Origin of the sequence: Streptomyces sp. NPDC093795, assembly GCF_044764665.1 — a bacterium.
GTDB lineage: Bacteria > Actinomycetota > Actinomycetes > Streptomycetales > Streptomycetaceae > Streptomyces.
Window position 1 is genome coordinate 1 of sequence record NZ_JBIWIO010000016.1, and the last position, 57,671, is coordinate 57,671.

General features: G+C 72.1%; 47 protein-coding genes (1 of these 47 running past the window's edge). 31 read left to right on the forward strand and 16 right to left on the reverse strand.

Features of this window, described 5'->3' with window-relative positions; translation table 11 throughout:
• Positions 1-91: 91 nt before the first annotated feature.
• The 6 genes from ACIRB7_RS32290 to ACIRB7_RS32315 all read right to left on the reverse strand — a co-directional run bounded on the left by ACIRB7_RS32290 (position 92) and on the right by ACIRB7_RS32315 (position 5,972).
• Complete coding sequence (locus tag ACIRB7_RS32290; protein ID WP_403605959.1) at positions 92-1,276, reverse strand: serine hydrolase domain-containing protein; 1,185 nt, start codon at positions 1,274-1,276, stop codon at positions 92-94.
• A gap of 161 nt (positions 1,277-1,437) precedes the next feature.
• The gene (locus ACIRB7_RS32295) at positions 1,438-2,133 is read right to left on the reverse strand and encodes a response regulator (RefSeq protein ID WP_403605962.1); all 696 of its coding nucleotides are present in this window, start codon (positions 2,131-2,133) and stop codon (positions 1,438-1,440) included.
• The gene (locus ACIRB7_RS32300) at positions 2,130-3,185 is read right to left on the reverse strand and encodes a sensor histidine kinase (protein ID WP_403606144.1); all 1,056 of its coding nucleotides are present in this window, start codon (positions 3,183-3,185) and stop codon (positions 2,130-2,132) included. Before ACIRB7_RS32300 ends, ACIRB7_RS32295 begins: the two co-directional genes overlap by 4 nt.
• A gap of 137 nt (positions 3,186-3,322) precedes the next feature.
• Positions 3,323-4,108 carry an SAM-dependent methyltransferase gene (locus ACIRB7_RS32305; RefSeq protein ID WP_403605965.1) on the reverse strand — a complete coding sequence of 262 codons (786 nt, stop codon included), beginning with the start codon at positions 4,106-4,108 and terminating at the stop codon, positions 3,323-3,325.
• Entirely contained in the window at positions 4,105-4,842 is a 738-nt protein-coding gene (locus ACIRB7_RS32310; protein ID WP_403605968.1) for a glycerophosphodiester phosphodiesterase, read from the reverse strand. Before ACIRB7_RS32310 ends, ACIRB7_RS32305 begins: the two co-directional genes overlap by 4 nt.
• A 98-nt stretch (positions 4,843-4,940) precedes the next feature.
• Complete coding sequence (locus tag ACIRB7_RS32315) at positions 4,941-5,972, reverse strand: adenosine deaminase (protein WP_403605971.1); 1,032 nt, start codon at positions 5,970-5,972, stop codon at positions 4,941-4,943.
• Positions 5,973-6,047: 75 nt separating this feature from the next.
• Here ACIRB7_RS32315 and ACIRB7_RS32320 point away from each other — a divergent pair, with 75 nt between their 5' ends.
• The gene (locus ACIRB7_RS32320) at positions 6,048-6,740 is read left to right on the forward strand and encodes a DUF4190 domain-containing protein (RefSeq protein ID WP_403605974.1); all 693 of its coding nucleotides are present in this window, start codon (positions 6,048-6,050) and stop codon (positions 6,738-6,740) included.
• 56 nt (positions 6,741-6,796) lie between these two features.
• Here the strand turns inward: ACIRB7_RS32320 and ACIRB7_RS32325 are convergent, their stop codons facing one another.
• Entirely contained in the window at positions 6,797-7,345 is a 549-nt protein-coding gene (locus ACIRB7_RS32325; RefSeq protein WP_403605977.1) for an NADAR family protein, read from the reverse strand.
• A 175-nt stretch (positions 7,346-7,520) separates the two neighbouring features.
• On the opposite strand from ACIRB7_RS32325, the gene ACIRB7_RS32330 reads away from it, so the two are divergent.
• From ACIRB7_RS32330 to ACIRB7_RS32355, 6 genes are all read left to right on the forward strand, one after another.
• Positions 7,521-9,038 carry a gamma-aminobutyraldehyde dehydrogenase gene (locus ACIRB7_RS32330; RefSeq protein WP_403605980.1) on the forward strand — a complete coding sequence of 506 codons (1,518 nt, stop codon included), beginning with the start codon at positions 7,521-7,523 and terminating at the stop codon, positions 9,036-9,038.
• 74 nt (positions 9,039-9,112) lie between these two features.
• Positions 9,113-10,360, forward strand: coding sequence for a spermidine/putrescine ABC transporter substrate-binding protein (locus ACIRB7_RS32335; protein WP_403605983.1), 1,248 nt, complete (start codon positions 9,113-9,115; stop codon positions 10,358-10,360).
• Between the two features lie 44 nt (positions 10,361-10,404).
• On the forward strand, positions 10,405-11,574 hold the full coding sequence (locus ACIRB7_RS32340) for an ABC transporter ATP-binding protein (RefSeq protein ID WP_403605986.1): 1,170 nt from the start codon (positions 10,405-10,407) through the stop codon (positions 11,572-11,574).
• The gene (locus ACIRB7_RS32345; protein WP_403605989.1) at positions 11,571-12,503 is read left to right on the forward strand and encodes an ABC transporter permease; all 933 of its coding nucleotides are present in this window, start codon (positions 11,571-11,573) and stop codon (positions 12,501-12,503) included. The genes ACIRB7_RS32340 and ACIRB7_RS32345 overlap by 4 nt, the downstream gene beginning before the upstream one ends.
• Positions 12,503-13,297: an ABC transporter permease gene (locus ACIRB7_RS32350; RefSeq protein ID WP_403605992.1), complete on the forward strand. Its 795-nt coding sequence runs from the start codon at positions 12,503-12,505 to the stop codon at positions 13,295-13,297. Before ACIRB7_RS32345 ends, ACIRB7_RS32350 begins: the two co-directional genes overlap by 1 nt.
• A gap of 44 nt (positions 13,298-13,341) precedes the next feature.
• Positions 13,342-14,760, forward strand: a complete 1,419-nt coding sequence (locus ACIRB7_RS32355; protein ID WP_403605995.1) for an NAD(P)/FAD-dependent oxidoreductase — start codon at positions 13,342-13,344, stop codon at positions 14,758-14,760.
• A 19-nt stretch (positions 14,761-14,779) separates the two neighbouring features.
• Here the strand turns inward: ACIRB7_RS32355 and ACIRB7_RS32360 are convergent, their stop codons facing one another.
• Positions 14,780-17,140, reverse strand: coding sequence for an MMPL family transporter (locus ACIRB7_RS32360; protein ID WP_403605997.1), 2,361 nt, complete (start codon positions 17,138-17,140; stop codon positions 14,780-14,782).
• A gap of 225 nt (positions 17,141-17,365) precedes the next feature.
• On the opposite strand from ACIRB7_RS32360, the gene ACIRB7_RS32365 reads away from it, so the two are divergent.
• Positions 17,366-17,845, forward strand: coding sequence for a hypothetical protein (locus ACIRB7_RS32365; RefSeq protein WP_403606000.1), 480 nt, complete (start codon positions 17,366-17,368; stop codon positions 17,843-17,845).
• A 98-nt stretch (positions 17,846-17,943) separates the two neighbouring features.
• On the forward strand, positions 17,944-19,746 hold the full coding sequence (locus tag ACIRB7_RS32370) for a chitinase (protein ID WP_403606003.1): 1,803 nt from the start codon (positions 17,944-17,946) through the stop codon (positions 19,744-19,746).
• Here the strand turns inward: ACIRB7_RS32370 and ACIRB7_RS32375 are convergent.
• Both ACIRB7_RS32375 and gabT read right to left on the reverse strand, forming a co-directional pair.
• A complete protein-coding gene (locus ACIRB7_RS32375) occupies positions 19,682-20,446 on the reverse strand; it encodes a phosphatase PAP2 family protein (RefSeq protein ID WP_403606006.1) in 765 nt (254 codons plus the stop codon). The genes ACIRB7_RS32370 and ACIRB7_RS32375 overlap by 65 nt on opposite strands.
• A 100-nt stretch (positions 20,447-20,546) precedes the next feature.
• The gene (gene gabT, locus ACIRB7_RS32380) at positions 20,547-21,881 is read right to left on the reverse strand and encodes a 4-aminobutyrate--2-oxoglutarate transaminase (protein ID WP_403606009.1); all 1,335 of its coding nucleotides are present in this window, start codon (positions 21,879-21,881) and stop codon (positions 20,547-20,549) included.
• 249 nt (positions 21,882-22,130) lie between these two features.
• Between gabT and ACIRB7_RS32385 the strand changes: the two genes are divergently transcribed.
• Both ACIRB7_RS32385 and ACIRB7_RS32390 read left to right on the forward strand, forming a co-directional pair.
• Positions 22,131-24,488: an ATP/GTP-binding protein gene (locus ACIRB7_RS32385; protein WP_403606012.1), complete on the forward strand. Its 2,358-nt coding sequence runs from the start codon at positions 22,131-22,133 to the stop codon at positions 24,486-24,488.
• Between the two features lie 185 nt (positions 24,489-24,673).
• Positions 24,674-26,227 carry a PucR family transcriptional regulator gene (locus tag ACIRB7_RS32390; protein WP_403606015.1) on the forward strand — a complete coding sequence of 518 codons (1,554 nt, stop codon included), beginning with the start codon at positions 24,674-24,676 and terminating at the stop codon, positions 26,225-26,227.
• A 49-nt stretch (positions 26,228-26,276) separates the two neighbouring features.
• On the opposite strand, the gene ACIRB7_RS32395 is transcribed toward ACIRB7_RS32390, so the two are convergent.
• Positions 26,277-26,474 carry a hypothetical protein gene (locus ACIRB7_RS32395; protein WP_403606018.1) on the reverse strand — a complete coding sequence of 66 codons (198 nt, stop codon included), beginning with the start codon at positions 26,472-26,474 and terminating at the stop codon, positions 26,277-26,279.
• A 166-nt stretch (positions 26,475-26,640) separates the two neighbouring features.
• On the opposite strand from ACIRB7_RS32395, the gene ACIRB7_RS32400 reads away from it, so the two are divergent.
• The 10 genes from ACIRB7_RS32400 to ACIRB7_RS32445 all read left to right on the forward strand — a co-directional run bounded on the left by ACIRB7_RS32400 (position 26,641) and on the right by ACIRB7_RS32445 (position 40,402).
• Positions 26,641-27,618, forward strand: a complete 978-nt coding sequence (locus ACIRB7_RS32400) for an EamA family transporter (RefSeq protein WP_403606021.1) — start codon at positions 26,641-26,643, stop codon at positions 27,616-27,618.
• Between the two features lie 225 nt (positions 27,619-27,843).
• On the forward strand, positions 27,844-29,289 hold the full coding sequence (locus tag ACIRB7_RS32405) for an aldehyde dehydrogenase family protein (protein ID WP_403606023.1): 1,446 nt from the start codon (positions 27,844-27,846) through the stop codon (positions 29,287-29,289).
• 155 nt (positions 29,290-29,444) lie between these two features.
• Positions 29,445-31,367: an acyl-CoA dehydrogenase family protein gene (locus tag ACIRB7_RS32410; RefSeq protein WP_403606026.1), complete on the forward strand. Its 1,923-nt coding sequence runs from the start codon at positions 29,445-29,447 to the stop codon at positions 31,365-31,367.
• A gap of 601 nt (positions 31,368-31,968) precedes the next feature.
• Positions 31,969-33,204, forward strand: coding sequence for a 3-phosphoshikimate 1-carboxyvinyltransferase (gene aroA, locus ACIRB7_RS32415; protein WP_403606029.1), 1,236 nt, complete (start codon positions 31,969-31,971; stop codon positions 33,202-33,204).
• A 34-nt stretch (positions 33,205-33,238) separates the two neighbouring features.
• A complete protein-coding gene (gene dxr / locus ACIRB7_RS32420; protein WP_329620911.1) occupies positions 33,239-34,489 on the forward strand; it encodes a 1-deoxy-D-xylulose-5-phosphate reductoisomerase in 1,251 nt (416 codons plus the stop codon).
• Positions 34,486-35,793: a M50 family metallopeptidase gene (locus ACIRB7_RS32425; RefSeq protein ID WP_403606033.1), complete on the forward strand. Its 1,308-nt coding sequence runs from the start codon at positions 34,486-34,488 to the stop codon at positions 35,791-35,793. The genes dxr and ACIRB7_RS32425 overlap by 4 nt, the downstream gene beginning before the upstream one ends.
• A gap of 103 nt (positions 35,794-35,896) precedes the next feature.
• Positions 35,897-37,054: a flavodoxin-dependent (E)-4-hydroxy-3-methylbut-2-enyl-diphosphate synthase gene (ispG, locus tag ACIRB7_RS32430; protein ID WP_403606036.1), complete on the forward strand. Its 1,158-nt coding sequence runs from the start codon at positions 35,897-35,899 to the stop codon at positions 37,052-37,054.
• 127 nt (positions 37,055-37,181) lie between these two features.
• On the forward strand, positions 37,182-38,027 hold the full coding sequence (locus ACIRB7_RS32435) for a GNAT family N-acetyltransferase (protein WP_403606039.1): 846 nt from the start codon (positions 37,182-37,184) through the stop codon (positions 38,025-38,027).
• A 57-nt stretch (positions 38,028-38,084) separates the two neighbouring features.
• Positions 38,085-38,630, forward strand: coding sequence for a GNAT family N-acetyltransferase (locus tag ACIRB7_RS32440; RefSeq protein WP_403606042.1), 546 nt, complete (start codon positions 38,085-38,087; stop codon positions 38,628-38,630).
• Positions 38,631-38,701: 71 nt separating this feature from the next.
• On the forward strand, positions 38,702-40,402 hold the full coding sequence (locus ACIRB7_RS32445; RefSeq protein ID WP_403606045.1) for a proline--tRNA ligase: 1,701 nt from the start codon (positions 38,702-38,704) through the stop codon (positions 40,400-40,402).
• Between the two features lie 81 nt (positions 40,403-40,483).
• Here the strand turns inward: ACIRB7_RS32445 and ACIRB7_RS32450 are convergent, their stop codons facing one another.
• From ACIRB7_RS32450 to ACIRB7_RS32465, 4 genes are read right to left on the reverse strand one after another with little or no spacing between them, the layout of a single operon-like run.
• Entirely contained in the window at positions 40,484-41,431 is a 948-nt protein-coding gene (locus ACIRB7_RS32450) for a slipin family protein (RefSeq protein ID WP_403606147.1), read from the reverse strand.
• Positions 41,432-41,477: 46 nt separating this feature from the next.
• Positions 41,478-42,380, reverse strand: coding sequence for an aminoglycoside phosphotransferase family protein (locus ACIRB7_RS32455; protein WP_403606048.1), 903 nt, complete (start codon positions 42,378-42,380; stop codon positions 41,478-41,480).
• Positions 42,381-42,410: 30 nt separating this feature from the next.
• On the reverse strand, positions 42,411-42,827 hold the full coding sequence (locus tag ACIRB7_RS32460; RefSeq protein ID WP_403606051.1) for a ferritin-like domain-containing protein: 417 nt from the start codon (positions 42,825-42,827) through the stop codon (positions 42,411-42,413).
• Positions 42,824-43,372 (reverse strand): hypothetical protein, encoded by a 549-nt coding sequence (locus ACIRB7_RS32465; protein ID WP_403606054.1) that lies wholly within the window; start codon positions 43,370-43,372, stop codon positions 42,824-42,826. The genes ACIRB7_RS32460 and ACIRB7_RS32465 overlap by 4 nt, the downstream gene beginning before the upstream one ends.
• A 167-nt stretch (positions 43,373-43,539) precedes the next feature.
• On the opposite strand from ACIRB7_RS32465, the gene rimP reads away from it, so the two are divergent.
• The 9 genes from rimP (at position 43,540) to ACIRB7_RS32510 (ending at position 55,234) form a co-directional block, all read left to right on the forward strand.
• Complete coding sequence (gene rimP / locus ACIRB7_RS32470) at positions 43,540-44,046, forward strand: ribosome maturation factor RimP (RefSeq protein ID WP_403606057.1); 507 nt, start codon at positions 43,540-43,542, stop codon at positions 44,044-44,046.
• 2 nt (positions 44,047-44,048) lie between these two features.
• Positions 44,049-45,044 carry a transcription termination factor NusA gene (gene nusA, locus ACIRB7_RS32475; protein ID WP_351217294.1) on the forward strand — a complete coding sequence of 332 codons (996 nt, stop codon included), beginning with the start codon at positions 44,049-44,051 and terminating at the stop codon, positions 45,042-45,044.
• 74 nt (positions 45,045-45,118) lie between these two features.
• Positions 45,119-45,400: a YlxR family protein gene (locus ACIRB7_RS32480; RefSeq protein WP_403606060.1), complete on the forward strand. Its 282-nt coding sequence runs from the start codon at positions 45,119-45,121 to the stop codon at positions 45,398-45,400.
• 147 nt (positions 45,401-45,547) lie between these two features.
• Complete coding sequence (gene infB, locus ACIRB7_RS32485) at positions 45,548-48,661, forward strand: translation initiation factor IF-2 (RefSeq protein ID WP_403606063.1); 3,114 nt, start codon at positions 45,548-45,550, stop codon at positions 48,659-48,661.
• Positions 48,662-48,808: 147 nt separating this feature from the next.
• Positions 48,809-49,102 carry a DUF503 domain-containing protein gene (locus tag ACIRB7_RS32490; protein WP_403606066.1) on the forward strand — a complete coding sequence of 98 codons (294 nt, stop codon included), beginning with the start codon at positions 48,809-48,811 and terminating at the stop codon, positions 49,100-49,102.
• A 30-nt stretch (positions 49,103-49,132) separates the two neighbouring features.
• On the forward strand, positions 49,133-49,573 hold the full coding sequence (gene rbfA / locus ACIRB7_RS32495; protein ID WP_403606069.1) for a 30S ribosome-binding factor RbfA: 441 nt from the start codon (positions 49,133-49,135) through the stop codon (positions 49,571-49,573).
• A complete protein-coding gene (truB, locus tag ACIRB7_RS32500) occupies positions 49,570-50,469 on the forward strand; it encodes a tRNA pseudouridine(55) synthase TruB (RefSeq protein ID WP_403606072.1) in 900 nt (299 codons plus the stop codon). The genes rbfA and truB overlap by 4 nt, the downstream gene beginning before the upstream one ends.
• Positions 50,470-50,667: 198 nt before the next feature.
• Positions 50,668-54,234, forward strand: coding sequence for a trypsin-like peptidase domain-containing protein (locus ACIRB7_RS32505; RefSeq protein ID WP_403606075.1), 3,567 nt, complete (start codon positions 50,668-50,670; stop codon positions 54,232-54,234).
• Positions 54,235-54,265: 31 nt separating this feature from the next.
• Positions 54,266-55,234, forward strand: a complete 969-nt coding sequence (locus tag ACIRB7_RS32510) for a bifunctional riboflavin kinase/FAD synthetase (RefSeq protein WP_403606078.1) — start codon at positions 54,266-54,268, stop codon at positions 55,232-55,234.
• 61 nt (positions 55,235-55,295) lie between these two features.
• Here ACIRB7_RS32510 and ACIRB7_RS32515 read toward each other — a convergent pair whose 3' ends face one another.
• Positions 55,296-56,522, reverse strand: a complete 1,227-nt coding sequence (locus ACIRB7_RS32515; RefSeq protein ID WP_403606081.1) for a cytochrome P450 — start codon at positions 56,520-56,522, stop codon at positions 55,296-55,298.
• 32 nt (positions 56,523-56,554) lie between these two features.
• On the opposite strand from ACIRB7_RS32515, the gene ACIRB7_RS32520 reads away from it, so the two are divergent.
• Positions 56,555-57,671, forward strand: partial view of a type III polyketide synthase gene (locus ACIRB7_RS32520; protein ID WP_403606150.1) — the 5' portion only. It continues 170 nt past the right edge of the window; the window shows 1,117 of its 1,287 coding nt (coding positions 1-1,117); the start codon lies at positions 56,555-56,557; the stop codon falls past the right edge of the window.

The following is a 57,671-nucleotide window of genomic DNA, read 5'->3' on the forward strand; positions in this document are numbered from 1 at the left end:
GCAGACCGCGGACCTGAACCCACGACGGCAGAGGTGAGCACCAGGCCTGCCGGAGCCCTCGACGTCTCATCGCTTACCGTGCACGAGCTCGTTAGTCCTGGTCCGGCAGGCCGTACGCCGCCACCATGAGGTTCAGGGCAGTCGGGTTCATGTCCTGGCCCTTCGCGTCGGTGGAGTTGACGCTGTAGACGAGGGTGCGCGCGCCGTCGCGGGTGGAGGCGACGGCCGCGTTGTAGCCCCAGCGGCCGCCCGTCTTGCCCCACACCTCGCGTCCGCCGAGCCGCTTCATCGACAGGCCGGCGGAGTACGCGGCCGGGGCGCCGGTCTTCGCGTCCGGGACCTTCGGCAGCGTGAACATCTCCTCCAGGAGCGGTCCGCGCACCACCCGGCCCGCGAACAGCTCCCGGGTGAACCGCTCCAGGTCGGCGGTGGTCGACACCAGGTCGCCGGCCGCCCAGCCGTCCGTGGCCCGCCACACCGAGACATCGCGCAGCCCGGTCGTCCCGTTGTCGAGCCGCATCGTCTGGTAGCCGTGGTTGTACGGACCGGTGATCTCGGCGGCCGCGCCCGGCAGGTAGGTGTCCCGCAGACCGAGCGGGCGCAGGATACGGCGCTCCACCTGCCGCTCGAACGAGTCGCCCGTCACCCGCTCCACGATCAGTCCTGCCACCGTGTACCCGATGTTCAGGTAGTGCTGCCGGGTGCCCGGCCGGAACTCGCGCGGCTTCGCCGTCGCCGAGCGGACCATCGCCTCGGCGGAGTGGACGTCGAAGCGGTGCTCGTACCACTCCTCCACCGTCGTGCCCGGGAAGTCGGGGGCCGGGATGCCGTGGGTGTGGTTCAGGAGCTGGCGTACGGTCACCGTCGCGTACCGGCCGGGGATCAGCTCCGGCAGGTACGAGCGGGCCGTGCGGTCCAGGTCGATCCGCCCCTCGGCGGCGATCTTGAGGACGGTCGCCGCAGTGAACACCTTCGTCACCGAACCGGCCCGGAAGCGGGCGGCCGGGTCCGCCGGGGCGTTCGTCTCGAGGTCGTGAACGCCCGAACTGCCCTGCCAGGAGCCCTCGGTGCCGCCGATCCGGACGAGCGCGGCGGTGGCGTCGGTGCGGGGGAGCCCCGCGATCACCGCGCTCAGATCAGGGTTCGTCCCTGGGGACAGAGCCGCTGCTGCCGGGGACTTCGCCGAGGTCTCCGCGAAGGCCGGAGCTGTCGCCGGTCCCGCGGCGACGCCCAGGAGCAGGGCGGCGGCGAGCAGCGTGCGGGTGGACTTCCTCATGGTCAACTCCGGTGGTGTGAGCCCGTGTTCTCGATGGCTCCATCCTGCTGACCAGGGACGATCGGCGGATCGCCCGCGCCGGTGGTCTTCGGCGGGTCGTTTCTCACCGACGCGGGGGAGAGGCCCGGGGGTCCGCCTCCCCCGGGCGGGCGAGACGCGCGTCAGCGAGGCGCGGGCCGGGGAGGTGCGGGCTCCTGAGAACCCGCCGCGACCAGGCCCGTCTCGTACGCGCAGATCACCGCCTGGATCCGGTCGCGCAGGTCCAGCTTGGCGAGCACGTTCCCCACGTGGGTCTTCACCGTGTGGTCGCTGACCGTCAGCTCCGCCGCGATCTCCGCGTTGGACAGACCGCGCGCGAGCAGCAGCAGCGTCTCCCGCTCCCGGCCCGTCAGTACGTCGAGCCGGGAATCGGGGCCCCCGGCCGTCCGGCGCGGGCCGCCCGCCGTGTACTGCTCCACGAGCCGCCGCGCCACGGACGGCGCGAGCAGCGAGTCGCCCGCCGCCACCACCCGTACCGCGTGCACCAGATCGTCGCGCCGTACGTCCTTGAGGAGGAAGCCGCTCGCGCCCGCGTGCAGCGCCTCGTACACGTACGCGTCGGTGTCGAAGGTCGTCAGCATCACCGTCCGGCAGCCGGACTCCGCGCTGATCGCCCGGCAGGCCTCGATGCCGTCTGTTCCCGGCATCCGGATGTCGAGCAGCGCCACGTCGGGCGCGTGCCGGCGCACCGCCTCGACCGCCTCCGCCCCGTCCCCGGCCTCCGCCACCACCTCGATGTCCGACTGCGCGTCCAGGATCATCGCGAAGCCGCTGCGTACCAGTTCCTGGTCGTCCGCGACCACCACCCGGATCGTCATGCCCCCACCTCCGCCGTGGAGGGTACGGGGAGCAGGACCCGCACCTCGAATCCGCGGCCGCCGGGCCCCGGGCCGGTGGTGGCCGTCCCGCCGTGCGCGGCGGCCCGCTCCCGGATGCCGAGGAGGCCGTGGCCGCCGGAGCCGCCCCGAGGGCCGCGCCCGTCGTCGGTCACCGTGACGAGCAGGACGCCGTCCGCCCGGGAGATGAGGACCTCGGCCGTACGGGCTTCCGCGTGCTTGACGACGTTCGTCAGCGCCTCCTGCACGATCCGGTAGACGCTCGCGCCGGTCGCCGCGGGCAGCGAGGCCCGCACTCCGCCCTCCGTCGTGTACGAGACGGCGAGGCCGCTGCTCCTGACACGCTCCATCAGTTCGGGAAGCGCGGCGATGTCCGGCCGCGGCTCCCGGGGAGCGGTGGTCTCGGGGTTCTCGGGGCTCTCGCGCAGCAGCCCCAGCATCTGCCGCAGCTGGTTCATCGCCTCACGGCCGGTCTCCGAGATCGCCTCGAACGCGGCCTCCGCGCGCTCCGGCGCCACCCGTACCGCCACCGGGCCAGCCTCCGCCTGCACGATCATCAGGCTCACCGCGTGCGACAGGATGTCGTGCATCTCCCGCGCGATCCTGGCCCGTTCGCGGGCGGCGGCCCGCTCGGCCTCGATCCGGTGGGCGCGCTGCCGGGCGTCCTGGAGCCGCCCGAAGACATAGGCGGCGGCGAAGACGAAGAGCGAGAAGGTCAGTTCGCGCGCCGATCGGGTGTTGAGCCACACCGAGACCGGCACCGCGACCACCAGGAGCCCCACCGTCGCGAGCCGCTTCCAGGGCGGCGAGAGGAGCGCGATCGTGTAGACGATGACGAGTCCGGTGTACGGCAGTGGCTGCCCCGGCCCTTCCACGGCCACCTTGTACAGCGCGCTCGCCACCATGATCGCGAGCAGTACGGTGACGGGCGCGCGCCGCCGCCAGACCAGGGGCAGCACGGTGAGGGACGTGAGGCCGTACGCGGCCCAGGTCGCCGGTTCGAGGCCGGGCGGGCGCGGCACCACGAACGGCATCGTCATCGCCGCCTGGACGAGCAGCGCGATCCCGAGGTCCACCGCCCACGGGTTCGCCGCGCCCCAGGTCCTGGTCCGCTCCCACCGGCCGCGCACGTCGGCCCGTATGCCCGCCCCCACGCCCGCCCGTATGACCATTACGGCTTGCGGCCCACCGCGCCGAACTGCGCGACCGTGACCGCCTCCGCGGAGGCGGGGCGCCAGCGGGCGCAGGAGACGATGCCGGGCTCCAGGACGTCGAGACCGTCCAGGAAGGAGGTGAACTCGGCGCGGCTGCGGGCGGTGATCGGCGGGGTCGCGTTCTCGTTCCAGAAGGCCATCGCGGCCTTGTTGCCCTCGCCGCCGAGCTCCGGCTCAAGGGTGGGATGCGTCAGGACCAGGAAGCTGCCGGAGGGGACGGCGTCCATCAGGGTCCGCACGATCGACCGGGCCTCGTCGGTGTCCAGGACGAAGTTGAGGATGCCGAGCATCATCACCGCGACCGGACGGGACAGGTCGAGCGTTTCCGCGGCCGCCGCCAGGATCTTCTCCGGGTCGTGCGCGTCGGCGTCCACGTACTCGGTGACCCCCTCCGGCGCGCTCGTCAGGAGCGCACGGGCGTGAGTGAGGACGATCGGGTCGTTGTCGACGTAGACGATCCGGGCGTCGGGCGCGACCCGCTGGGCCACCTCGTGGGTGTTGTCGGCGGTCGGCAGGCCCGTACCGATGTCCAGGAACTGCCGTACGCCCTCCTCTGCGGCCAGGTGGGTCACCGCGCGCCCGAGGAACGCCCGGTCCGCGCGGGCCACTTCGCCGATGCTCGGGTAGAAGCCGGTGACCTGGTCGCCGACCGCGCGGTCCACCGGGTAGTTGTCCTTGCCGCCCAGCCAGTAGTTCCACACACGGGCGTTGTGGGCGATGTCGGTCCGGATCCGGTCGTTCACGCGCGGGCCTTTCGCAGGACGTCGGTGAGTGTGCCGACCCGGTTCGTGGTGACCGAGTCGACCCCGTTCAAGATCAGCTTACGCATGGTGCGGGCCGTGTCCGCCGTCCAGGCCGAGACCAGCAGCCCGTCCCGGTGCACCCGCTCGGTCAGCCCCCGACTGACAAGCCCGAAGCGGTAGTTGAGCCACCGCGGCCGTACCGCGTCGAGCAGGATCGGGCGGGGCGGGGCGAGCGAGGTCCAGGTCAGCGCGATCTCGGCGGCCGGGTCGGCGGCGCGCACCTGGAGCATGGCGACGGCCCCCGCGCAGTAGTACACCCGCTCTCCGGCGCCGCATTCGCGGACCGTCCCCACGATGGTGCGGACCGAGTCCTCGTTGCCGCCCGGCAGGTCCAGCATCAGCCGGCGGTCCCCGGCGGTGAGCAGCGCCTCGCGCAGGGTCGGCACCCCGCCGTAGGTCAGCTCGCGGACCTGCTCGTACGAGAGCGAGGCGAGGGGCCGGTCGTGGCGCCACAGGCGCTTCAGGGTGTCGTCGTGGAGGAGGACGGGCACCCCGTCCTTCGTCAGCCGGACGTCGACCTCGACGGCGTCCGCGCCCCGCTCGATCGCCGAGCCGATCGAGCGGAGCGTGTTCTCGCGGACGCGGTACGGGTCGCCGCGATGGCCCACGACGGTGACGGGCCTCCCGACGGCTTCCCGGAAGGCGGTCAGGTCCCTGGCGGTGTCGGAGTCCATGGGCCCATTCTCACCGTCGTCGGCGCGCGAGCCAGCCGCCGGCGCCCGAGCCGGTCGTCGGCGTGCCGTGAGCCGGTCTTCGGCGTGCGGACCGGTCGTCAGCGCGTGAGCCAGCCGTCCGTGTACGTGTCGATCTCGGCGGCGATCCGGGCCTTGCCGGCCGCGTCGAGGAACGAGGCCTCCACCGCGTTCTTCGCGAGGGCGGCGACACCGCGCTCGTCGAGGCCGAGGAGACGGGCGGCGACCGCGTACTCGCTGTTGAGGTCGGTGCCGAACATCGGCGGGTCGTCGCTGTTGACCGTGACGAGCACCCCGGCGTCCACCATCTGCCGGATCGGGTGCTCGTCCAGGGTGGCGACGGCCCGCGTGGCGATGTTCGAGGTCGGGCAGACCTCCAGGGCGATGCGGTGCTCCGCCAGGTACGCGAGGAGTGCCGGGTCCTGGACCGAGCTGGTGCCGTGGCCGATGCGCTCGGCGCCCAGGTCGCGGATCGCGTCCCAGACCGTCTGCGGACCGGTCGTCTCGCCCGCGTGCGGGACGGAGTGCAGGCCGGCCGCCCGCGCCAGGTCGAAGTACGGCTTGAACTGCGGACGCGGCACCCCGATCTCCGGGCCGCCGAGGCCGAAGGAGACCAGGCCCTCGGGGCGGAGGCCGTCGGTCGTGGCGAGGCGGGCGGTCTCCTCGGCGGAGACCAGGCCGGCCTCGCCCGGGATGTCGAAGCACCAGCGCAGGACGGTGCCGAACTCCGCCTCCGCGGACTTGCGGGCGTCCTCGATCGCCGCCATGAAGGCGTGCTCGTCGATGCCCCGGCGGGTGGAGGAGTAGGGGGTGATGGTCAGCTCGGCGTACCGGATGTTCTGCCGGGCCATGTCACGGGCGATCTCGAAGGTGAGCAGCCGGACGTCCTCCGGGGTGCGGACCAGGTCGACGACCGACAGGTAGACGTCGATGAAGTGCGCGAAGTCGGTGAACGTGAAGTAGTCGGCCAGCGCCTCCGGATCCGTGGGGACCTTGGAGTCGGGGTGACGCGCCGCCAGCTCGGCGACGATGCGGGGCGAGGCGGAGCCCACGTGGTGGACGTGCAGCTCGGCCTTGGGCAGGCCCGCGATGAACGGGTGGAGGTCGGTCATCAGGTCATCGTAGGCCGGACGGTTCACTCGACGGGGTGAGGTCGTAGCATGGCGGGACCATGATGGGGGAGGCCCATGTCTGACAACCGAGACCAGTCGCGGGACGGGTACGACCCGGCGGACCCGTGGGCTCCGCCGAACCGCGACGGGGTGGAGCTGAGCAAGCCGGCGACGCCGTCGCCCTCGCCGGTCCACGACCAGCAGACCGTCACGTCCATGCCGCTCACGCCCGACCCGGGCGCGGTACCGCCGCCGCCGGTCGCTCCCGGCGGCCCCGCGGCCACGCCCGGCGCCTACGGCTACCCGGCGGCGGACACGTCCGGCGGGTACGGCTACCCGGCGGCCGTGACGCCGCCGCCGGTCACCGCGGCGTCCTCCGGGTACGGCTATCCCGGATACCCGTCGTCGTACGGCGGCGGCTACCCCGGCCAGCCCGGCTACCCGCAGTCCCCGTCCAACGGCATGGGGACGGCCGCGATGGTGCTCGGCATCATCGCCGTCGCGGGCTTCTGCACGTACGGCCTCGGGGTGATCCTCGGCATCCTGGCGCTGATCTTCGGCATCATCGGCATGAAGAAGGCGGGCCGGGGCGAGGCGACCAACCGGGGCATGGCGCTCGCGGGCGTCATCCTGGGCGCCGTCGGCATCCTGGTCGGCGCCATCTTCCTGGGCTTCATCATCTGGGCGCTCAACCAGGACTCCTCGAACTTCGACAACTCCGGGGACGACCCGTTCGCGTCGAGCCTGGTGGTCGAGAGCGGCCGCTGAGGCCGTACGCGTGAGAGGGCCCCGCACCGGTCTCCGGTGCGGGGCCCTCCCGCGTCTCACGCCCCCCGCAACCGCTCCCGCGCCTCCATCAGGGCGAAGCCCAGGAGGTTCGGGCCGCGCCACCGGGCGGGGTCGTGGGCACCCGGGTCGTCGGCCGCGAGGCCGATGCCCCAGACGCGGTCCACGGGGCTGGCCTCCACCAGGACGCGGGTGCCCGTGCCCAGGAGGTACGCGCGCAGGGCCTCGTCCGACGAGAACTTGTGGACGCTGCCCTCCACCACGATCCCGAAGCGCTCCCGCTCCCACACCGCCTCGTCGAAGCCCCGCACGAGGCGTCCCGCCTTCTTCGCCTCGGCGGGGGTACGGGCGGTCAGCGCGGCCCGCTCGGCGTCCGCGTCCTCGAAGAGGCGGGCCTTGGCCGCCATCATCCAGTGCTCCGCCGTCGCGTAGGGGACGCCGTCGACCACGAAGCGTGCGGGCCACCACTGGCTCAGACAGCTCGCCGAGAGGCGCCCTTCGGGGTGCGGGCGGTGGCCCCAGAAGTGCAGCCACTTCACCTTCTCACCCCTGTTGACCTGCTGCGTCAGCTCCTCGATCTTGCTCATGCATGCGAGTCTGACAGTCGCCACGGACACTCCGTACGGAGATTTTCGGGGTGCCTCGACACATGGTCGACCGATTCCGTCGCGTAACCAAAAGGCAACAACGGAATCACTTGTTGGCGTGCCGTCCCTCTGTCAGGATCGGCACTCAATTCAGGCTGGGACAACGGAGAGCGTCATGGGCAACCGCTTCCAGGTGACGGACCGCTTCGCGGACGGCGCACAGTACATCGGCGGTCGGCTCCGCGCCGGAACGTCAGATCAGGAACACAGCGTGATCGATCCGGCGACGGGGGAGAGCGTCTACACGTACACGCTCGCCTCCACCGCCGACGTCGACGAGGCCGTCGCCGCCGCCAAGGCCGCGTTCCCCGGCTGGGCGGGCGCCACGCCGGGCGAGCGCTCCGACGCGCTGCACCGCTTCGCCGCAGTCCTCGCCGAGTGGGCCGAGGACATCGCCCGGGTGGAGTCCCTCCAGTGCGGCAAGCCCCTCAAGCTCACCACCGAGTTCGACGTCCCCGGCACCATCGACAACACCGCCTTCTTCGCGGGGGCCGCACGCCATCTCCAAGGCCAGTCGGCCGGCGAGTACAGCGGCGACCACACCTCGTACATCCGGCGTGAACCGATCGGCGTCGTCGGCTCCATCGCCCCCTGGAACTACCCGCTCCAGATGGCCGCCTGGAAGGTCCTCCCGGCGATCGCCGCCGGCAACACGATCGTCCTGAAGCCGGCCGAGCTCACCCCGCTGACCTCCCTGATGTTCGCGCAGGCCGCGACGGAGGCCGGCATCCCCGACGGCGTCATCAACATCGTCAACGGCGCGGGCCGGACCGTCGGCGAACACCTCGTCGGCCACCCCGACGTCGTCATGACCTCCTTCACCGGCTCCACCCCCGTCGGCAAGCGGGTCGCGGAGATCGCCACCGCCACCGTGAAGCGCCTCCACCTCGAACTCGGCGGCAAGGCCCCGTTCGTCGTCTTCGACGACGCCGACCTGGAGGCCGCCGCCCACGGAGCCGTCGCCGCCTCCCTCATCAACAGCGGCCAGGACTGCACCGCCGCCACGCGCGCGTACGTCCAGCGCCCGCTCTTCGACGCCTTCGTCGCGCGCGTGGCCGAGCTCATGGAGACCGTGCGCCTCGGCGACCCCTTCGCGCCGACCACCGACCTCGGCCCGCTGATCAGCCACGCCCAGCGCGACAGCGTCGCCGGCTTCGTCGAGCGCGCCCGCGGCTACGCCACCGTCGTCACCGGCGGCGAAGCCCCGGGGGGCGACCTGAAGGACGGTGCGTACTATCGTCCGACCCTGATCACCGGCGCCGCGCAGGACAGCGAGGTCGTGCAGTCGGAGATCTTCGGCCCGGTCCTGGTGGCACTGCCCTTCGACAGCGACGACGAGGGCATCCGGCTCGCCAACGACACCCCGTACGGCCTGGCCGCCTCCGCCTGGAGTCGTGACGTCTACCGGGCGGGCCGCGCCACCCGCGAGATCAAGGCGGGCTGCGTCTGGGTCAACGACCACATCCCCATCATCAGCGAGATGCCCCACGGCGGCACCAAGGCCTCGGGCTACGGAAAGGACATGTCGGCGTACTCCTTCGAGGAGTACACACAGGTCAAGCACGTGATGTTCGACAACACCGCGGTCGCCGCGAAGGACTGGCACCGCACGATCTTCGGGGACCGTCCGTAATCCATATGCGGCTACCGCCGCGTGGAGCTCGCCGCCGGACCAGCGGCTCACACCATCCCGAAAGGGCACAGCGCATGGAGCAGTACGAGCCCGACAGCCTGTCCGCCGCGCAGACGGCGGCGATACGACGCAGCCTGACCAGTGGCCGGGGAGCACTCAGCCGCCGTTCGATGCTGCGCGCGGGCGGTTTCGGCGCCCTCACGATCGGCGGCCTCGCGTCCCTGAGCGCCTGTGGCATCCCGCCGGCCAAGCGGGAGGGCCAGGGCCCCGAGTCCATCGACGTCTCGGCCAAGGAGAAGAGCCTCGCCTTCTCCAACTGGACCGAGTACATGGACGTCAGCGAGGACGAGAAGGGCCGCCCCACCCTGGAGGCGTTCACGAAACGCACCGGGATCAAGGTCAAGTACACCGAGGACATCAACGACAACGTCGAGTTCTTCGGCAAGATCAAGCCGCAGCTCGCGGCCGGCCAGGACACCGGCCGTGACCTGATCTGCGTCACCGACTGGCTCGCCGCCCGGATGATCCGGCTCGGCTGGGCGCAGAAGCTCGACCCGTCGAACCTGCCCAACGCGTACGCGAACCTCTCCGCCCAGTTCCGCCGCCCCGACTGGGACCCGGGCCGGTCCTACTCGTACCCGTGGACCGGTATCTCCACCGTCATCGCGTACAACGCGAAGGCGACCGGCGGCAAGAAGGTCGACTCGGTCACCCAGCTCCTGGACGACCCCTCCCTGAAGGGCCGGGTCGGCTTCCTCACCGAGATGCGCGACTCCGTCGGCATGACCCTGCTCGACATGGGCAAGGACCCGGGGAAGTTCACCGACGCCGACTACGACGCGGCGATCGGCCGGCTCCAGAAGGGCGTCGACAAGAAGCAGATCCGCCGCTTCACCGGCAACGACTACACCTCGGACCTGGACAAGGGCGACCTGGCGGCCTGCCTCGCCTGGGCCGGTGACGTGATCCAGCTCCAGGCGGACAACCCGGACATCAAGTTCGCCATCCCGTCCGCCGGTTACATCACCTCCAGCGACAACCTGCTCGTCCCCACGCAGGCCCGGCACAAGACGAACGCCGAGAAGCTCATCGACTACTACTACGAGCTTCCCGTCGCCGCCCAGCTCGCCGCGTACATCAACTACGTCTGTCCCGTCGACGGGGTGAAGGACGAGCTCGCCAAGATCGACCCCGAGCTCGCGAACAACACGCTGATCCTCCCGGACAAGGCCATGGCCAAGAAGTCGCGCGCCTTCCGCTCGCTCACCAGCGCGGAGGAGACGGCGTACGAGGAGAAGTTCGCCCAGCTCATCGGCGCCTGAGGCCCACGTCGTCCACCTCTCTCACTCCCCTGGGACCACAACCCATGACTGACAAGACTGCTCACACTGGAAAGAACACGGGCGGCGGCGACGTCCGTCTCACCGGGATCAGCAAGACGTACGGCTCCTTCACCGCCGTCCAGCCGCTCGACCTGACCGTCCCGCAGGGCTCCTTCTTCGCCCTCCTCGGCGCCTCCGGCTGCGGCAAGACCACCACGCTCCGCATGATCGCCGGCCTGGAGGACCCCAGCACCGGCAGCGTCTTCCTCGGCGACAAGGACGTCACCGACCTCCCGCCGTACAAGCGGCCGGTCAACACCGTCTTCCAGTCCTACGCGCTGTTCCCGCACATGGACATCACCGAGAACATCGCCTTCGGTCTGCGCCGCCGCGGCATCAAGTCGGTGAAGAAGCAGGTCGACGACATGCTGGAGCTCGTCCAGCTCGGCGACAAGGCCCGCCACAAGCCGCACCAGCTCTCCGGCGGCCAGCAGCAGCGCGTCGCCGTGGCCCGCGCCCTCATCAACCACCCGCAGGTGCTGCTCCTCGACGAGCCGCTCGGCGCCCTCGACCTCAAGCTGCGCCGCCAGATGCAGCTGGAGCTCAAGCGGATCCAGACCGAGGTCGGCATCACCTTCGTGCACGTCACCCACGACCAGGAGGAGGCCATGACGATGGCCGACCAGGTCGCGGTGATGAACGGCGGCCGCGTCGAGCAGCTCGGCCACCCCGCCGACCTCTACGAGAACCCGAAGACCACCTTCGTCGCCAACTTCCTCGGCACCTCCAACCTCATCGAGGCCGAGGTCCTGGAGACAGGCGCCGACGTGGTGGTGACGGCGGGCGGCGGCAAGCTCCGTGTGCCCGGCGACCGCTGTACCTCCGCCGTCCGCCAGGGCGGCAAGGTGCTCGTGGGTGTCCGCCCCGAGAAGATCTCGCTCGCGCACGCCGACGACGCGGGCTCGATAGCCGACGGCCGCAACCGGGTGACCGGCCGGATCGTCGACTCCTCCTTCATCGGCGTCTCCACCCAGTACGTGGTGAACAGCCCGGCGGGCGCGGAGCTCCAGGTGTACGAGCAGAACATCGAGCGGGACGCGCGTCTCGTCCCCGGCGCCCAGGTCGTCCTGCACTGGAACCCGGCGCACACCTTCGGGCTCGACGCCGATCAGGACATCGACGCGGGCGTGGAGACGGTGGAGGACGCCGGATGAGCACCTCCACCCTCACGAAGGAGGAGGCGGCTCCGGTCGAAGAACCGGTTCTGCGCAAGCCTCCCACCCGTAAGCGGCTCGTCCCCTACTGGCTGCTGCTCCCCGGCATCATCTGGCTGCTCGTCTTCTTCGCGCTGCCGATGATCTACCAGGCCTCCACCTCGGTGCAGACCGGCTCCCTGGAGAAGGGCTTCGAGGTCACCTGGCACTTCCAGACCTACTGGGACGCCTTCCAGGAGTACTGGCCGCAGTTCGTCCGCTCCCTGCTCTACGCCGGGACCGCGACCCTGCTCTGTCTGCTGCTCGGCTACCCGCTGGCGTATCTGATCGCCTTCAAGGCCGGCCGCTGGCGCAACCTGCTCCTCGTCCTCGTCATCGCGCCCTTCTTCACCAGCTTCCTCATCCGCACGCTGGCCTGGAAGACGATCCTCGCGGACGACAGCGTCGTCGTGGACGTGCTGAACACCCTCCACGTCCTGGACGTGACCAGCTGGATCGGCTGGACCGAGGGCGACCGTGTGCTCGCCACCCCGATGGCGGTCGTCTGCGGTCTCACGTACAACTTCCTGCCCTTCATGATCCTGCCCCTCTACACCTCCCTGGAGCGGATCGACGGCCGGCTGCACGAGGCCGCGCAGGACCTGTACGCCTCCCCGGCGACCACCTTCCGCAAGGTGACCTTCCCGCTGTCGATGCCCGGCGTCGTCTCCGGCACCCTGCTCACCTTCATCCCGGCGAGCGGCGACTACGTCAACGCCGAACTGCTCGGCTCCACCGACACCAAGATGGTCGGCAACGTCATCCAGTCGCAGTTCCTCCGGGTCCTCGACTACCCGACGGCGGCGGCGCTCTCCTTCATCCTCATGGCGATCGTGCTGGTCATGGTCACCGTCTACATCCGCCGAGCCGGAACGGAGGATCTGGTCTGATGCGCTGGATACGACGCAACCTCGTCGTCATCGCGGGCCTGCTGACGCTCGCGTACATGATCCTGCCGAACCTCGTCGTGATGGCGTTCTCCTTCAACAAGCCGAAGGGGCGCTTCAACTACTCCTGGCAGGAGTTCTCCCTCGACGCCTGGAAGGACCCCTGCGGCGTCGCCGACCTGTGCGAGTCGCTCTCGCTCTCGCTCCAGCTCGCCGCCTGGGCCACCGTCGGCGCCGTCGTCCTCGGCGCGATGATCGCCTTCGCGCTTGTCCGCTACCGCTTCCGGGCGCGTGGCGCGATCAACTCGCTGATCTTCCTGCCGATGGCGATGCCCGAGGTCGTCATGGCCGCCTCGCTGCTCACCCTCTTCCTCAACATGGGGATCGAGCTGGGCTTCTGGACGGTCCTCATCGCCCACATCATGTTCTGTCTGTCGTTCGTCGTGACGGCGGTCAAGGCCCGGGTCATGTCCATGGACCCGCGCCTGGAGGAAGCCGCGCGCGACCTCTACGCGGGACCCGTGCAGACCTTCCTGCGCGTCACCCTGCCGATCGCCGCGCCCGGCATCGCCGCCGGCGCCCTGCTCGCCTTCGCGCTCTCGTTCGACGACTTCATCATCACCAACTTCAACGCGGGCTCCACCGTCACCTTCCCCATGTTCGTCTGGGGCTCGGCGCAGCGTGGCACCCCCGTGCAGATCAACGTCATCGGCACCGCGATGTTCGTCCTCGCGGTACTGGTGGTCATGGCCGGGCAAATCATTACGAACCGGCGCAAGAAAACAGCAACAGCCTGAGCCCGCAGCCCTAGGCAGCTCAGGCACCGAAGGAGTTGGAAACCATGGCCCCAGTCGCCATGCGTCTCGCTGCACAATCTCTCTCCGACGCCCAGCCCGTCCCCTTCTGGCTGGAAGATCCCGGCAAGCCCGGCGCCCTGCCCGCCCTCACCGGCACCGAGAAGTGCGATCTCCTCGTCGTCGGCGGCGGCTACAGCGGACTGTGGACCGCGCTCCTCGCCAAGGAGCGCGACCCCGCCCGGGATGTCGTACTGATCGAAGGCCGCGAGGTGGGCTGGGCCGCCTCGGGCCGCAACGGAGGCTTCTGCGCCGCCTCCCTCACGCACGGCTTCGGCAACGGGCTCGCCCGCTGGCCGGGCGAGCTGCCGAAGCTGGAGGAGCTCGGCGAGCGCAACCTCGACGGCATCGAGGAGGCGGTCGCCCGCTACTCCCTCGACTGCGACTTCGAGCGCACCGGCGAGCTGGACGTCGCCACCGAGCCGCACCAGGTCGAGGAACTGGCCGAGATGTACGCGGAGATCGACCGGCTCGGTCTCGCGGACGGCCTCGAACTCCTCGACCGGGACGCCGTCCGCGCCGAGGTCGACTCGCCGACCTTCCTCGGCGGCCTCTGGGACCGCCGCGGTGTCGCCATGCTGAACCCGGCCAAGCTGGCCTGGGGCCTCAAGCGGGCCTGTCTCGACCTGGGCGTACGGATCTTCGAGAACACCCCCGGCCTCGACCTGGTCTCCGTCGGCGCCGGCATGGGCGTCCGCACCCCGTACGGCCGGGTCGTCGCCCGCCGGGTCGCGCTCGGCACCAACGTCTTCCCCTCGCTGGTCAAGCGCGTCCGCCCGTACACCGTCCCGGTCTACGACTACGCCCTGATGACCGAGCCGCTCAGCCCCGAGCAGCTCGCCTCCGTCGGCTGGAAGAACCGGCAGGGCCTCGGCGACTCGGCGAACCAGTTCCACTACTTCCGGATCACCGCCGACAACCGCATCCTCTGGGGCGGCTACGACGCGATCTACCCCTTCGGCGGCAAGCTCAACGCCGACATGGACCACCGCCCGGAGACGTACCTCAAGCTCGCCGAGCACTTCTTCCGCTGCTTCCCGCAGCTGGAGGGGCTGCGCTTCAGCCACGCCTGGGGCGGCGCGATCGACACCTGCTCCCGCTTCTCGGCCTTCTTCGGTACGGCGTACCAGGGCAAGGTGGCGTACGCGGCCGGGTTCACCGGTCTGGGCGTCGGCGCCACCCGCTTCGGCGGGGACGTGATGCTCGACCTGCTCGCGGGGGAGCGCACCGAGCGCACGGAGCTCGAGATGGTCCGCTCCAAGCCGCTGCCGTTCCCGCCGGAGCCGATCGCCTGGGCCGGTATCGGCATCACCAAGTGGTCGATGGCGCGCGCCGACGAGCACGGCGGGCGGCGCAACCTGTGGCTGAAGACGATGGACAAGCTGGGTCTGGGCTTCGACAGTTAGGACCGGTGAAGCGGCGGGGTCATGGCGTTCGCCGTGGCCCCGCCGCGCCGTTCCCGCCCGCCGCGGCCATCTCGCCCTCGCCCTCCGTGTCGACGTGCGGGAGGATCCGGTCCAGCCAGTGCGGGGTCCACCAGGACCACTTCCCGAGCAGGGTCATCACCGCGGGCACCAGCAGCAGCCGCGCGACCGTCGCGTCGATGAGCACGCTCGCGGCCAGCCCGAGCCCCATCATCTTCACCACGATGCTGTCGTCGAGGATGAAGGCCGCGAAGACGCTCACCATGATGAGCGCCGCGCAGGTGATGACCCGCGCGGTGATCTCCAGGGCGTGGGCCACGCTCGCCTTCGCGTCGCCGGTGCGCAGCCACGCCTCGTGGACCCGGGACAGCAGGAAGATCTCGTAGTCCATGCTCAGGCCGAAGACGATGGCGAACATCATCATCGGCACGTAGCTCTCGATGGGCACCTCGCCGGAGACGCCGAGCGCCGGGCCGCCCCAGCCCCACTGGAAGACGGCGACGACGACGCCGTACGAGGCGGCGATGGACAGCAGGTTGAGCACCGCCGCCTTGGCGGCCACGAGCGGGCCCCGGAAGACGACCAGGATGACGAGGAACGCCAGCGCGACGACCACGGCGATGATGAACAGCAGCCGGCTGGAGACGATGTCGAGGAAGTCCACCTGCGCGGCGGTGGTGCCGGTGACGTACGTGGCCGCGGTGGTGCCGCCGACCGCCTGGGGCAGGACGTCGTCGGCCAGGTGGTTGGTCAGCGACGTGGTCTTCTCGTCCTGCGGGGCGGCGACCGAGTAGGCCGTGGCGATCAGGACGTCGCCGTCCGAGGTCGTCGTGAGCGGGGTGATCAGGGCGGCGTCGGGCACCCCGGTGAGCGCCTTCTGTGCCTGGCTCGCCAGGGCGGAGCGGTCGGCCGCGGGGACCGAGGTCTGGTCGATGACGAGGGTCAGCGGCCCGTTGGAGCCGGGTCCGAAGGCGGAGGACATGAGGTCGAAGGCGCGCCGGTCGGTGAAGGACTTCGGGTCCGCGCCGTCGCCGATGTGCCCGAGCCGCATGGAGAACAGGGGGATGGCGAGCACGACGAGGACGACGACGCCCGAGGTCAGGAACCACCAGGGACGGCGTTCCACGCGCAGGGCGTAGCGATGCCAGGTGCCGTGCGCCTCACCGCTCGCCCCACCGGTCGCCCCGCGGGGCGTCTCGCTGGTCACCCCGCCGGTCGCTGCGTCGCTCTCGGCGACGGGAGCGCGCAGACGCAGCCGGTCGATGTGGCGACCGATGAGCCCGAGCATCGCCGGAACGAGCGTGAGGGCTCCGGCGACGGCGGTGACGACGGTGGAGGTCGCGGCCAGGCCGAGCAGTCCGATGAAACTCAGTCCGGAGACCCACAGCCCCCCGAGGGCGATGACGACGGTGCAGCCCGAGACGAGGACGGCCCGCCCGCTGGTCGCGGTGGCGAGCCCGGCGGCCGCGACCGGATCCTGGCCGTTCATCAGCAGCTGCCGGTGCCGGGTGATCAGGAAGAGCGCGTAGTCGATGCCGACGCCGATGCCGATCATCGTCGCCAGGGTGGGGGAGACGGTCGCGAAGTTCCACACCGCGGCCAGGAGGCCGAGGACCGCGAGGCCGCAGACGGCCGCCACCAGGGCGGTGACCAGGGGCAGTACGGCGGCGATCAGACTGCCGAAGCCGATGATCAGGACGATGACCGCGACGCCGAACCCGATCGCCTCGCTGGTCCGGTCGTCCGCCTCGGGCCGGGCCAGTTCACCCAGTGCCCCGCCGTACTCGACCTGGACCCCGGTGGCCCGCAGGGGCGCCACGGCGCTGTCCACGCCGGTCAGGTAGTCGTCGCCGAGGGTGCCGGGCTGGACGTCGAAGCGGACGGTGATGTAGCCGGTCTTCCCGTCGGTGGACAGCGGGCCGACGTTCGGGGTCCCTGGGAGAGGGGAAGGCGGCTGGGTGCCGGACGCCGGCAGCGGGCTCGTGGCGTTCAGGACGTGCGGGAGCTTCTCCAGCGAGGCCACGGCGGACGAGATCTGGTCGCCGGCGTCCGTGAGCGGCTCGGCGCCGTCGTACAGCACCACCTGGGCGCTGTAGCCGCCTGCGGCGGGCTCGTGCGCACGCAGCACGTCGAGCCCCTCCTGGGACTGGGTGCCCGGCAGCGAGTAGTTGTCGGAGTACTCGCCGCCGTACGCGTGGTTCAGCCCCACCAGGGCGCCCAGGGCCACCACCCAACCGACAACGACGACGACGAAGTGACGGGCCGACCAGTCGCCGAGGCGGCGCAGCGGCCCCTTGCCGGAGCGACGCGCGCCGCCCGGTGCCGCGGCTCCGGCACCACCCGATGACTCGGGGAACGGCATGGGTACTCCCGTGGCGAGGGCGGCGATACCGGGCGGAGGCTCATACGAACACGGGGGAGGGGCGGGCGAGGGAAGCCGCCGACCAGGCCCGGCACCGTCCACCCGATCGGGCCTCCGGCGTGTGACCCAGATCACTTTCCTGGTGACCCGAAGTCGCGTAAGAGAAGACGTCGACCCCGCTCTCTCCGTCTGGACACCGTGTCCACCCGGAAGGAGACCGTTGCGATGACTGATACGGGGGCCGCGGGCGCCAGGAGTGCCGTGGAGTGGCTGGCATCGGTGGCGCCGGATCCCGACGCCTGCCGGTGGGAGTGGGAGCGCAACCCGCACGGGGTCGCGCTGCTGCCCGCCGGCAGGCGCTGGGACGTCCTGATCCTGCCGGCGGAGCTCGGCTACCCCACGCTCGACGTGCTGACCCGCCTGGTGGACCGGCCGGGACCGGTCCTCGCCGACTTCGGCGACGCCCGGATGGGCTTCTTCGTGCCGCCGGGCACCGCCGCCCGCTGGCTCGGTACGGGCGTGCGCGGCGCGGGCGCCGGGACCTGGATCGTGGTCCCGTACCCGGGGCGGGCGACGGGTGCGGTGCGCTGGCTGGTGACGCCGGACGGCGCGGGCACCCTCACCGACGCCGCCCTCCTCGAACTGGCGATGCACGAGGCGGCGGGGCAACTGGCCAGGGAGGAGAGGGGCCTCGATGGGGGGTGAGGAGAGGTGATGTCCGTACAGAGGTCTTGACCACTTGATTGGTCTGGACCATGCTGTGGCGCGCTCCCACCTCGATTCCCCCATTCCCGGAGGCAGTTGTGGACCGCGCCAGACCTCTCACCCTGCTCCTCGCGGGGGTCCTCGCCGCCGGCGGACTCGCCGCGCTCACCCCCGCGGCCCAGGCCGCCGACGCCGAACTCGCCCGCAACGGCGGCTTCGAGGCCGGCCTCGACGGCTGGACCTGCACGGCGGGCAGCGGCGCCGCCGTCTCCTCGCCCGTGCGCAGCGGTACGAAGGCGCTCCAGGCCACCCCGGCCGGCAGCGACAACGCCAAGTGCTCCCAGACCGTCACCGTGAAGCCCGGCTCCACCTACACGCTCAGCGGCTGGGTGCGCGGCAGCTACGTCTACCTCGGCGCCTCCGGCACCGGCACCACCGACGTCTCCACCTGGACGGGCTCCGCCCCCGACTGGCAGCGGCTCGCCACCACGTTCACCACCGGCGCCTCGACCACCTCGGTCACGATCTACACCCACGGCTGGTACGGCACCCCCGCCTACCAGGCCGACGACCTCTCCCTGTACGGCCCCGGCGGCGCCCCCGTGCAGCTCCCGGCCGCACCCATCGGCCTCGCGGCGGGCTCCCCGACGTCCAGCACCGTGCCCCTGACGTGGAGTGCGGTCCCCGGTGCCACCTCGTACCACGTCTACCGCGGCACCACGCGCGTGCAGACGGTCAGCGGCACCTCGGCCACCGCGACCGGACTCACGGCCTCGACCGCGTACACCTTCCAGGTCAGCGCCGCGAACAGCGCGGGCGAGTCCCCGAAGTCGGCCGCCGTGACCGCGACGACGACCAGCGGCGGCGGGGGCGGCAATCCGGGCCTCCCCGCCCACGCCCTCGTCGGCTACCTCCACGCCAGCTTCGCCAACGGCTCCGGCTACACCCGGATGGCCGACGTCCCCGCCTCCTGGGACGTCATCAACCTCGCCTTCGGCGAACCGACCTCGGTGACCTCCGGCGACATCCGCTTCAGCCTGTGCCCGGCCACGGAATGCCCGAACGTCGAGTCCACGGCCGATTTCAAGGCCGCGATCAAGGCCAAGCAGGCCGCCGGCAAGAAGGTCCTCATCTCCATCGGCGGCCAGAACGGCCAGGTCCAGCTCTCCACCACCGCCGCCCGCGACACCTTCGTCTCCTCCGTCTCGAAGATCATCGACGAGTACGGACTCGACGGCCTCGACATCGACTTCGAGGGCCACTCCCTGTCGCTCCAGACCGGCGACACCGACTTCAGGAACCCGACGAGCCCGGTCATCGTCAACCTGATCCAGGCCCTCAAGACCCTCAAGGCCAAGTACGGCCAGAACTTCGTCCTGACGATGGCCCCGGAGACCTTCTTCGTCCAGCTCGGCTACCAGTACTACGGCTCCGGCCCCTGGGGCGGCCAGGACCCGCGCGCCGGCGCCTACCTGCCGGTCATCCACGCCCTGCGCGACGACCTGACCCTGCTCCACGTCCAGGACTACAACTCGGGCTCCATCATGGGCCTGGACAACCAGTACCACTCGATGGGCGGCGCCGACTTCCACATCGCCATGACCGACATGCTCCTCACCGGCTTCCCCGTCGCCGGCAACACGGACCGCTTCTTCCCGGCCCTCCGCGCCGACCAGGTCGCCATCGGCCTCCCCGCCTCCACCCAGGCGGGCAACGGCCACACGACCCCGGCCGAGGTGAACAAGGCCCTGGACTGCCTGACGAAGAAGGTCAACTGCGGCACGTACCAGACCCACGGCACCTGGCCCGCCCTGCGCGGCCTGATGACCTGGTCGATCAACTGGGACCGCTACAACCAGTGGGAGTTCTCGCGGAACTTCGATTCGTACAGCTGGAGCTGACCGCCAGGATCAGCAGCGACAGACAGAGACTGGCCAGCACGTCCAGCGGCCAGTGGTAGCCCCGCAGGATCAGTCCGGTCCCCGTCACCGCCGTCAGTACGGCGGCGACGGGGATCAGGCGGTTCGAGACGAGGAAGGCCGCGCCGAAGTAGGCGACGGCGGCCGTGGCCGTGTGGCCCGAGGGGTAGTAGCCCTGCGCCCAGGGCTCCAGGGGGCCGGGGCGGGCCGTCCACTCCTTCAGGGGGATCACCAGGAGCGGTACGGCGGCCATCGCGAGGCCCGCGTACAGGGCGGCGGCGCGGCGGCCGCGCCACAGGGCGTACGCCATCGCGCAACCGAGGACGGGGAGAGCCACCGTCAGGTTGCCGAGGTCGGCGCCGAGTTCGGAGAGGGACCGGGGGACCGTGTCCACCAGGGCCCGGGACACCCGCTCGTCGAGCCTGGCCAAGGGGCCGTGGACGAGCACCTGCCAGGTCACGACGGCGAGGGCGACGAGCGCCGAGAAGAGAGCCGGCCGCCCTGGAACAGGGGGGGTGGTTCCAGGGCGGCCGAGGGGATCGGGCTGCCGCACGCCCCGGGGGGTGTGGGGCGGGCGGCCATCCGATCGGTGAGGAGTTCCGGAGCACGAGGCTCCAGGGGTGTGCGCGACGGCACGGTGTGGGCGGGGCTGGGGATGCTCCGCCCGGGGTGTTTCTCTCATCTGCAGAAACCGTACGTCAGAGAAGAGGGGGCCGACAGCGGAAAACGCATCCCGCCATCGGCCCCCCACAGAGTCTTCACACCGCGACCCTCACGGGGTGTCAGATCTGGGCGAACGCGTTCTCGATGACGTCGAGGCCCTCGTTCAGCAGGTCCTCGCCGATGACCAGCGGCGGCAGGAAGCGCAGCACGTTGCCGTAGGTGCCACAGGTCAGGACCAGCACGCCCTCGGCGTGGCAGGCCTTCGCGAGCGCGCCCGCGGCCTCCGGGTTCGGCTCCTTGGTCGCGCGGTCCTTGACGAGCTCGATGGCGATCATGGCGCCGCGGCCACGGATGTCACCGATGGCGTCGAACTTCTCGGCCATCGCCGTAAGGCGGGCCTTCATGAGCTCCTCGATGCGGCGCGCCTTGCCGTTGAGGTCGAGCTCCTTCATCGTCTCGATGGAGCCGAGCGCACCGGCGCAGGCCACCGGGTTGCCGCCGTAGGTGCCGCCGAGGCCGCCGCCGTGGACGGAGTCCATGATCTCGGCGCGGCCGGTGACGGCGGCGAGCGGCAGACCGCCCGCGATGCCCTTGGCGGTGGTGATGAGGTCCGGGACGATGCCCTCGTCCTCGCACGCGAACCACTGGCCGGTACGGCAGAAGCCGGACTGAATCTCGTCGGCGACGAAGACGATGCCGTTGTCGTTGGCGAACTTCACGAGCGCCGGCAGGAAGCCCTTGGCCGGCTCGATGAAGCCGCCCTCGCCGAGGACCGGCTCGATGATGATCGCGGCGACGTTCTCGGCGCCGATCTGCTTGGTGATGTTGTCGATCGCCTGGGCGGCGGCCTCGGGGCCACAGTTCTCCGGGCCGGTGGGCCAGCGGTAGCCGTAGGCGACCGGCACGCGGTAGACCTCGGGCGCGAACGGACCGAAGCCCTGCTTGTACGGCATGTTCTTCGAGGTCAGCGCCATCGTGAGGTTCGTACGGCCGTGGTAGCCGTGGTCGAAGACGACGACGGCCTGACGCTTGGTGTACGAACGGGCGATCTTGACCGCGTTCTCGACGGCCTCGGCGCCCGAGTTGAACAGCGCGGACTTCTTGGCGTGGTCGCCCGGGGTCAGCTCGGCGAGCGCCTCGCAGACCTCCACGTAACCCTCGTACGGCGTCACCATGAAACAGGTGTGGGTGAAGTCCTGGAGCTGCGCGGAGGCGCGGCGCACGACGGCCTCGGCGGAGGCGCCGACCGAGGTCACGGCGATACCGGAACCGAAGTCGATCAGACGGTTGCCGTCGACGTCCTCGATGATGCCGCCACCGGCCCGCTTGGTGAAGACGGGCAGCGTGGAGCCCACGCCACCGGCGACCGTCTCGAGCCGGCGGGCCTGAAGCTCCTGCGACTTCGGACCGGGAATGGCGGTGACGACGCGCCGCTCCTGCGGGACAGCGTTCATGCGGGGCTCCTGGGGGTGTTCTGGACGCACTTGCGGGTTTCCTCCGCAGGCTAGGCGCGGCCACCCGCTGAGCGCATGCTACGGATGGGAGCGGTGCCGGCGTGTCCTTGTCCTTATCGGCCATACGCGCTGTTGTCCGGGCCGCCTCCACGGCATCGGTCCGATCCGGCGCGTGATCCTCTGCCGAGGCCCTAGATTGGGGCGTCGGACGGTGGCATCGCGGAAGTGAAGGGCCAGGGGGCAGGGGTCATGGAGTTCGAGGGCAATCACGGCTCACGGGGCACACACGACGGGCGCCCGCGGCCCGACCAGATCCCCCGCCCGGCCGGACCGCCGCCGATGCCGCCGCCCCCGCCCCCTGCGCCTCCGGTGCCGGCGTCGGTGCCGAACGGTGGCGGGACCACCCTGGTCGACTGGCTGCGGGCCCCGCGACCGGCCGCCGGCCCCGGCGTCTGGCGATACGGACACGTCCCGCGCCCCGACCACGAACCCGATGAGCCCCACCTGCGGGCGGTGCTCACCGGCACGGTGCTCTCACTCCTGGTCGCGGTCCTGTTCTGGTCCCTGCTCCGCAACGGATACATCCCGTACTGGGACGTCCCGATCAAACTCTTCACTCCCGGGGACTGGTGGCGCCCGCTGGGAGGCGGGCCCCAGCCGGACACCGGAGGCCCCCTCGCCTTCGCTCTCTACCGGCTCGTTCTCTTCGGTGGCGTCTTCTACGGCGCCGGTCGTCTCGGCCGCTGGCCGTACGCCTGGCGCAGGCTCACCCAGGAGCACCCCCAGGCCGCTGTCCGTGTCGGCCTCGCCCTCGTCGCCGGGATCGTCACCGTCGCACTCGTCCGCGGCGGCTGGGCGCCGCTCAAGGACGTCGCCTACGCGCTGATGCCCTTCGAGAAGACCGGTGCGGACGCCGCGTACGTCAACGAGCGAAGGGCGGGAACCGCCCTCCAGATCGTCACCCTCGTCACCGTCCTGCCCTTCGTCTGGCTCGCCCTGCGTCGTACCGGGGGCCCCGCGGCCCCCGGCCCCGCACCCGCGCCGAGCGCCGACCCCGTCACCTGGCCGGAGCTGAGGGCCGCCGGTCTCACCGAAGCCGCCGACCGGCTCGCCGCCGAAGCCGCCGCCGGAACCATGAACGACATCGACCACGTCCGGATCCGCACGGCCTGGGAGACGGCATGCTCCGCGCCCGACCGGCAGGCCGCCTTCCTGCGGGAGGTCCACACGCGTGGTGGCGCGGCGTTCCTTCACCCCTCCGGGGCCCGGCACCTGCCGGGCCGAACCGCCGCGCACGACCTCGTCCTCCGGCAGGTGCGTCTCGGCACCGTCGCAGACGTGCCGCGCAACCCGTACGCGCGCCGGGACACCGGGCTCGCCCTCGACCCCGCCGTCCTCGGCACCTCGATGCTCGCCGTCGGCCCTTCCGGCAGCGGCAAGACCACCCGGCTCGTCCGCCCCCTCGTCGAGTCCCTGGCGCTCCAGGCACTCACCGGACAGGCGGCCGTCGTCGTGGTCGGCTCCGTCGGGACGCCGCTCGGCCCGGACGAGGCCTACGACGTGGTCATCGGGATCGGCGACCAGGTCTCACCGCACGACCTCGATCTCTACGGCGGGACCACCGATCCCGACCAGGCCGCCACCCTGCTCGCCGACGTCCTCGCCGACGACACCACCGACACCCGGCGGGCCGCGGCCGTGCTCGCACAGCTTCTCGGGCCTTTCCGCGCCGTCCACGGCCGATTCCCCCTCGTCCCGGAGCTCCGCGAACTTCTCGACGGTGCCCCGTCCTCCCTCCGCGCGCTCCGCACGGCCCTCGAGCAGGACGGCCGATCGTCCCTGGTCCGTGAACTCGACGCCCGCGAGCGGCAGCACGGCACCACCGGCGACCCGGCCACCGTCCTCGCCGACCGGCTCGCCCTGCTCGACCGCCCGACCTTCGCCGGCTTCTTCGACACCACCGGTACGAGGCAGCCGTTCACCATGCGGGCTCTCGATCATCCCGTCAGGGTCCGGATCAACCTGCCGGAGACGAGCCACCCGGAGGCGTCCAGGCTCCTCGCCCGGCTCGTCCTCGCGCAGTTCCTCTCCCGCGCCGTCGCCCGTGCCGACCGGTCCCGCTTCGCCTGCCTCGTCCTGGACGACGCCGGACATACGCTCACAGCCGCGACCGTGCGGGGACTGCAGGGCCTGCGTTCCGCCCACGCCGGAGTCGTGCTCGGTCTGCGGACCCTCGACGACGTCCCCGAGCACCTGCGCACGCCCCTGTTCGGCGCTGTCGGTTGCCGTGTCGCCCTCGCGGGACTCAACACCTGGGACGGAAAGAGATTCGCGGAGACCTGGGGCACCGAGTGGGTCGAGGCCCGGGACGTGACCCGCCGGACCGTACGTTCCGACGAACCGCTCACCCGGGTCGTGCACACCCTCCGCAAACTGGTCACAGGCCAGGCCGTCACCTCGGACGCCGTGACCGTACGCGAGGTGGAACGGGAACGCTGGTCCGCCTCCGACCTGGCCCACGCTGTGCCGCCGGGCCACGCCGTTCTCTCCCTCACCCATGTGCGGGGCGAGCACATCCCACCGCTCCTCGTCGACCTGCGAGGCTGAGAGCGAGGCTCCGGGCACCGGCCCGCGGGTGGTCGGCCGCGGCTCCGGGCGCCGGCCCGCGCCGCGGAGCGGCCACCCTCGGCACCGCCCCCGCGCCGCGGAGCGGCCGCCCCCCGGCCCTGGCACAATCGGGGGCGCCGCTCGGCTGAGCGGCGCCCCCTCGCTCAAAGGTCCGACGGTCCCCAATGCCGCCCACCCTCGCCTCGCTCGTCCAGCACTCCTCCCTGAAGCTCGTCGTGCGTGCCGGTGAGGACCGCCTCGACACCCCCGTCCGCTGGGCGCACGTCAGCGAACTCGCCGACCCCGTGCCGTACATGGAGGGCGGCGAGCTCCTCCTCACCACCGCGCTCACGCTCGACGCGGAGGACCTGGAGGCCATGCGCCGCTACGTGCGGCGGCTGCTCGGCGCGGGGGTCGTCGGGCTCGGCTTCGCCGTCGGCGTCAACTACGAGGCGATCCCGTCGGCCCTGCTCGACGCGGCCCGCGAAGAACACCTGCCGCTCCTGGAAGTGCCGCGCCGCACCCCCTTCCTCGCCATCAGCAAGGCGGTGTCGGCGGCCATCTCCGCCGACCAGTACCGGGCCGTCACGGCCGGTTTCGAGGCCCAGCGCGAGCTGACCAGGGCCGCGCTCGCCGAGGGCCCCGAGGCCGTCGTCGCCCGGCTCGCCGCACACGTCGACGGCTGGGCCGCCCTCTACGACACCTCCGGCACGGTCGTCGCCGTCTCGCCCGACTGGGCCGCGCGCCGGGCCGCCCGGCTCACCTCCGACGTGGAACGGCTGCGCGACCGCCCGGCCCCCGCCAGCGCCGTCGTCGGCGGTACGGACGACCGCGTCGAGCTCCAGTCCCTCGGCACCGGGCGCCGGGTGCGGGGCGCCCTCGCGGTCGGCACGGGCGCGCCCCTCGGGACGGCCGAGCGGTACGCGGTGCACTCCGCGATCGCCCTGCTCACCCTCACGACGGAACGTTCCCGCTCGCTCCAGGCCGCCGAACAGCGGCTCGGCGCCGCGGTCCTGCGGATGATGCTCGCCGGCCAGCCGGACCACGCGCGCGCGGTGGCCGGGGACGTGTACGGCGGACTGCTCGACGCGCCCTTCCGGATCGTCGTCGCCGAACCCGCCGGCGGCGACCCGGCCGGCGAACCGCCGCTGCCGGTGCTCGCCGAGTCCCTGGAGGCGGCCGCGGCCCGCGCCGGTGAGGCCGTGCTCGCCGTCCCCGAGAGCGAACAGCGGCTCGTCGTCCTCGCCGCCGACGGGGGCGCGGTCGTCGCCGCCTGCGAGACGTACGCGGAGCGGGACGCCGACGAGGCCGGTGTGACCATCGGACTCTCGGCCCCCGCGGGACCGATCGTGGCCGCGGCCGCGTACAAGCAGGCGGAGCAGGCGCTCTCGGTGGCCAGACGCCGGGGGAAGGCGCTCGTCGAGCACGAGGACCTCGCGGCGGGATCGGTCCTGCCGCTCCTCGCGGACGACGCCGTCCGCGCCTTCGCCGACGGGATGCTCCGGGCGCTCCGGGACCACGACGCGAAGGGCCGCGGCGACCTGGTCGCCTCCCTGCGGGCCTGGCTCTCCCGCCATGGCCAGTGGGACGCGGCGGCGGCGGACCTGGGCGTCCACCGGCACACCCTCCGCTACCGGATGCGGCGCGTGGAGGAGATCCTCGGCCGCTCCCTGGACGACCCGGACGTACGGATGGAGCTGTGGCTGGCTCTGAAGGCGACGGGAGAGGGTGTGGAGTAGTGGCGTGGTGTACGGCGTGAGCTAGGGCGCTGAGAGTGGCGCCCGCCCGTCAGCCGTCCAGCGACCCGTCGTTCCCGTTCCCGGACCCCACGCCCCGCCGTCGGCTGCTCCGGACGACCTGGCCGGCCGCCAGGGTCACGGCTGCCACGCCGCGGACCCAACGGGGGCCGCCCCGCGCGGCCCACACCACACAGACGCATCCCCCGACGACGAGTACCAGGATGCCGATCAAGGCGAGCAGGATCATGTGTTTTCCCCTAGTGGTGCAGACCTGAGGTCTTCTTGTACGGGTGCTCGGCCCATCGTGTCATTCCCGGAAAGCGGCCTCATCGCGCGTGCGTACCCGCCTCCGCCTGCCCGAATGCGGGCAATTCTCTTGGTCATCTAGGTCCGCACTCCTTACGCTCCTGCTCATGACAAGCCCCGCCGTCGATCCGGCCCCCGAAGCACGCCCGGCCGCGTCCGCGTCCCGTACCGCCGCCGCCCCCGTGGCTCCCGCCCGCCGCCGGATCACCGGCGCCGTATGGTTCGCGCTCGGCATCGTGTACGTCGTGTGGGGCTCCACCTACCTCGGCATCCGGATCGCCGTCGAGACGATGCCGCCCTTCCTCTCCGCCGGCACCCGCTTCGTCACCGCCGGCCTGCTCCTCGTCGGGATCATCGCCTGGCGGCAGGGCCCCGCCGCCCTCAAGGTCACCCGCCGGCAGCTCGGCTCGGCGGTGCTCGTCGGACTGCTCCTGATCCTCGGCGGCAACGGCCTCGTCGTCCTCGCCGAGACCTCCATCCCGTCCGGTCTGGCCGCGCTGCTCATCTCCGTGGTCCCGGCCTGGGTCGTGGTCCTCAAGGCGGCCGCGGGTCAACGGCCGAGCGTGGGCGGGCTCGCCGGAGTGCTCCTGGGGCTCGCGGGGCTCGCCGTGCTCACCCTGCCGGGCCTCAGCGGTGACGTCAGGGTCGGCGGCGTGGTCCTGGTCATCGTGGCCACCTTCCTCTGGTCCCTCGGCTCGTTCTCCTCCGCCCGCCTCCCGATGCCCGCCAACCCCTTCACGGCCAGCGCGTACGAGATGGTCGCGGGCGGTCTCGGCGGCCTCGCCGTCGGCCTGGTCCGGGGCGAGCAGCACGGCCTCGACCTCGGCGACATCTCCACCCGCTCCTGGGTCGCCCTCGCGTACCTGATCGTCTTCGGCTCCCTGATCGCCTTCACCGCGTACGCGTGGCTCCTCCAGGCGGCGCCGCTCTCGCTCGTCGCCACCTACGCGTACGTCAACCCCGTCGTCGCCGTTGCCCTCGGCGCCCTGATCCTGAACGAGGCCTTGTCGTGGCCCATCCTCCTCGGCGGCGCGATCGTCGTCGGGGGTGTCTGGTTGATCGTGTCGACCGAGCGGCGCGGCTGAGCACGCGCACGCGTGCCCCTGCCCGGCCGCTCGTACACCCGCGCGGCCGGCCGTACGCCCGGCCGCTCGTACCCCCGTATGTCCGCTTCAGCCAAAGCGGACAGGAGTCCCCGTCCACCACTCCACACCGGACAAGCGACCGTCCGCCCGCTTCGCCCTAACGTGGCACGAGAGCGCGAGAGCACCCCCTCGCACCACCCCCGAAACGGAAAGGGCCGGTACGCAATGACGACCACCCACGCCTTCTGGCTCGCCGGCCGCGAGGCCACCGGCGACGCCACCTTCGACGTCACGAACTCGTACGACGGACGTCTGGTCGGCAAGGTCAGCGTGCCCACCGAGGCCCAGGTCGAGGAGGCCGTCGCCGCCGCGCACGCCGTCGTCGACGAGTTCGCCGCGACCCCGGCGCACGTCCGCGCCGCCGCCCTCGACCACGTGTCGAAGCGGCTCGCCGAGCGCACCGAGGAGATCGCCCTCCTGATCTCCGCCGAGAACGGCAAGCCCATCAAGTGGGCCCGTGGCGAGGTCGGCCGTGCCGTCTCCGTCTTCCGTTTCGCCGCCGAGGAGGCCCGCCGCTGGAACGCCGGCGAGGCCCAGCGCCTGGACACCGAGGCCGGCGGCGCGGGCCGCCTCGCCCTGACCCGCCGTATCCCCACGGGCGTCGTCCTCGGCATCGCGCCGTTCAACTTCCCGCTGAACCTCAGCGCCCACAAGGTCGCCCCGGCCATCGCCGTCGGCGCCCCGATCATCCTCAAGCCGGCCCCCTCGACCCCGATCTCCTCCCTGATCCTGGGCGAGATCCTGGCCGAGACCGACCTGCCGGCCGGCTCCTGGTCGATCCTCACCGTGCCGAACGACCGCATGCCCGCCCTGGTCAAGGACGAGCGCCTCCCGGTCATCTCCTTCACGGGCTCGGACAAGGTCGGTTACGCCATCCAGGAGTCGGTGCCGCACAAGCACTGCACCCTGGAGCTCGGCGGCAACGCCGCGGCCGTCGTCCTGCCCGACTGGTCCTCCGAGGCCGACCTGGACTGGGCGGCGTCCCGTATCGCCACCTTCTCCAACTACCAGGGCGGCCAGTCCTGCATCTCCGTGCAGCGCGTGATCGCCGACGCCTCGGTCTACGACCGCCTGGTGCCGAAGATCGTCGCCGCCGTCGAGGCCCAGGTCACCGGTGACCCGTCCGACGCCGCCACCGACGTCGGCCCGCTGGTCGACGAGGCCGCCGCCCAGCGCGTCGAGTCCTGGGTCGACGAGGCCGTCGCGGCCGGCGCCAAGCTCCTCGCCGGCGGCAAGCGCGAGGGCGCCACCTACGCCCCGACCGTCCTCACCGACCTCCCGGCCGGCGTCACCCTGGCCCGCGCCGAGGTCTTCGGCCCGGTCCTGACGATCACCAAGGTCGACGGAGAGGCCGAGGCCTTCGCCGCGGTCAACGACTCCGACTTCGGCCTCCAGGCGGGCGTCTTCACGCACGACCTGCAGACCGCCTTCCGTGCCCACCGCGCCCTCGAGGTCGGCGGCGTGATCGTCGGCGACGTCCCGTCCTACCGCGCCGACCAGATGCCGTACGGCGGCGCCAAGCGCTCCGGCGTCGGCCGCGAGGGCGTCAAGTTCGCGATGGACGACTACACCTACGAGCGCGTCCTCGTCCTGACGGGCCTCGCCCTGTAACCCGTACGCCTGCCGGGTGCACTCGCACCCCGTACGCCCACGGGTCCACGAGACCAGGCGGCCTGAGCCCACTGTGCGGGGGCTCAGGCCGTCTTCTCGTCTTTCCGGACCGCCGAAAATCGGGTACGACGGACAAAGACCCCCAGGAGGTGTCCATGTCCGCGCCCACCCAGCGGCCCAAGGTCACCGCACACGAAGCCCGGCAGACCGCCGAGGCCGCACGTGAGCGGGAATGGCACAAGCCGAGCTTCGCCAAGGAGCTCTTCCTCGGCAGGTTCCGCCTGGACCTCGTCCATCCCCATCCGCTCCCCGCCGAGGAGGACGCCCGGCGCGGCGAGGCCTTCCTCGCCAACCTCCGCGTCTTCTGCGAGACCCGGATCGACGGCGCCCGCATCGAACGAGAGGCCCGCATCCCCGACGAGACGATCACCGGGCTCAAGGAGCTCGGGGCGCTCGGGATGAAGATCGACCGGAAGTACGGCGGCCTCGGCCTCACCCAGCTGTACTACAACCGCGCCCTCGCCCTCGTCGGCTCCGCCAGCCCCGCCGTCGGCGCGCTGCTCTCCGCGCATCAGTCGATCGGCGTACCGCAGCCGCTGAAGCTTTTCGGGACCCAGGAGCAGAAGGACGCCTTCCTGCCCCGGCTGGCCCGTACCGACCTCTCCGCCTTCCTCCTCACCGAGCCCGACGTCGGCTCCGACCCGGCGCGGCTCGCCACCACCGCCGTCCGTGACGGCGACGACTACGTGCTCGACGGCGTGAAGCTGTGGACCACCAACGGGGTCGTCGCCGACCTGCTCGTCGTGATGGCCCGTGTCCCGGCGTCCGCGAGCCGGACCGGCGGTATCACCGCCTTCGTCGTCGAGGCCGACTCACCGGGCATCTCCGTCGAGCACCGCAACGCCTTCATGGGCCTGCGCGGCCTGGAGAACGGCGTCACCCGCTTCCATCGCGTGCGCGTGCCCGCCGGGAACCGCATCGGCCCCGAGGGCGCCGGCCTCAAGATCGCCCTCACCACCCTCAACACCGGCCGCCTCTCGCTGCCCGCGGCCTGCGCGGGCGCCGGGAAGTGGTGCCTGAAGATCGCCCGTGAATGGGCGGGTGTCCGCGAGCAGTGGGGCGGTCCGGTCGCCCGGCACGAGGCCGTCGGCACCAAGATCTCCTTCATCGCGGCCACCACCTTCGCCCTGGAGGCCGTCGTCGACCTCGCCTCGCAGATGGCCGACGAGGACCGCAACGACATCCGTATCGAGGCCGCCCTCGCCAAGCTGTACGGCTCCGAGATGGCCTGGCTCATCGCCGACGAACTCGTCCAGATCCGCGGCGGCCGCGGCTACGAGACCGCCGACTCGCTCGCCGCCCGGGGTGAACGCGCGGTCCCCGCCGAGCAGCTCCTGCGCGACCTGCGGATCAACCGGATCTTCGAGGGCTCGACCGAGATCATGCACCTGCTGATCGCGCGCGAGGCCGTCGACGCGCATCTCTCCGTCGCCGGGGACCTCATCGACCCGGGGAAGTCGCTCGCCGACAAGGCGAAGGCCGGGGCGAAGGCCGGCGGCTTCTACGCCCGCTGGCTGCCCGGTCTCGTCACCGGTCCGGGACAGCGGCCGGGGGCGTACGGGGAGTTCGGCGAGCTCGCGGGTCACCTCCGGTACGTCGAGCGGACCTCCCGCAAGCTCGCCCGGTCCACGTTCTACGCGATGTCCCGCTGGCAGGGCCGGATGGAGCTCAAGCAGGCCTTCCTCGGGCGGATCGTCGACATCGGCGCGGAACTCTTCGCGATGAGCGCGGCGTGTGTACGGGCCGAGCTGCTCCGCACCACCGGTGACCACGGGCGGGAGGCGTATCAGCTCGCGGACGCGTTCTGCCACCAGGCGAGGCTGCGGATCGAGGAGCTGTTCGGGCGGCTCTGGTCCAACACGGACGACCTCGACCGCCGGGTCGTCGACGGGGTCCTCGCCGGGCGCTACACGTGGCTGGAGGCGGGGATCGTCGACCCGAGCGGCGAGGGCCCCTGGATCGCGGACGCGACCCCGGGCCCCTCAACCCAACAGAACGTCCACCGAAAGATCCACTGATCCCCCGCGAGCGTTCGTCCCGGGCGGGCGGCACCAACCCACCCACCCGACCGCGGACGCCGCCACCAGGTTGTGGGCATTCGTTCCACCGGGGCGGTACCCGCCCGCCCGCACCCCGCCGCGGGCGCAACGATCGGCGCGCTCCCGCCCCGCCACCCTCGTTGTGGGCAACCGTTCCTCCCCCAGACTCCGTCCGGGGGGACCCCCAGGGCGGAACGGGTGGGCACAACGGACGGCGCCCCTTGCCGGGCCTAGGCTTCCGCGCCTGGACCCGCACCCCGTGTGCGCCGCGCTTGGTGATGCGGGTCCAGGCACAGGGGGCGGGGGCGCCGCATAGGGCGCCCGTCCCGTGTGCCCACCCGTCCCGCCCTGCGGGACGATTGCCCACACGGCGGTGGGCGGGGGTACGGGCGGTCGCCCACACGGGGGCGGGCGCGGGACGACTACGCACGCGGGGGCGTCCCGAGGTGCGGGACCGCGTCGGCCCACCCCGCGTCCGCCCGTCCACGTGGCGGACCACGCCCCAGCCACCCCGCAGCTCGCTCCGTCCACGTGGCGGACCACGCCCCAGCCACCCCCCAGCTCACGGCACCATGACCCCGTGACCGTCATCGACATCCCCGGCTCCAAGTCCGTCACCGCCCGCGCGCTCTTCCTCGCCGCCGCCGCCGAGGGCACCACCACCCTCCGCAGGCCGCTCGTCTCCGACGACACCGAGGGCTTCGCCGAGGGCCTCGCCGCCCTCGGTTACGCCGTCCGCCGCGAGCCCGACGCCTGGCACATCGAGGGCCGCCCCGCAGGCCCCGGCGCGGCCACCGCCGACGTCTACTGCCGTGACGGCGCCACCACCGCCCGCTTCCTGCCCACCCTCGCCGCCGCCGGCCGCGGCACGTACCGCTTCGACGCCTCCGCCCAGATGCGGCGGCGGCCCCTCGGGCCGCTGACCACCGCCCTGCGCACCCTCGGCGTCGATCTGCGGCACGGCGAGAAGGAGGGGCATCACCCGCTCGACGTCCACGCCCACGGCGTGAAGGGCGGCGCGCTCACCCTCGACGCCGGGCAGTCCTCCCAGTACCTGACGGCGCTGCTCATGCTGGGCCCGCTCACCGCCGAGGGCCTCGACATCACCGTCACCGACCTGGTCTCGGAGCCGTACGTCGAGATCACCCTCGCGATGATGCGGAGCTTCGGCGCCGAGGTCCGCCAGGACGGCCGCACCTACCGGGTCGCTCCCACCGGCTACCGGGCCCGTACGTACGACATCGAGCCCGACGCCTCCACCGCCAGCTACTTCTTCGCGGCCGCCGCCCTCGAACCGGGCCGCTCCGTCACCGTTCCCGGCCTCGGTACCGGCGCCCTCCAGGGCGACCTGGCCTTCGTCGACGTGCTGCGCCGCATGGGCGCCGACGTCGAGGTCACCGCCACCGGGACGACCGTCCGCTCCACCGGCCGGCTCCACGGCCTCACCGTCAACATGCGCGACATCTCGGACACCATGCCGACCCTCGCCGCCCTCGCGCCCTTCGCCGAAGGCCCCGTCCGCATCGAGGACGTCGCCAACACCCGCGTCAAGGAGTGCGACCGCCTCGACGCCTGCGCCGAGAACCTCCGCCGCCTCGGCATCACCGTCACCACCGGCCCCGACTGGATCGAGATCCAGCCAGGCACCCCCACCGGGCCGGTCGAGATCGCCACCCACGGCGACCACCGGATCGTCATGTCCTTCGCGGTCACCGCCCTGCGCACCTCCGGCATCACCTTCGACGACCCCGGCTGCGTGAGGAAGACGTTCCCCGACTTCCACCGGGTGTTCGACACGTTCGTCCACACCCCGTGAAGAGCGCTCGGTGTTTGCGGCAAGAATGGGGGGCATGAGCGACCGCCCCTCTCCTCTCGCCGATCCCCATATCGCCTTCGACGTGTCCGAAGGACGCCGGGACATCGTCGTCCTCGGCTCGACCGGGTCCATCGGCACCCAGGCCATCGACCTGGTGCTGCGCAACCCCGACCGCTTCCGGGTCACCGCCCTGGCCGCCTCGGGCGGCCGGGTCGCGCTGCTCGCCGAGCAGGCGCACCGGCTGAAGGTCGCCGCGGTCGCCGTCGCCCGCGAGGAGGTGCTGCCCGAGCTGCGTGACGCGCTGAAGGCGCTGTACGGCTCCGAGCCGCTGCCCGAGCTCCTGGCGGGCCCGGACGCCGCCACCCAGCTCGCCGCCTCGCCGTGCCACACCGTCCTCAACGGCATCACCGGCTCCATCGGCCTCGCGCCGACCCTCGCGGCCCTCGAAGCCGGCCGCACCCTCGCCCTCGCCAACAAGGAGTCGCTGATCGTCGGCGGCCCCCTGGTGAAGGCGCTCGCCAAGCCCGGCCAGATCATCCCGGTCGACTCCGAGCACGCGGCCCTCTTCCAGGCGCTCGCGGCGGGCACCCGCGCCGACGTCCGCAAGCTGGTCGTCACCGCCTCCGGCGGGCCCTTCCGCGGCCGTACGCGCGAGCAACTGGCCGACGTCACCCGCGAGGACGCGCTCGCCCACCCCACCTGGGCCATGGGCCCGGTGATCACGGTGAACAGCGCGACCCTGGTGAACAAGGGCCTGGAGGTCATCGAGGCGCACCTCCTCTACGACATCCCCTTCGACCGCATCGAGGTCGTCGTCCACCCCCAGTCGTACGTCCACTCGATGGTCGAGTTCACGGACGGCTCGACGCTCGCCCAGGCCACCCCGCCCGACATGCGGGGCCCGATCGCCATCGGCATCGGCTGGCCCGAGCGGGTCCCCGACGCGGCCCCCGCCTTCGACTGGACCAAGGCCTCCACCTGGGAGTTCTTCCCGCTCGACACCGAGGCCTTCCCGTCCGTCGGCCTCGCCCGGCACGTCGGCGAGCTGGGCGGCACCGCCCCCGCCGTCTTCAACGCGGCGAACGAGGAGTGCGTCGAGGCGTTCCTCGCGGGACGGCTGCCGTTCAACGGAATCATGGATACGGTCACAGCGGTCGTCGCGGAGCACGGCGTTCCCGGTACGGGAACCTCCCTCACCGTGCCGGACGTCCTCGAAGCGGAGACCTGGGCGCGCGCCCGGGCCCGAGAGCTCGCAGCGAAGGCAACAGCGGAGGCCCGCGCATGACCGAAATGCTCCTGTACGCCCTGGGCATCGTGCTGTTCGCCCTCGGCCTCCTCGTCTCCATCGCCTGGCACGAACTCGGCCACCTCTCCACGGCCAAGCTCTTCGGCATCCGCGTACCGCAGTACATGGTCGGCTTCGGCCCCACGATCTGGTCGAAGAAGCGCGGCGAGACCGAGTACGGCATCAAGGCCATCCCGGCCGGCGGCTACATCCGCATGATCGGCATGTTCCCGCCCGGCGACGACGGCCGCATCGAGGCCCGTTCCACCTCGCCCTGGCGCTCGATGATCGAGGACGCCCGCGAGGCCTCGTACGAGGAGCTCAAGCCAGGCGACGAGACCCGGCTCTTCTACACGCGCAAGCCGTGGAAGCGCGTGATCGTGATGTTCGCGGGACCGTTCATGAACCTGGTCCTGGCGGCGGCGCTGTTCTTCGGCTCGATGATGACGCTGGGCATCGAGGGCCAGACGACCCAGGTCGCCGGCGTCCAGAAGTGCGTCATCAAGCAGAGCGAGAAGCGCGAGACGTGCGCGAAGGGCGACGCCGTCTCCCCGGCGTTCCAGGCCGGCCTGAAGGAGGGCGACAGGATCGTCGCCTTCAACGGCACACCGGTCAGCGACTGGGACACCCTCTCCGACCGCATCCGCGACACCATCGGCCCCGCCACGGTCACCGTCGAGCGCGCGGGGCAGCGCCTCGACCTGCACCCCACCCTCGTCTCCAACGAGGTGCCGCTCAAGGACGAGGACGGCAAGGTCGTCCAGCCCGTCGCCTACGGCCCCGCCGGGTACCTCGGCTTCTCCTCCAAGTCCGAGGTCGCGCCGCTCAGCTTCGGCGAGACCAGCGACCGGATGACCGACCTCCTGGAGACGGGCGTCCACTCGGTCATCGCCCTCCCCCAGAAGATCCCCGGCCTCTGGGACGCCACCTTCGGCGACGGCGAGCGCGCCGACGACTCGCCGGTCGGCGTCCTCGGCGCCGCCCGGATCACCGGTGAGCTCATGACCGTCGAGGCCCCGCCGGAGCGGATCCTCGTGTGGTTCATGAACATCCTGGTGATGTTCAACGTCTCGCTGTTCCTGTTCAACATGCTCCCGCTGCTGCCCCTCGACGGCGGTCACATCGCGGGCGCGCTCTGGGAGTCCGTACGCCGTCACGCGGCCCGGATCTTCAAGCGCCCCGACCCCGGCCCGTTCGACGTGGCCAGGCTGATGCCCGCCGCGTACGTGGTGGCCGGAGTCTTCGTCTGCTTCACGCTGCTCGTCCTCGCCGCCGACATCGTCAACCCGGTGAAACTGACGTAGCTCCCGGGGAGGCCGGACCCTGTGGTGTCCGGCCTCCCACTCCCAGGGCGGTAACCTCGGAGACCTGAGCCCGCCGACGCACAACCTTGAGGTTGCACAGAAGATGACCGCGATTGCTCTCGGTATCCCGACCGTTCCGACCCGGCTGGCCGAGCGGCGCAAGAGCCGCCAGATCCAGGTCGGCAGCGTCGCCGTCGGCGGTGACGCACCCGTCTCCGTGCAGTCGATGACCACGACCCGCACCTCCGACATCGGCGCGACGCTCCAGCAGATCGCCGAGCTGACCGCCTCCGGCTGCCAGATCGTGCGCGTGGCCTGCCCGACGCAGGACGACGCCGACGCCCTCGCGACGATCGCCCGGAAGTCGTCGATCCCCGTGATCGCCGACATCCACTTCCAGCCGAAGTACGTCTTCGCCGCGATCGACGCCGGCTGCGCGGCCGTCCGGGTCAACCCGGGCAACATCAAGCAGTTCGACGACAAGGTCAAGGAGATCGCCAAGGCGGCCGGCGACGCCGGCACCCCGATCCGCATCGGCGTCAACGCCGGTTCGCTCGACGCGCGGCTCCTGAAGAAGTACGGCAAGGCCACCCCCGAGGCGCTCGTCGAGTCCGCCCTCTGGGAGGCCTCCCTCTTCGAGGAGCACGGCTTCCGCGACATCAAGATCTCGGTCAAGCACAACGACCCGGTGGTCATGGTCGAGGCCTACCGCCAGCTCGCCGCCCAGTCCGACTACCCGCTGCACCTCGGCGTCACCGAGGCGGGCCCGGCCTTCCAGGGCACCATCAAGTCGGCCGTCGCCTTCGGCGCCCTGCTCTCCCAGGGCATCGGCGACACCATCCGCGTCTCGCTCTCCGCGCCGCCGGTCGAGGAGATCAAGGTCGGCATCCAGATCCTGGAGTCGCTGAACCTGCGCCAGCGCCGCCTGGAGATCGTCTCCTGCCCGTCCTGCGGCCGCGCCCAGGTCGACGTCTACAAGCTCGCCGAGGAGGTCACCGCCGGCCTCGACGGCATGACCGTCCCGCTGCGCGTCGCCGTCATGGGCTGCGTCGTCAACGGCCCCGGCGAGGCCCGCGAGGCCGACCTCGGCGTCGCCTCCGGCAACGGCAAGGGCCAGATCTTCGTGAAGGGCGAGGTCATCAAGACCGTCCCCGAGTCCAAGATCGTCGAGACCCTGATCGAAGAGGCCCTGAAGATCGCCGAGCAGATGGAGAAGGACGGCGTGGCCAGCGGCGAACCCTCGGTCGCCATCGCCGGCTGAGCGCACGGACCACCCCGAAGCCCCTCCACCCCACCGGGCGGAGGGGCTTCGCACGCATGAAGGGCCGGGCCACAGGCGAGAAGGGTAAAGTGCCAAGACCAGCAGAACCGCACGGTGAGGCCCCCTCGTGTTGACACAACCCGCCACCCGGGTCCTCGAACCCGCCGACCTCGGCGCCGCACTCGCCGTCCTGGAGAGCGCCCCCGTCGAGAACGCCTTCGTCGCCGCCCGCGTCCAGGTCGCCGGGCTCGACCCCTGGCGTCTCGGCGGCGAGATGTGGGGCTGGTACAGCGAGGGCCGGCTGCGTTCCCTCTGCTACTCCGGCGCCAACCTCGTGCCCCTGTGCGCCACCCCCGAGGCCGTCCGCGCCTTCGCCGACCGGGCCCGCCGGACCGGCCGCCGCTGCTCCTCGATCGTCGGCCCCGCCGAGGCCACCTCCGAACTGTGGCGGCTCCTGGAACCCAGCTGGGGCCCCGCGCGGGACGTCCGCGCCCGCCAGCCGCTGATGGTCGCCGAGGAACCCTCCACCACGGTCACGCCCGACCCGCTGGTGCGCCGCGTCCGCAAGGACGAGATGGACGTGATCATGCCCGCCTGCGTGGCCATGTTCACCGAGGAGGTCGGCATCTCCCCGCTCGCCAACGACGGCGGCCTGCTCTACCAGGCCCGGGTCGCCGAACTCGTCGGCATGGGCCGCTCCTTCGCCCGGATCGAGGACGGCAAGGTCGTCTTCAAGGCCGAGATCGGCGCCGCCACCCGCCTGGCCTGCCAGGTCCAGGGCGTCTGGGTCGCCCCCGAGCACCGCGGCAAGGGCCTCTCGGAGACGGGCATGGCCGCCGTCCTCCAGCAGGCCCTGGCCGATGTCGCACCCGTCGTCAGCCTGTACGTGAACGACTACAACGCCCCCGCGAGGGCCGCGTACCGCAGGGTCGGCTTCCAGGAGACCGGCGCCTTCATGAGCGTGCTCTTCTGAACGTGGCGTTCCGATCGTGCTGTCCCGGGAAGGGCGGCCGCTTGTAGGGTGCGCCGCATGGATGACGCAGAGGTCGTGATCGGGCCAGTCAATCTCGCCGCCCGGGTGGACGAGGCCCTCGCCGTGCAGGCGCTCGCCTTCGGCCTCGACGACGACGAGATCGCCGTACGCCGCCACATCGTGCTGCGCCACCTGCTCAGCCCTGGCGCCCTCGCCTACGGCGCCACCACCCCCGACGGGGCGCTGGTCGGATTCGTGTACGGGATGCCCAACGACCGCACCCACTGGTGGTCCACCGTCGTCGAGACGTACCTCCGCGCCACCGGCTCCGCCGACTGGCTCGACGACTCCTTCGTCATCACCGAACTCCACGTCCACCCGGCCCACCAGGGGCGGGGCGTGGGCCGCGACCTGATCACCACCATCACCGACGAGGCCGTCGAGCCGCGCTCCATCCTCTCCGCCATCGACACCGAAAGCCCCGCCCGCGGCCTCTACCGCTCCCTCGGCTACACCGACCTCGCCCGCCAGGTCCACTTCCCGAGCGCCGCCCGCCCGTACGCGGTGATGGGCGCGCCCCTGCCGCTCAGGCGCCGGAACTGATTTCACCTGCCAGGGGCCGCCCGGCTAACCTCCTAGCCATCACCCTTTGTCCCGGCAGGAGTACGAGAACCATGGCCAACGCACCGGTCCAGCGCATGTCCCAGTTGATGGCGAAGACGCTGCGCGACGACCCGGCCGACGCCGAGGTCCTCAGCCACAAACTGCTCGTCCGCGCGGGTTACGTGCGCCGTACCGCCGCCGGCATCTGGAGCTGGCTGCCCCTCGGCAAGAAGGTCCTCTCCAACGTCGAGCGCATCGTCCGCGAGGAGATGGACGCCATCGGCGCGCAGGAGGTCTCCCTGCCCGCGCTGCTGCCGCGCGAGCCGTACGAGGCGACGGGCCGCTGGGAGGAGTACGGCGCCGAGCTCTTCCGTCTCCAGGACCGCAAGGGTGGCGACTACCTCCTCGGCCCGACCCACGAGGAGATCTTCACCCTCCTGGTCAAGGACCAGTGCTCGTCCTACAAGGACCTGCCCGTCATCCTCTACCAGATCCAGAACAAGTTCCGTGACGAGGCCCGCCCCCGGGCCGGCATCCTGCGCGGCCGTGAGTTCCTGATGAAGGACTCGTACTCCTTCGACACGGAGGACGAGGGCCTCGCCCACTCCTACGCCCTGCACCGCCAGGCCTACCAGCGCGTCTTCGAGCGCCTCGGCCTCGACTACCGCATCTGCGCCGCCACGGCGGGCGCGATGGGCGGCTCGAAGTCCGAGGAGTTCCTCGCCCCGGCCGAGGCCGGCGAGGACACCTTCGCCGACTGCCCGAACTGCGACTTCGCCGCGAACACCGAGGCGGTCTCGTACGAGCTGAAGACGGTCGACGGCTCCGGCGTCGCGGCGGCCGAGGAGATCCCCACCCCGGACACCCCGACCATCGAGACCCTCGCCGCCTCCCTCGGCGTCCCGGCCTCCGCCACCCTGAAGAACCTCCTGGTGAAGGTCGACGGCGAGATCGTCGCCGTCGGCGTCCCCGGCGACCGCGAGGTCGACCTGGGCAAGGTCGAGGCGCACTTCGCGCCGGCCACCGTCGAGATGGTCACCGAGACGGACTTCGCCTCGCGCGCGGACCTCGTCCGGGGCTACGTCGGCCCGCAGGGCCTGGAGAAGGTCACCTACATCGCCGACCCGCGCGTGGCGCCGGGCACGGCGTGGATCACGGGCGCCAACAAGGACGGCATGCACGCGAAGAACGTGGTCGCGGGCCGTGACTTCGAGGTCTCCGAGTACGTCGACGTCGTCGTCGTCCAGGACGGCGACCCGTGCCCGAAGTGCGGCACCGGCCTGAAGCTGGACCGTGCCATCGAGATCGGCCACATCTTCCAGCTGGGCCGCAAGTACGCCGACGCCCTCAAGCTCGACGTCCTCGGCCGGCAGGGCAAGCCGGTCCGCGTGACCATGGGCTCGTACGGCATCGGTGTCTCCCGCGCGGTCGCGGCGCTCGCCGAGCAGACCGCCGACGAGAAGGGCCTGTGCTGGCCGGCCGAGGTCGCCCCGGCGGATGTCCACGTGGTGGCGGCGGGCAAGGCGCTCCAGACGGAACTGGCCCTCGAGGTCTCCGACAAGCTGGCCGCCGCCGGCCTCCGCGTCCTGGTCGACGACCGCGCGGGCGTCTCCCCGGGCGTCAAGTTCACCGACGCGGAGCTGATGGGCGTCCCGAAGATCCTGGTGGCGGGCCGCCGCGCGGGCGAGGGCGTCGTGGAACTGAAGGACCGCCGCACGGGCGAGCGCGAGGAGCTCCCGGTCGCGGAAGCGATCACCCGCCTGACCGCGTGAGCCGAGCGGGTGCGGGGGCCGTGGCCCCCGCACCCCGCGCTGCCGGGCGCCGGGCCCCGCCGCCCCGCTGTGGGCCCGGGGTCAGGCCTCGTCCTCGCGGTGCGTCGACGGTTCCACCGACGTCCCCGTCAGGTCCTCGATCGCATCCGCCGCATCCGCCCGCCCCGCCAGATACGCGTCCGGCCGCGGCGGCACCGCACCCGGCCCCGGCCCCTGCATCGAATGCGTCCACGGATGCGTCATCGTCTCGGCATGACCGTCGGCAGAGCCCGGCGTCGCCCGCTCCAGGAACCTGAGCAGCTCCACCGGGAACGGCAGCACGAGCGTCGAGTTCTTCTCCGCCGCCACCGCCACCACCGTCTGCAGCAGCCGCAGCTGAAGCGCGGCCGGCTGGTCGGACATGACCTCCGCCGCCTCCGCCAGCTTCCTCGACGCCTGGAGCTCCGCGTCCGCGTTGATCACCCGCGCCCGCCGCTCCCGGTCCGCCTCCGCCTGCCGCGCCATCGAACGCTTCATGGTCTCCGGCAGGGACACGTCCTTGATCTCGACCCGGTCGATCTGCACGCCCCAGCCGATCGCGGGGGAGTCCAGCATCAGCTCCAGCCCCTGGTTGAGCTTCTCCCGGTTCGACAGCAGGTCGTCGAGGTCGCTCTTGCCGATGATCGACCGCAGCGAGGTCTGCGCCATCTGCGAGACCGCGAACTTGTAGTCCTCGACCCGGACGAGCGCCTCCGCCGCGTCGACGACCTTGAAGTACACCACCGCGTCGACCCGGACGGTCACGTTGTCCCGGGTGATGCCCTCCTGCGCGGGCACGGGCATCGTGACGATCTGCATGTTCACCTTGTGCAGACGGTCCACGCCCGGAACGATCATCGTGAATCCGGGCGCGCGCACATCGTCCCGCAGCCGGCCGAAGCGGAAGACCACGCCTCTCTCGTACTGCTTCACGACCCGTGCCGCGACGCCCGCGTACACCGCGACCGCCGCACCCACACCGGCCGCCGCCATCAGCAGCTCTTCGATCATCACGGCCCCCAGGCATCGAGCCGAACAGTACAAAAAGGGTATTCCCCTACAGCCAGCTCGCGAACTCCAGGAGCAGCTCGGCGTCCTGCCGCCGCCCCGCCGTCAGCGCCCGCGTCCCCGATTCGACCGCGCGGAACAGGGTCCAGCCCCGCAGCCGCTCCCGGTCCAGGTCCAGCGAGTCCGCCAGCTTGTTGACCCGCCGCCGGGCCACCGAGGCGCCCGAGGACGCGGCCACCAGATCCTCGACCCGGTCCCGTACGAGCCGGGCCAGGTCGTACGCCCGCTCGCCCACCAGCGGCTCGGGGCCGACGGCCAGCCAGGGCGCCCGGTCCCCGGCGAGCACCTTGCCCTGCCGGAAGTTCCCGTGCAGCAGCAGGCACTCGGAGTCGCCGGCCGTCACCAGCTCCTCGCGCGCCGCGAGCGCCGCCGCCGTCAGCTCGCCGGCCGCGGCATCGGCGACGTACGGACCCATCGCCTCCGCCTGCCGGGCCGTCCGCTCGGTCACCGTCTCGAAACCGTGCTCCGCCGAAGGCTCCACCCACAGCTTGCGTACGGTTCCCGCCGCCTCCAGGAGCGCCTTCGCCTCCGGCAGGGAGCGCAGCGAGACCTCGGGATGCAGCCGTTCGAGGACGAGCGCGCCCTCCCCGGCGTCGTCGAGGAGCTGCACGGCACCCCAGCCGTTCCAGTGCGCCAGCGCCTCCCGCTCCCGGTCGGGCCGGGTGAACGGAGGTGCGATCTTGAGCGCCGCGGGGGAGCCGTCGGACCGCCGGACGAGGACGACCAGGCTGCTCCGCCCGCCGGGCGCCATCACGCGTTCGGCGACCAGGGACGCACGGTCGAGCGCCTGGTCGGCCAGCGCGGGCAGCGTCTCGAGCCACGCGGCCGCGGTGGCGTCCCCGTACGTCTCACCGAGCGTCCTCGTCAGTCGCTGCGGCGGTTCGAAACCCATGCGTACGTTGTTCCTTCGGTCGGGGCGGGCTCACACCCGCTCGGCGAGCCCAGGAAAGGTTACGTCGCTGCCGCGCCAGCGGACGGCCCGTACCGCTGCCTCCCTGAGCGCGGCGGCCGCCTCACGCCGCTGCGGGCCCTGGGAGGCCCGCACCAGGTCGGAGTAGACCCAGGCCACCCGGTCCTCGAGGACGGCCGCGAGCCGCACGGCGCCGGCCGGATCCGCGACCGGGAACGGCAGCGCGTACGCGGCCTCCGCCACCACCGGCGCCCCGCCGAGGTCGCCCACGGTCCTGCGCAGCGCGTCCCGGCGTGCCCGGTGGGCCTCGTACGCGGCGATGGCCTCGGCCCGGCGCTCGCCGCCGATCCGGCCGCCGACGACTCCGTACCCGTACACCGCCGCGTGCTCGGCGGCCAGCGCGGCCTGGGTCGCGTCGAGGGCGCTCATGCCCGTGCTCCTTCGGTCAGCAGATAGGCGTGCGCGGCGCCGGCCGCGGCCACGGAGGCGAGCAGCCGGGCGTACTCGGGCGGGGCGGTGAGCAGGGCGGCGGTGTGCGCGTCGGAGGCTGTCCGCTCGGCCGCCGCGAGTTCCACGAGCACCGCCCGGGGGTCCGCCGTGACGGGTACGGGAGAGGGGGACGGGGCCACAGAGGTCGCGGCGGCGGTCGGCGAGGCCGTCGCCGGTCGTACCGTCGTGCCTCCCTCGCCGAGGGCCTGCGCGTGCGCCGCCACCGAGCGCCGCAGCGGGGTCAGCCGGGGCGCCAGGGCGGGGTGGGCGGCGAGCACCGCGTCGTACCGTTCGAGGAGGGTCCGGGAGGCGGTCACGGAGCGGAGCCGCAGCGCCGTCTCGGCGCGCGCCACCCGTTCGGCCTCCAGTTCGGCCGCGCTCGGCTTCCGGGGGCCCGGAGCCTCGGAGGTACAGCCCGCCAGGGCCACCGTGGCGGCGGCCGAAACCCCCGCCGTCAGGAGTGCGCGCCTGCCCGTCGTCGTCACGCTCTCTCCCTCAGCCGTGGTATGTCGTCGAAGATCGTCGGATCACCGCAGGCGAGCGTACCCGCGGGCCCCGGGCCGGTGGACGGCAACACCCTCCGGGACCGGATACCCTTTGGTCTGACACGCGACGAACACACAACAGCACACGCGGCCGAGGAGTCACCCGGATGAGCACCACCCAGAGCGACAGGCTGCGCGGACTCGTGGAGCCGCTGGTCCACGCGAAGGGCCTGGATCTGGAAGAGATCGAGGTCTCCCGGGCCGGCCGCCGCGGACTGCTGCGGATCGTCGTGGATTCGGACGAGGGCGTGGAGCTGGACGCCTGTGCCGAGCTGAGCCGCGCGATCTCCGAGAAGCTCGACGAGACCGACGCGATGGGCGAGGGCGAGTACGTCCTCGAAGTCAGCTCGCCCGGCGCCGACCGCCCCCTGACGCAGGCCCGCCACTACGAGCGTGCCACCGGCCGGCTGGTCAAGCTCCAGCTGACCGCCGACGGCGCCTCCGAAGAGCTGGTCGCGCGGATCCTGGCCGTGGACGAGAGCGGCCTCGACCTCGAAGTGCCGGGCGTGAAGGGGCGCAAGCCCACCGCCCGCCGGGTCGAGTTCGCCGATGTGGTCAAGGCGCGTGTCGAGATCGAGTTCAGCCGCAAGGACAAGAAGGAAGAGGAGGCGTAGCCGTGGACATCGACGTGAAGCTGCTCAAGGGCTTGGCGAATGAGAAGGAGATCTCCTTCGACCTGCTGGTCGAGGCGATCGAGTCGGCCCTCCTCATCGCCTACCACCGCACCCCCGACGCCCGCCGCCACGCGCGCGTGGAGCTGGACCGGGCCTCCGGTCACGTGACGGTGTGGGCGAAGGAAGACCCCTCCGATCTGGAGGAGGGCCAGGAGCCCAAGGACTTCGACGACACCCCGTCCGACTTCGGCCGGATCGCGGCGAGCACCGCCCGCCAGGTGATCCAGCAGCGGCTGCGGGACGCCGAGAACGACGTGACGTTCGGTGAGTACGCGCGCCGCGAGGGCGATGTCGTCGCCGGTGTGGTGCAGCAGGGCAAGGACCCGAAGAACGTCCTGGTCCGCCTGGACGACAAGCTGGAGGCCATCCTCCCGGTGCAGGAGCAGGTGCCGGGCGAGGACTACACGCACGGTCTGCGGCTGCGGACGTACGTCGTCCGGGTGGCGAAGGGTGTCCGCGGTCCGTCCGTCACCCTTTCGCGCACGCATCCCAATCTGGTCAAGAAGCTCTTCGCCCTCGAGGTGCCGGAGATCGCCGACGGCTCGGTCGAGATCTCGGCCATCGCCCGTGAGGCCGGTCACCGCACCAAGATCGCCGTCCGCTCCACCCGTTCGGGCCTCAACCCCAAGGGCGCCTGCATCGGCCCGATGGGCAGCCGCGTCCGTAACGTGATGGCGGAGCTGCTCGGCGAGAAGATCGACATCGTCGACTGGTCGGACGACCCGGCCGAGATGGTGGCGAACGCGCTCTCCCCGGCGCGGGTCTCCAGGGTCGAGATCGTCGACATGGCCGCCCGCTCCGCGCGGGTGACGGTGCCGGACTACCAGCTGTCGCTCGCGATCGGCAAGGAGGGGCAGAACGCCCGCCTGGCCGCCCGTCTGACCGGCTGGCGGATCGACATCCGGCCGGACACGGAGCCGGACGGTCCGGAGGACTGAGACCGTTTTTGGCCAACAACTGTTCGATTCTTGCCCCAAACAGGTGAGGTCGGTACGGGGAGGTAGACTTAAGCGTGTCTGGCCGGACGCAGGCCCGCGCGTGCCCTGAGCGAACCTGTCTGGGTTGCCGGGAGCGAGCGGCCAAGAGCGATCTACTGCGGATCGTGGTGAGTAAGGACGAGTGCGTTCCCGATCATCGCGGTACGCTGCCCGGCCGGGGTGCGTACCTGCACCCCGCCGTGGTCTGTCTCGACCTGGCGGTCCGCCGCCGGGCGTTTCCGAGGGCCTTCAGGGCCCAGGGCCCGCTCGACACGGCGGTACTGCGTCAGCACGTCGAGCGGTCGGCACAGCAGTGAAGAAGTACGGCACGGAACACCGTGCGGTCAGGTACCTCGCGAGTTGGAAGTAGGTCGAGATTGCGATGAGCACTCGATGAGTACGCGATGAGTACGCCCATGAAGTAGCGACGGTCCGGCGGTAACCGGACCTCACAAAGGAGCAAAGTGGCTAAGGTCCGGGTATACGAACTCGCCAAGGAGTTCGGTGTGGAGAGCAAGGTCGTCATGGCCAAGCTCCAAGAACTCGGTGAATTCGTCCGTTCGGCGTCCTCGACGATCGAGGCGCCGGTCGTGCGCAAGTTGACTGACGCTTTGCAGGGCCCCGGTGGCAACGCCGGCAAGTCCCCTGCCAAGCCCGGCGCGCCCCGCAAGGCGGCGCCCTCCCCCGCGGCGCCGTCTCCGGCCGCCGCGGCACGTCCCGCTGCTCCGAAGCCCGGCGCCCCGGCCCCCAAGCCGGCCCCCGCCGCGCCTGCGGCGCCGGCCCCGGTCACTCCGGCCGCGCCCGCCGCGAGCAGCACCCCCTCCACGGCTCCGGCCGCCTCGGGCCCCCGCCCGGGCCCGAAGCCCGCGCCGAAGCCGGTCACGCCGGCTCCGGCCGCCCCGGAGTTCACCGCGCCCCCGGCGGCTCCCGCCGCCGGTCAGCGTCCCGGTGGCGCCGCCGCGGGTCCTCGCCCCACCGGCGAGCGTCCCGAGCGTCCCGCCCGTCCGGGTCAGGGCGCGCCGCGTCCGCAGGGCCAGGGTGCCCCGCGTCCGCAGGGTCAGGGTGCCCCCCGTCCGGGCGGTGCCCGTCCGGCCGGTCCCCGTCCCGGCAACAACCCCTTCACCTCGGGTGGCTCCACCGGCATGGCGCGTCCGCAGACGCCCCGTCCCGGTGGCGGCGCTCCCCGTCCCGGCGGCCCCGGTGCCGCTCCGGGCGCCCCGCGTCCGCAGGGTGGCCCCGGCGGCGCTCCGCGTCCGCAGGGTCAGGGCGGCGCTCGTCCGACCCCCGGTGGCATGCCTCGTCCGCAGTCTCCCCGTCCGGGCGGCGCGCCCGGCGGTAACCGTCCCAACCCGGGCATGATGCCGCAGCGTCCCGCTGCCGGCCCGCGTCCCGGTCCTGGCGGCGGTGGCCGTGGCCCCGGTGGCCCCGGTGGCCGTCCGAGCGGTCCCGGCGGTGGCGGCGGCGGTCGTCCCGGCTTCGCCGGTCGTCCGGCCGGTCCCGGCGGTGGCGGTGGCGGCTTCGCCGGCCGTCCCGGTGGTCCCGGTGGTGGCGGCGGCGGTCGTCCGGGTGGTCCCGGCGGCGGTGGCGGCGGCTTCGGCGGTCGTCCCGGTGGCTTCGGTGGCCGTCCCGGCGGTCCGGGTGGACGTGGTGGCACGCAGGGCGCCTTCGGTCGCCCCGGCGGTCCCGCGCGTCGCGGTCGCAAGTCGAAGCGTCAGAGGCGCCAGGAGTACGAGGCCATGCAGGCCCCGTCCGTGGGCGGCGTGATGCTTCCCCGCGGTGGCGGCGAGGTCATTCGCCTGTCGCGCGGTGCGTCCCTCACCGACTTCGCCGAGAAGATCGGCGCCAACCCGGCGTCGCTCGTCGCGGTGATGATGAACCTCGGCGAGATGGTCACGGCGACGCAGTCCGTCTCCGACGACACGCTGACGATGCTCGGCGAGGAGATGAACTACGCCGTTCAGATCGTCTCGCCGGAGGAAGAGGACCGCGAGCTCCTCGAGTCCTTCGACATCGAGTTCGGCGAGGACGAGGGCGGCGAAGAGGCTCTGGTCTCCCGTCCGCCGGTCGTCACCGTCATGGGTCACGTCGACCACGGTAAGACCCGACTGCTCGACGCGATCCGCAAGACGAACGTCGTCGCGGGCGAGGCCGGTGGCATCACCCAGCACATCGGTGCCTACCAGGTGGGTACCGAGGTCAACGGCGAAGAGCGTCGCATCACCTTCATCGACACCCCGGGTCACGAGGCGTTCACCGCCATGCGTGCCCGTGGTGCGAAGTCGACCGACATCGCGATCCTCGTGGTCGCGGCCAACGACGGCGTCATGCCGCAGACGATCGAGGCGCTCAACCACGCCAAGGCCGCCGGCGTCCCGATCGTCGTCGCGGTCAACAAGATCGACGTCGAGGGCGCGGACCCGACCAAGGTCCGTGGTCAGCTGACCGAGTTCGGTCTGGTGGCCGAGGAGTACGGCGGCGACACGATGTTCGTCGACATCTCCGCCAAGCAGGGTCTGCACATCGACTCCCTGCTGGAGGCCGTGGTCCTCACCGCGGACGCCTCGCTCGACCTGCGGGCCAACCCGAACCAGGACGCGCAGGGTATTGCGATCGAGTCCCACCTCGACCGTGGTCGTGGTGCCGTCTCGACCGTCCTGGTCCAGCGCGGAACGCTGCGCATCGGCGACACCGTGGTGGTCGGCGACGCGTACGGCCGTGTCCGGGCGATGCTCGACGACAAGGGCAACAACGTCGAGGAGGCGACCCCGTCGACTCCCGTCCTGGTGCTCGGTCTCACCAACGTGCCGGGTGCCGGCGACAACCTCCTGGTTGTCGACGAGGACCGTACGGCCCGTCAGATCGCCGAGAAGCGCGCTGCGCGTGAGCGCAACGCCGCCTTCGCCAAGCGCGTCCGCCGGGTGTCCCTCGAGGACCTCGACAAGGTGCTCAAGGCCGGTCTGGTCCAGGAACTCAACCTCATCATCAAGGGCGACGCGTCCGGTGCGGTCGAGGCCCTCGAAGCCTCGCTGCTCCAGCTCGACGTCGGCGAAGAGGTCGACATCCGTGTCCTGCACCGCGGTGTGGGTGCGGTCACCGAGTCGGACATCGACCTGGCCATGGGCTCCGACGCCATCGTCATCGGCTACAACGTCCGTGCGGCCGGCCGTGCCGCGCAGATGGCGGAGCGCGAGGGCGTCGACGTCCGGTACTACTCGGTGATCTACCAGGCCATCGAGGAGATCGAGGCGGCCCTGAAGGGTCTCCTCAAGCCGGAGTACGAAGAGGTCGAGCTCGGTACGGCGGAGATCCGCGAGGTCTTCCGCTCGTCCAAGCTGGGCAACATCGCCGGTGTCCTCATCCGCTCCGGCGAGGTCAAGCGCAACACCAAGGCGCGCCTCGTCCGCGACGGCAAGGTCATCGCCGAGGACCTCACGATCCACGGTCTGCGCCGCTTCAAGGACGACGTCACCGAGATCCGCGAAGGCTTCGAGGGCGGTATCAACCTCGGAAACTTCAACGACATCAAGATCGACGACGTCATCGCGACGTACGAGATGCGCGAGAAGCCGCGCGCCTGATCGGTTCGATCGCAGCAGTGAGCCGGGGCCGGTCGGCGGAAAGTATTCCGTCGATCGGCCCCGGCCGTTGCGTGTACGGTTTCCGGTGTCCCCGCCGAGTCGTCGGCGGGCACACCGAACCCGAACCGGCGGGACATCCGGACACACATGTATGTGGGGACACTGTCCTTCGATCTGCTCCTCGGCGACGTACGTTCGTTGAAGGAGAAGCGCTCCGTCGTCAAGCCGATCGTGGCCGAGCTCCAGCGGAAGTTCGCGGTGAGCGTGGCGGAGGTCAGCGGCCAGAACCTCCATCGGCGGGCCGAGATCGGCGTCGCGATGGTGTCGGGGGACTCGGGGCACCTCAGCGACGTACTGGACCGGTGCGAACGGCTCGTCGCAGCCCGCCCCGAGGTGGAGCTGCTGTCGGTGCGACGCAGGCTCCACACTGATGAAGACTGATTTGAGCAAGGCGAAGAAGGAGAAGGACCAGTGGCCGACAACGCGCGGGCGAAGAAGCTGGCAGACCTCATCCGGGAGGTGGTCGCCGAGAAGCTGCAGCGCGGCATCAAGGACCCCCGCCTGGGTACGCACGTGACCATCACGGACACCCGCGTCACCGGCGACCTGCGGGAGGCCACGGTCTTCTACACGGTCTACGGCGACGACGAGGAGCGGGCGAGCGCCGCGGCGGGCCTGGAGAGCGCCAAGGGCATCCTCCGTTCGGCCGTCGGCCGGGCGGCCGGGACCAAGTTCACCCCGACGCTGGCCTTCGTGGCCGACGCCCTCCCGGAGAACGCGAAGACGATCGAGAACCTCCTCGACAAGGCGCGGGCCATCGACGCCCAGGTGCGGGAGGCGTCCTCGGGCGCCACCTTCGCGGGCGAGGCCGACCCCTACAAGAAGCCGGGCGAGGACGAAGCCGCCGAATGAGCAACGCAGCAAAGACTCCCGACGGACTTGTCATCGTCGACAAGCCGTCGGGCTTCACCTCGCACGACGTCGTGGCCAAGATGCGCGGGATCGCGAAGACCCGCCGCGTCGGCCACGCCGGCACGCTCGACCCCATGGCCACCGGCGTCCTCGTCCTCGGCGTGGAGCGGGCGACCAAGCTCCTCGGTCACCTCGCGCTGACCGAGAAGGAGTACCTGGGCACCATCCGCCTGGGCCAGACGACGATCACCGATGACGCGGAGGGCGAGATCACGGCGTCGGTCGACGCTTCGAAGGTCACCCGCGAAGGAATCGACGCGGGCGTCGCCGAGCTGACCGGCGCGATCATGCAGGTGCCGTCGAAGGTCTCCGCGATCAAGATCGACGGCAAGCGGTCGTACGCGCGCGTACGCGGCGGCGAGGAGTTCGAGATCCCGGCCCGTCCGGTCACCGTCTCCTCCTTCCGGGTGTACGACGTCCGTGAGGCCACCGCCGAGGACGGCACCCCCGTCGTCGACCTGGTCGTCTCCGTCGTCTGCTCCTCCGGTACGTACATCCGGGCGCTCGCCCGGGACCTCGGCGCCGGACTCGGCGTGGGCGGGCACCTGACCGCGCTGCGCCGCACCCGGGTCGGCCCGTACAAGCTGGACTCGGCGAAGACGCTCGACCAGCTCCAGGAGGAGCTCACGGTCATGCCGGTCGCCGACGCGGCCACGGCGGCGTTCCCCCGGTGGGACGTCGACGAGAAGCGGGCCGGGCTGCTGCTCAACGGCGTCCGTCTGGAGATGCCGGCGTACCCGGCGGGACCGGTCGCCGTCTTCGGCCCTGAAGGGAAGCTGCTCGCGCTGGTCGAGGACCAGCGGGGCAAGGCCAAGAGCCTCGCCGTCTTCGGCTGAACCGACCGGCTTCGACGCTTCTGTGGGGCGGGCACGCGCGCGTGCCCGCCCCACGTCGTTCCCCCGGCAGAGCATGTCCGGCGGAACTCCGAAGAATCACCCCTTCGGGGAGGCGCTCGGAGTGAACGGGGGAGCGCCAGGGGGCGTGTTCGGCCCTCCTGCGCCTCCGAGTGATCACGGCCACCTACCGTCGTCACCATGGGACGCGGGGACCTGGCGACGCTGGTACGGATCTGCGATCTGGCGGGCCGGGCGCGCGGCACCGGTTTCCTCGCCGACCACCACGGAACGGTCGTCACCAGTCACGAAGCCGTCGACGGGCTCAGCCGTGTCCTCCTGCACGCCCCCGGCGACCGGAGCTGGCTCGCCGAGGCCGAGGCCGTCACAGCCCTGCCGGAGAGCGGCCTCGCCCTCGTACGGACCGAAGGACTCGGTGTCCGCCCGCTGCCGCTCGCGACCCGCCCCGAGATCGAACCCGGCACGTACGTACGGATCGCCGCCCACGGCTGGCGCGAGGCGCGGGTGCTCGGTCCCGCCACCGTCACGTACGCCGCCGCGGACCGCTTCCACGCCCTCGCCGACGCCCTCGAACTCGCCATCGGCACCGAGGGCGCGGAGGCCCTCAGGCTCGGCGGAGACGCCGCCGGCGGCCCCGTCCTCGACACCACCACCGGCACCGTCCTCGCCGTCCTCGGCACCGCCCTGCACGGCCACCGGAAAGCCGCCGGATACGCGGTGCCCCTCGTGGCATCGCTCCGGCCCGAAGGCCCCCTGACCGCCCTCCTCCAGCGCAACGCGGCGACCGTCCCCGCCTACGGGCCCGACCTCAACCTCGCCGGGATCCTGGAGCTCACCGCCACCTCCACCGGACCCGTACGGGAGGCCGAGCACTGGCCCGAGCCGGTCGAACGCCCCGAGTGCGTCCGTGAGTTCGCCCGGTTCACCGCAGGAGACGCCCCGGTCCTCGCGCTCGTCGGCGCCCCCGGCACCGGCCGCACCACGGCCCTCGCCGCCCTCTGCGCCCGCCGCGCCCAGGGCGTCGCACCGGCCCCCACCGTGCGGCTGCGCGGCGCCGACCTGCGCGACGAGGACCGCTCGGTGGCCGACGCAGTCGGCCGCGCCCTGCACCAGGCGGGCCGTATCGTCGCCGCCTCCGGGGCGCTCGGCGACACCACGGCCGCCACCCCGGAACGGGCCGCCGCCCTCGCCCACGAGGCGGGCCGCCCGCTCCTCGTCGTCCTCGACGGCCCCGAGGAGATGCCGCCGCTCCTCGCCCACCGGCTCGCCGACTGGACGGCGGCCACCGAGGACTGGCTCCGCGCCCACCACGTCCGGCTCGTCACCGCCTGCCGGCCCGAGCACTGGGAACTGGCCGGCGCCCTCTACACCCCGGGCGCGCCGCACCGGCCCGCGACCGGTGCCGAGGACGGAACACCCGCCGCCCTCGTCCTCGGCCCGTACACCGCGACGGAGGCACGGGCCGTACGCGAGGGGTACGGCCTCCGGGAGAAGGACCTCGCCGAGGCCGACGCCCGCCACCCGCTCGCGCTGCGGCTGCTCGCGGAGGTACGGGCCGCGCTGCCCGGCGACGTGCCGGGGCGGCCCGGCCGCGAGGAGATCTTCACCGCCTACCTGGACCTCCTGTGCCTGCGGATCGCCGTCCGGATCGCGGCGGGCTCCCGGCCACTCGTCCGGGGGGCCGCCGTACGCCGGCTCGCCGCGCGCGTCACCGGCCAGGTCCACGAGGCGGCCCGGCGGTGCCTCGGCCCGGGGCACGGCGTCCTCGACCGGCCCTCCTTCGAGGAGCTCTTCCCCTGGCGGGACGGCTGGGCCTCGGCCGTCCTCACCGAGGGCCTGCTCGTCCCCGCGGGCTCCGGCTACCGCTTCGCCCACGAGGAACTCGCGGACTGGGTGCAGGCGGCGCACCTGGACCTGGACGGGGCCCTGCACGCGCTTCTCCTCCCCGGCCCCGCCGCCCCGGCGCCGGAAGGGCCGGGCAACCCGACCGCGCCCGCCCCCGTCGCGCCCGGCACGGGCCGGCACCGCGCGCTCGCCGCCGTTCCCCCGCAGCGGACCCACGACGGGGCGACGTCCCCGCGCCCGCCGGCCGCGGCGCCGCCGGTGCCGCGTCACCGCATCGGCCCGGTGCTCCAGTCGCTGCTGCTGCTCCACCACGAGCGCGGCCCGGCCGCCCTCGCCCCCCGCCTCGCCGTGCTCGTGGAGGCCCTGGGCCGGTTCGCGGAGGAGGACCGAGGCGCCCGGGACGACGGGCCCTGGTGGGCCTCGCGGTTGTTCAGGGAGAGCGTGCGTCGGTTGCCCGACCCCCGGCCGTATCTGCCCGCTCTGCGGCTGCTCGCCGACCGGATCGGGGGCCTGGCCGAGCGGCACGTCGTGTTCGCCGCGTTCGGGCCGGAGTTCTGGCAGGGGCTTCCGCTCGGGGAGGACGAGCGGATCGACCTGCTGCGGCGGCTCGTGCCCGCCGACCCGCCGCCCGCCCGGGAGACCGGCGGCGAGCGGAGTCTCGACGCCGTCGCGGGGATGCTCGCCGCCGACCCCCGGGGCGTCCAGCCGCTCCTCTGCCGCTGGTTCGGCGACGACCGCCCTCTTCCCGCCGCCCCGCACGCGACCGTCGCCACCGCCGCCCAGGCCCTGCTGCACACCCATCGGGCCCTCGCCGTCGACGACCTGTGCGAGGCGCTCGTCGCCACCGCCCACCCCCTCGCCGAGGGCCTCCTCGCCGCCCTCGCCGAGGACGAGCCCGCCGCCGTCTGCCGGGCCGTCGACCGGTGGGCCCACGACGACGGACGCCCGGAGCGGCGCGTCGCCGCCGCCACGTACGGCCACCTCGTCGCCGGTCACGCCACCACATCCGCCGACCGCGAACTCCTCCGCTACGCCGCCCTCGCCCTGCTCGCCCGCCCCGGCGACCAGGCCCTCCACGGCGCCGCCCTCGCCCTCCTGATCCGCGACCCGCACACCCGCGCCCGCCATCTGCCCCGCGCCCTCGCCGAACCCCGGGTGCCCGCCGCCGCCCTCGTCGAAGCGCTGGCGGCCGACCCCGGGCCCGTGCTCGCCGCCCTCCGGGACCGGCTGCACGGCACGGGCGAGGCCCCGGCCGCCGTGCTGCGCGCCCTCGCGGAGGTCGACACGCCCGCACTCGCCCGCCGGGTCGCCGCCCTCGTCCGCGACTACGTCGCCCGCCACCCCGAGGGCGCCGGGCACGTCGCCGACTTCGTCGACCGCCGCTTCGAGGACGGCCCGGCGGCGCGAGCAGTCCTCTTCCCGCTGGTCGCCGGGCTCATCCGGGGCCGCCCCGCCCCGGTCCGCCGCGCCCTCGCGCCCGTCCTCGCCGCCCCCGGCACCGGCGCCTCCCGCCATCTGCGGGCCGAGCTGCTCGACGTACTCCTCGAACACGAGCGGTACGAGGCCGAGACGGGGGAGTTCACCGTCCTGGACGCCCTCCTGACGGCCGCGGCCGAGGGCGCGGAGCGCCGCAGCGAGCCGCGTACAAGGGAGCTCACGCACCGGGTCGGCGCCCTGTGGGCCCGTACCCCCGAAGGCGCGCGGCGGCTCGACGCGGCCCTCGCGGGACTCGCCCGGGCCCGGCCACCGTTCGCCGTGCTGATCGCCCGGTGGACGGTCGCCGCCCCCGCCGACTGGGTGCCGCTGCTCGGTCCCGACAGCCTCCAGGCGCTGCGGGACCACGGCACTTCCATGCCGATGCGAGCCGACGGCCGTGGGCATGGCAGTCTTAGACCTGCGTAATCGGCGAACAGGCGGACGAGGAGCGGTCACAGTGCAGCGCTGGCGTGGCTTGGAGGACATTCCCCAGGACTGGGGACGCAGCGTCGTCACCATCGGCTCCTACGACGGTGTGCACCGCGGGCACCAGCTGATCATCGGGCGGGCCGTCGAGCGCGCCCGTGAGCTCGGCGTGCCGTCCGTCGTGGTCACCTTCGACCCGCACCCCTCCGAGGTCGTACGGCCGGGCAGCCATCCGCCGCTGCTCGCCCCGCACCACCGGCGTGCCGAGCTGATGGCCGGCCTCGGTGTGGACGCGGTGCTCGTGCTGCCGTTCACCGCCGAGTTCTCCCAGCTGTCCCCGGCCGACTTCATCGTCAAGGTCCTCGTCGACAAGCTGCACGCCAAGGCCGTCATCGAGGGCCCCAACTTCCGCTTCGGGCACCGCGCCGCCGGGAACGTCGCCTTCCTGACCGAGCTCGGCGCCACCTACGACTACGAGGTCGAGGTCATCGACCTGTACGTCAGCGGCACCGCAGGCGGCGGGCAGCCCTTCTCCTCGACCCTCACCCGCCGGCTCGTCGGCGAGGGCGACCTGACCGGGGCGGCCGAGATCCTGGGCCGACCGCACCGGGTCGAGGGCATCGTGGTCCGCGGCGCGCAGCGCGGCCGCGAGCTCGGCTTCCCCACGGCCAACGTCGAGACCCTCCCGCACACCGCGATCCCGGCGGACGGCGTCTACGCGGGCTGGCTGACGGCCGCGGGGGAGCGGATGCCGGCGGCCATCTCGGTCGGCACGAACCCGCAGTTCGACGGCACGGAGCGGACGGTGGAGGCGTACGCGATCGACCGCGAGGGCCTCGACCTGTACGGGCTGCACGTGGCCGTGGACTTCCTGGAGTACGTACGCGGGATGCTCAAGTTCGACACCCTGGACGACCTGCTCCAGGCGATGGCGGGCGACGTGAAGCGCTGCCGGGAGCTGACCGAGGCGTACGACCGGGAGCACCACCCGACGGTCTGAGACTCACGCGACCGAGCGGGCGCCCTCCGGCCGGAGGGCGCCCGCTCGGCGGTACCGCCCTTCACCAGGTGACGAGGAGTTCCTTCGGGCCGCGGATCAGCCCCTTCGACTGCCACACCACGTCCTCGGGGCTCCCCGCGAGACGCAGCCCCGGATAGCGCCGCAGCAGCGTCGACAGCATGACCTCGGACTCCATGCGGGTGAGCATCGCGCCCATGCAGTGGTGCGGCCCGTGCCCGAAGGACACGTGCCCGATGCCCTCGCGGTCGAAGTCGAGGGTGTGCGGGTCCTCGAAGGCCTCCGGGTCGCGGTTGGCCGCGAGGTAGGAGGCGTACACCGCCTCACCCGCCCGGATGGTCACCCCGCCGATCTCGACGTCCTCCGTCGCGATCCGCGGCAGCCCGACGCCGTTGCGGTGCGGGATCCAGCGCAGCAGCTCGTCCACGGCCTGCGGGAGCAGCTCCGGCTCGGCGCGCAGCCGGTCCGCGAGCTCCGGCCGGGTGAGGAGCACGTACACCATGTTGGCGCTGTTGTTCCGTACCGCGTGGGCGCCGCTGATCAGGATCGCCATGGCCAGCGAGACGGCCTCGTCGGCGTTGATCCTGCCCTCCGCGAGGGACTCCGCGAGCGCCCCCGCCAGATCGTCCTGCGGCTCGGCGCGCCGCCGGTCGAGCAGCCGGGTGATGTAGCCGTGGATCTGGGCCTTCGCGGCCCGGCTGCTCTCGGGGCCGGGGCCCGACGACAGGATGAGGTCGGGCCAGGAGGCAAGCTCCGCCCGGTCCTCCTCGGGGACGCCGAGCAGGTCGCACACCACCGCCATCGGCAGCGGGCCGTGCAGGTGCTTCATCAGGTCGGCGGGCCGGCCGGCCGCCTCCATCGCGTCCAGGAAGCGGTCGGCGCTCGCCTGGGCCAGCGGCCGCAGCCGTTTGGTGCTCTGTCCGGTGAAGGCCTTGGTCACCGCCTTGCGCAGCTGGGTGTGGTACGGCGGATCGGCGTAGTTGAGGGCGGCCTTCGAGGCCACCATGTGGCCGGTCATCTTGGTGACCTGCTGGTCGAGCAGCGCCGTCCGGCTGAACCGGGGGTCGGAGGTCACCGCGCGCACGTCCTCGTACCGCGTCACCAGCCAGGCCTCGTTCTCCGCGGTGAACGGCAGCCGGATGCGGGCGACGGGCTCCTTGTCGAGGAGCTCGGTGAGCAGCGGGTCGAAGGCGAGGGCGGGGAGGTCGTCGACGGCCCAGGTACGGGCGGGCGGGGGCGGCGCGGGTTCGGTGGTCGTCTCGGGGGTCATGTGGTGGCTGTTCCCGGCGGTGGACGGCAGCGATACGCCGAGCGTCGACTGCCCCCCGGACGGAGCACCCCACAGCGGCCCGGACCCTCACTCAGCGTAAACGTCCGGTCGCGTTCGCGGTTGCGGGGTCGCGATCACCGGGTGAGTGTGGGCGCAGTTCACGCGAACGAGACGAAGGAGCGAGTGTCGTGGTGACTTTGTGCAAGCCCGCAGTGTCCGTGCCCGAGCACGTGATCACGATGGAGGAAACCCTCGACCTCGCCCGCTCACACCATGAGGGGCATCCCCAACTGGCCCTGGCGCTGCGCCTGATCGGCAACACCGGGGTGACCCGGCGGCACATCGTCCAGCCCATCGAGGAGACCCTGAAGCACCCCGGCTTCGAGGAACGCAACATCCGCTACGAGCGGGAGGCCAAGGCGCGGGTCCCCGCGGTCGTCCGGGAGGCACTGGACAACGCGGCGCTGCGCCCGGCGGACATCGACATGATCGTCTACGTGTCGTGCACGGGCTTCATGATGCCCTCGCTGACCGCCTGGCTGATCAACACCATGGGCTTCCCCAGCCACACCCGCCAGGTCCCCATCGCACAGCTCGGCTGCGCCGCCGGTGGAGCGGCGATCAACCGGGCGCACGACTTCTGCACCGCCTACCCCGACGCCAACGTCCTCATCGTGGCCTGCGAGTTCTGCTCGCTCTGCTACCAGCCCACCGACCTCGGGGTCGGCTCGCTGCTCTCCAACGGCCTCTTCGGAGACGCCGTCGCCGCCGCCGTGGTGCGCGGCCGGGGCGGCACCGGGATCGCCCTGGAGCGCAACAGCTCCCACCTCGTGCCCGACACCGAGGACTGGATCGCCTACAGCGTCCGCGCCACCGGCTTCCACTTCCTCCTCGACAAGCGGGTGCCCACCACGATGGAGCCGCTGGCCCCGGCGCTCCGCGAGATCGCGGGAGCACACGGCTGGGACGCCGGAGAGCTGGACTTCTACATCATCCACGCCGGCGGGCCGCGCATCCTCGACGACCTGAGCCGCTTCCTCGAAGTGCCCCCGGAGGCCTTCCGGTTCAGCCGCGCCACGCTGACGGAGTACGGCAACATCGCCAGCGCCGTGGTCCTCGACGCCGTCCGCCGCCTCTTCGACGAGGGCG

Bases quoted from the DNA above. Each gene is read 5' to 3' on its own strand.
- ACIRB7_RS32345 (WP_403605989.1), top strand. From the start codon at position 11,571: ATGAGCACCTCCACCCTCACGAAGGAGGAGGCGGCTCCGGTCGAAGAA.
- ACIRB7_RS32410 (WP_403606026.1), top strand. From the start codon at position 29,445: ATGTCCGCGCCCACCCAGCGGCCCAAGGTCACCGCACACGAAGCCCGG.
- ACIRB7_RS32320 (WP_403605974.1), top strand. From the start codon at position 6,048: ATGTCTGACAACCGAGACCAGTCGCGGGACGGGTACGACCCGGCGGAC.
- ACIRB7_RS32405 (WP_403606023.1), top strand. From the start codon at position 27,844: ATGACGACCACCCACGCCTTCTGGCTCGCCGGCCGCGAGGCCACCGGC.
- ACIRB7_RS32360 (WP_403605997.1), bottom strand. From the start codon at position 17,140: ATGCCGTTCCCCGAGTCATCGGGTGGTGCCGGAGCCGCGGCACCGGGC.
- ACIRB7_RS32315 (WP_403605971.1), bottom strand. From the start codon at position 5,972: ATGACCGACCTCCACCCGTTCATCGCGGGCCTGCCCAAGGCCGAGCTG.
- ispG (WP_403606036.1), top strand. From the start codon at position 35,897: ATGACCGCGATTGCTCTCGGTATCCCGACCGTTCCGACCCGGCTGGCC.
- ACIRB7_RS32460 (WP_403606051.1), bottom strand. From the start codon at position 42,827: ATGAGCGCCCTCGACGCGACCCAGGCCGCGCTGGCCGCCGAGCACGCG.
- ACIRB7_RS32445 (WP_403606045.1), top strand. From the start codon at position 38,702: ATGGCCAACGCACCGGTCCAGCGCATGTCCCAGTTGATGGCGAAGACG.
- truB (WP_403606072.1), top strand. From the start codon at position 49,570: ATGAGCAACGCAGCAAAGACTCCCGACGGACTTGTCATCGTCGACAAG.
- rimP (WP_403606057.1), top strand. From the start codon at position 43,540: ATGAGCACCACCCAGAGCGACAGGCTGCGCGGACTCGTGGAGCCGCTG.
- ACIRB7_RS32505 (WP_403606075.1), top strand. From the start codon at position 50,668: ATGGGACGCGGGGACCTGGCGACGCTGGTACGGATCTGCGATCTGGCG.
- ACIRB7_RS32310 (WP_403605968.1), bottom strand. From the start codon at position 4,842: ATGGACTCCGACACCGCCAGGGACCTGACCGCCTTCCGGGAAGCCGTC.
- ACIRB7_RS32515 (WP_403606081.1), bottom strand. From the start codon at position 56,522: ATGACCCCCGAGACGACCACCGAACCCGCGCCGCCCCCGCCCGCCCGT.
- ACIRB7_RS32490 (WP_403606066.1), top strand. From the start codon at position 48,809: ATGTATGTGGGGACACTGTCCTTCGATCTGCTCCTCGGCGACGTACGT.
- ACIRB7_RS32455 (WP_403606048.1), bottom strand. From the start codon at position 42,380: ATGGGTTTCGAACCGCCGCAGCGACTGACGAGGACGCTCGGTGAGACG.
- ACIRB7_RS32295 (WP_403605962.1), bottom strand. From the start codon at position 2,133: ATGACGATCCGGGTGGTGGTCGCGGACGACCAGGAACTGGTACGCAGC.
- ACIRB7_RS32365 (WP_403606000.1), top strand. From the start codon at position 17,366: ATGACTGATACGGGGGCCGCGGGCGCCAGGAGTGCCGTGGAGTGGCTG.
- ACIRB7_RS32400 (WP_403606021.1), top strand. From the start codon at position 26,641: ATGACAAGCCCCGCCGTCGATCCGGCCCCCGAAGCACGCCCGGCCGCG.
- ACIRB7_RS32300 (WP_403606144.1), bottom strand. From the start codon at position 3,185: ATGCCGTTCGTGGTGCCGCGCCCGCCCGGCCTCGAACCGGCGACCTGG.
- ACIRB7_RS32290 (WP_403605959.1), bottom strand. From the start codon at position 1,276: ATGAGGAAGTCCACCCGCACGCTGCTCGCCGCCGCCCTGCTCCTGGGC.
- dxr (WP_329620911.1), top strand. From the start codon at position 33,239: ATGAGCGACCGCCCCTCTCCTCTCGCCGATCCCCATATCGCCTTCGAC.
- ACIRB7_RS32375 (WP_403606006.1), bottom strand. From the start codon at position 20,446: ATGAGAGAAACACCCCGGGCGGAGCATCCCCAGCCCCGCCCACACCGT.
- ACIRB7_RS32340 (WP_403605986.1), top strand. From the start codon at position 10,405: ATGACTGACAAGACTGCTCACACTGGAAAGAACACGGGCGGCGGCGAC.
- ACIRB7_RS32335 (WP_403605983.1), top strand. From the start codon at position 9,113: ATGGAGCAGTACGAGCCCGACAGCCTGTCCGCCGCGCAGACGGCGGCG.
- ACIRB7_RS32390 (WP_403606015.1), top strand. From the start codon at position 24,674: ATGCCGCCCACCCTCGCCTCGCTCGTCCAGCACTCCTCCCTGAAGCTC.
- ACIRB7_RS32325 (WP_403605977.1), bottom strand. From the start codon at position 7,345: ATGAGCAAGATCGAGGAGCTGACGCAGCAGGTCAACAGGGGTGAGAAG.
- ACIRB7_RS32385 (WP_403606012.1), top strand. From the start codon at position 22,131: ATGGAGTTCGAGGGCAATCACGGCTCACGGGGCACACACGACGGGCGC.
- ACIRB7_RS32440 (WP_403606042.1), top strand. From the start codon at position 38,085: ATGGATGACGCAGAGGTCGTGATCGGGCCAGTCAATCTCGCCGCCCGG.
- ACIRB7_RS32350 (WP_403605992.1), top strand. From the start codon at position 12,503: ATGCGCTGGATACGACGCAACCTCGTCGTCATCGCGGGCCTGCTGACG.
- ACIRB7_RS32395 (WP_403606018.1), bottom strand. From the start codon at position 26,474: ATGATCCTGCTCGCCTTGATCGGCATCCTGGTACTCGTCGTCGGGGGA.
- ACIRB7_RS32425 (WP_403606033.1), top strand. From the start codon at position 34,486: ATGACCGAAATGCTCCTGTACGCCCTGGGCATCGTGCTGTTCGCCCTC.
- ACIRB7_RS32355 (WP_403605995.1), top strand. From the start codon at position 13,342: ATGGCCCCAGTCGCCATGCGTCTCGCTGCACAATCTCTCTCCGACGCC.
- ACIRB7_RS32450 (WP_403606147.1), bottom strand. From the start codon at position 41,431: ATGATCGAAGAGCTGCTGATGGCGGCGGCCGGTGTGGGTGCGGCGGTC.
- gabT (WP_403606009.1), bottom strand. From the start codon at position 21,881: ATGAACGCTGTCCCGCAGGAGCGGCGCGTCGTCACCGCCATTCCCGGT.
- ACIRB7_RS32330 (WP_403605980.1), top strand. From the start codon at position 7,521: ATGGGCAACCGCTTCCAGGTGACGGACCGCTTCGCGGACGGCGCACAG.